The sequence below is a fragment of the Pseudomonas sp. P4_C3 genome, assembly GCF_056402075.1.
In genome coordinates, this window is sequence record NZ_JBFUIC010000013.1 from 1 (window position 1) to 49241 (window position 49241).

Annotated in this window: 44 protein-coding genes, 4 tRNA genes, 1 pseudogene and 1 riboswitch; of the genes and pseudogenes, 15 read left to right on the forward strand and 34 right to left on the reverse strand. The window is 59.6% G+C overall.

The features are described from left to right. A partial coding sequence (locus AC1DVH_RS04705; protein ID WP_477752824.1) for a DNA-3-methyladenine glycosylase I occupies positions 1–514 on the reverse strand: 514 nt, incomplete at its 3' end. Between the two features lie 69 nt (positions 515–583). Then, complete coding sequence (gene ttcA, locus AC1DVH_RS04710) at positions 584–1366, reverse strand: tRNA 2-thiocytidine(32) synthetase TtcA (protein ID WP_477752825.1); 783 nt, start codon at positions 1364–1366, stop codon at positions 584–586. A 356-nt stretch (positions 1367–1722) separates the two neighbouring features. Here ttcA and AC1DVH_RS04715 point away from each other — a divergent pair, with 356 nt between their 5' ends. Next, positions 1723–2325 (forward strand): Yip1 family protein, encoded by a 603-nt coding sequence (locus AC1DVH_RS04715; protein WP_008051494.1) that lies wholly within the window; start codon positions 1723–1725, stop codon positions 2323–2325. Positions 2326–2483: 158 nt separating this feature from the next. After that, the gene (locus tag AC1DVH_RS04720) at positions 2484–2978 is read left to right on the forward strand and encodes a SprT family zinc-dependent metalloprotease (protein WP_477752826.1); all 495 of its coding nucleotides are present in this window, start codon (positions 2484–2486) and stop codon (positions 2976–2978) included. A 120-nt stretch (positions 2979–3098) separates the two neighbouring features. Here the strand turns inward: AC1DVH_RS04720 and AC1DVH_RS04725 are convergent, their stop codons facing one another. Together AC1DVH_RS04725 and AC1DVH_RS04730 are read right to left on the reverse strand one after the other, a co-directional pair. Beyond that, entirely contained in the window at positions 3099–4274 is a 1176-nt protein-coding gene (locus AC1DVH_RS04725) for a CaiB/BaiF CoA transferase family protein (protein WP_477752827.1), read from the reverse strand. 144 nt (positions 4275–4418) lie between these two features. After that, positions 4419–5753, reverse strand: coding sequence for a dicarboxylate/amino acid:cation symporter (locus tag AC1DVH_RS04730; RefSeq protein ID WP_477752828.1), 1335 nt, complete (start codon positions 5751–5753; stop codon positions 4419–4421). A 337-nt stretch (positions 5754–6090) separates the two neighbouring features. Between AC1DVH_RS04730 and AC1DVH_RS04735 the strand changes: the two genes are divergently transcribed. Continuing rightward, positions 6091–7089: an AraC family transcriptional regulator gene (locus AC1DVH_RS04735; protein ID WP_477752829.1), complete on the forward strand. Its 999-nt coding sequence runs from the start codon at positions 6091–6093 to the stop codon at positions 7087–7089. A gap of 89 nt (positions 7090–7178) precedes the next feature. On the opposite strand, the gene AC1DVH_RS04740 is transcribed toward AC1DVH_RS04735, so the two are convergent. The 3 genes from AC1DVH_RS04740 to AC1DVH_RS04750 form a co-directional block, all read right to left on the reverse strand. Next, positions 7179–8525 carry an ATP-binding protein gene (locus AC1DVH_RS04740; RefSeq protein ID WP_477752830.1) on the reverse strand — a complete coding sequence of 449 codons (1347 nt, stop codon included), beginning with the start codon at positions 8523–8525 and terminating at the stop codon, positions 7179–7181. After that, entirely contained in the window at positions 8522–9199 is a 678-nt protein-coding gene (locus AC1DVH_RS04745; protein ID WP_108215270.1) for a response regulator transcription factor, read from the reverse strand. Before AC1DVH_RS04745 ends, AC1DVH_RS04740 begins: the two co-directional genes overlap by 4 nt. A 217-nt stretch (positions 9200–9416) precedes the next feature. Continuing rightward, positions 9417–10019 (reverse strand): hypothetical protein, encoded by a 603-nt coding sequence (locus AC1DVH_RS04750; RefSeq protein ID WP_477752831.1) that lies wholly within the window; start codon positions 10017–10019, stop codon positions 9417–9419. Positions 10020–10165: 146 nt separating this feature from the next. Here AC1DVH_RS04750 and AC1DVH_RS04755 point away from each other — a divergent pair, with 146 nt between their 5' ends. Both AC1DVH_RS04755 and AC1DVH_RS04760 read left to right on the forward strand, forming a co-directional pair. Beyond that, complete coding sequence (locus tag AC1DVH_RS04755) at positions 10166–10957, forward strand: dienelactone hydrolase family protein (protein WP_477752832.1); 792 nt, start codon at positions 10166–10168, stop codon at positions 10955–10957. 150 nt (positions 10958–11107) lie between these two features. Beyond that, the gene (locus AC1DVH_RS04760; RefSeq protein ID WP_477752833.1) at positions 11108–11833 is read left to right on the forward strand and encodes a 4'-phosphopantetheinyl transferase family protein; all 726 of its coding nucleotides are present in this window, start codon (positions 11108–11110) and stop codon (positions 11831–11833) included. A 126-nt stretch (positions 11834–11959) separates the two neighbouring features. Here the strand turns inward: AC1DVH_RS04760 and AC1DVH_RS04765 are convergent, their stop codons facing one another. Both AC1DVH_RS04765 and AC1DVH_RS04770 read right to left on the reverse strand, forming a co-directional pair. Continuing rightward, positions 11960–13570: an ATP-binding protein gene (locus tag AC1DVH_RS04765; RefSeq protein WP_477752834.1), complete on the reverse strand. Its 1611-nt coding sequence runs from the start codon at positions 13568–13570 to the stop codon at positions 11960–11962. Then, a complete protein-coding gene (locus AC1DVH_RS04770) occupies positions 13567–14289 on the reverse strand; it encodes a response regulator (RefSeq protein ID WP_477752835.1) in 723 nt (240 codons plus the stop codon). Before AC1DVH_RS04770 ends, AC1DVH_RS04765 begins: the two co-directional genes overlap by 4 nt. A 741-nt stretch (positions 14290–15030) precedes the next feature. Between AC1DVH_RS04770 and AC1DVH_RS04775 the strand changes: the two genes are divergently transcribed. Continuing rightward, positions 15031–17925, forward strand: coding sequence for a ribonucleoside-diphosphate reductase subunit alpha (locus tag AC1DVH_RS04775; RefSeq protein WP_477752836.1), 2895 nt, complete (start codon positions 15031–15033; stop codon positions 17923–17925). A 271-nt stretch (positions 17926–18196) separates the two neighbouring features. On the opposite strand, the gene flgE is transcribed toward AC1DVH_RS04775, so the two are convergent. The 6 genes from flgE to AC1DVH_RS04805 form a co-directional block, all read right to left on the reverse strand. After that, positions 18197–19528 (reverse strand): flagellar hook protein FlgE, encoded by a 1332-nt coding sequence (gene flgE, locus AC1DVH_RS04780; RefSeq protein WP_477752837.1) that lies wholly within the window; start codon positions 19526–19528, stop codon positions 18197–18199. A gap of 31 nt (positions 19529–19559) precedes the next feature. Further along, positions 19560–20282, reverse strand: a complete 723-nt coding sequence (gene flgD, locus AC1DVH_RS04785; protein ID WP_477752838.1) for a flagellar hook assembly protein FlgD — start codon at positions 20280–20282, stop codon at positions 19560–19562. A 15-nt stretch (positions 20283–20297) separates the two neighbouring features. Beyond that, complete coding sequence (flgC, locus tag AC1DVH_RS04790) at positions 20298–20741, reverse strand: flagellar basal body rod protein FlgC (RefSeq protein WP_007937507.1); 444 nt, start codon at positions 20739–20741, stop codon at positions 20298–20300. A gap of 3 nt (positions 20742–20744) precedes the next feature. Beyond that, on the reverse strand, positions 20745–21152 hold the full coding sequence (flgB, locus tag AC1DVH_RS04795; protein ID WP_103397733.1) for a flagellar basal body rod protein FlgB: 408 nt from the start codon (positions 21150–21152) through the stop codon (positions 20745–20747). Between the two features lie 367 nt (positions 21153–21519). Beyond that, positions 21520–22347, reverse strand: a complete 828-nt coding sequence (cheR, locus tag AC1DVH_RS04800) for a protein-glutamate O-methyltransferase CheR (protein ID WP_414875210.1) — start codon at positions 22345–22347, stop codon at positions 21520–21522. Between the two features lie 45 nt (positions 22348–22392). Next, positions 22393–23325 carry a chemotaxis protein CheV gene (locus AC1DVH_RS04805; RefSeq protein WP_477752839.1) on the reverse strand — a complete coding sequence of 311 codons (933 nt, stop codon included), beginning with the start codon at positions 23323–23325 and terminating at the stop codon, positions 22393–22395. Positions 23326–23408: 83 nt separating this feature from the next. Here AC1DVH_RS04805 and flgA point away from each other — a divergent pair, with 83 nt between their 5' ends. The 4 genes from flgA (at position 23409) to AC1DVH_RS04825 (ending at position 26016) form a co-directional block, all read left to right on the forward strand. Next, the gene (gene flgA / locus AC1DVH_RS04810) at positions 23409–24167 is read left to right on the forward strand and encodes a flagellar basal body P-ring formation chaperone FlgA (RefSeq protein ID WP_477752840.1); all 759 of its coding nucleotides are present in this window, start codon (positions 23409–23411) and stop codon (positions 24165–24167) included. A gap of 167 nt (positions 24168–24334) precedes the next feature. Next, complete coding sequence (gene flgM / locus AC1DVH_RS04815) at positions 24335–24661, forward strand: flagellar biosynthesis anti-sigma factor FlgM (protein ID WP_477752841.1); 327 nt, start codon at positions 24335–24337, stop codon at positions 24659–24661. 48 nt (positions 24662–24709) lie between these two features. Further along, positions 24710–25177, forward strand: coding sequence for a flagella synthesis protein FlgN (locus AC1DVH_RS04820; protein WP_477752842.1), 468 nt, complete (start codon positions 24710–24712; stop codon positions 25175–25177). 92 nt (positions 25178–25269) lie between these two features. Further along, entirely contained in the window at positions 25270–26016 is a 747-nt protein-coding gene (locus tag AC1DVH_RS04825) for a flagellar brake protein (RefSeq protein WP_477752843.1), read from the forward strand. A 64-nt stretch (positions 26017–26080) separates the two neighbouring features. Here the strand turns inward: AC1DVH_RS04825 and AC1DVH_RS04830 are convergent, their stop codons facing one another. The 5 genes from AC1DVH_RS04830 to AC1DVH_RS04850 all read right to left on the reverse strand — a co-directional run bounded on the left by AC1DVH_RS04830 (position 26081) and on the right by AC1DVH_RS04850 (position 31693). After that, positions 26081–27466: an MFS transporter gene (locus AC1DVH_RS04830; RefSeq protein WP_477752844.1), complete on the reverse strand. Its 1386-nt coding sequence runs from the start codon at positions 27464–27466 to the stop codon at positions 26081–26083. 70 nt (positions 27467–27536) lie between these two features. After that, positions 27537–28781 (reverse strand): glutamine synthetase family protein, encoded by a 1245-nt coding sequence (locus tag AC1DVH_RS04835; RefSeq protein WP_477752855.1) that lies wholly within the window; start codon positions 28779–28781, stop codon positions 27537–27539. A gap of 201 nt (positions 28782–28982) precedes the next feature. Further along, positions 28983–29675 carry a sensor histidine kinase gene (locus AC1DVH_RS04840; protein WP_477752845.1) on the reverse strand — a complete coding sequence of 231 codons (693 nt, stop codon included), beginning with the start codon at positions 29673–29675 and terminating at the stop codon, positions 28983–28985. Next, the gene (locus tag AC1DVH_RS04845) at positions 29672–31276 is read right to left on the reverse strand and encodes a response regulator (RefSeq protein WP_477752846.1); all 1605 of its coding nucleotides are present in this window, start codon (positions 31274–31276) and stop codon (positions 29672–29674) included. Before AC1DVH_RS04845 ends, AC1DVH_RS04840 begins: the two co-directional genes overlap by 4 nt. Before the next feature lie 340 nt (positions 31277–31616). Continuing rightward, positions 31617–31693, reverse strand: a tRNA-Arg gene (locus AC1DVH_RS04850). 291 nt (positions 31694–31984) lie between these two features. On the opposite strand from AC1DVH_RS04850, the pseudogene AC1DVH_RS04855 reads away from it, so the two are divergent. The 3 genes and pseudogenes from AC1DVH_RS04855 to AC1DVH_RS04865 all read left to right on the forward strand — a co-directional run bounded on the left by AC1DVH_RS04855 (position 31985) and on the right by AC1DVH_RS04865 (position 33160). Further along, positions 31985–32217 (forward strand): annotated as a pseudogene (locus tag AC1DVH_RS04855) (hypothetical protein). 23 nt (positions 32218–32240) lie between these two features. Then, positions 32241–32420: a PA3371 family protein gene (locus AC1DVH_RS04860; protein ID WP_477752847.1), complete on the forward strand. Its 180-nt coding sequence runs from the start codon at positions 32241–32243 to the stop codon at positions 32418–32420. 413 nt (positions 32421–32833) lie between these two features. Further along, complete coding sequence (locus tag AC1DVH_RS04865; protein WP_003178899.1) at positions 32834–33160, forward strand: Arc family DNA-binding protein; 327 nt, start codon at positions 32834–32836, stop codon at positions 33158–33160. A 100-nt stretch (positions 33161–33260) separates the two neighbouring features. Here AC1DVH_RS04865 and mgtE read toward each other — a convergent pair whose 3' ends face one another. Next, positions 33261–34703 carry a magnesium transporter gene (mgtE, locus tag AC1DVH_RS04870; protein WP_477752848.1) on the reverse strand — a complete coding sequence of 481 codons (1443 nt, stop codon included), beginning with the start codon at positions 34701–34703 and terminating at the stop codon, positions 33261–33263. 320 nt (positions 34704–35023) lie between these two features. Between mgtE and AC1DVH_RS04875 the strand changes: the two genes are divergently transcribed. Next, positions 35024–35542 carry a cell envelope protein SmpA gene (locus tag AC1DVH_RS04875; RefSeq protein ID WP_477752856.1) on the forward strand — a complete coding sequence of 173 codons (519 nt, stop codon included), beginning with the start codon at positions 35024–35026 and terminating at the stop codon, positions 35540–35542. A 19-nt stretch (positions 35543–35561) separates the two neighbouring features. Here the strand turns inward: AC1DVH_RS04875 and AC1DVH_RS04880 are convergent. From AC1DVH_RS04880 to ltaE, 7 genes are all read right to left on the reverse strand, one after another. After that, a tRNA-Arg gene (locus tag AC1DVH_RS04880) sits at positions 35562–35638 on the reverse strand. Between the two features lie 72 nt (positions 35639–35710). Beyond that, positions 35711–35787: transfer RNA gene (locus AC1DVH_RS04885), tRNA-Arg, on the reverse strand. 107 nt (positions 35788–35894) lie between these two features. Then, a tRNA-Ser gene (locus tag AC1DVH_RS04890) sits at positions 35895–35985 on the reverse strand. 62 nt (positions 35986–36047) lie between these two features. Beyond that, complete coding sequence (csrA, locus tag AC1DVH_RS04895; RefSeq protein WP_002554426.1) at positions 36048–36236, reverse strand: carbon storage regulator CsrA; 189 nt, start codon at positions 36234–36236, stop codon at positions 36048–36050. 188 nt (positions 36237–36424) lie between these two features. Next, positions 36425–37666 (reverse strand): aspartate kinase, encoded by a 1242-nt coding sequence (locus AC1DVH_RS04900; RefSeq protein WP_007971040.1) that lies wholly within the window; start codon positions 37664–37666, stop codon positions 36425–36427. Positions 37667–37757: 91 nt separating this feature from the next. Next, positions 37758–40379 carry an alanine--tRNA ligase gene (gene alaS, locus AC1DVH_RS04905; RefSeq protein WP_477752849.1) on the reverse strand — a complete coding sequence of 874 codons (2622 nt, stop codon included), beginning with the start codon at positions 40377–40379 and terminating at the stop codon, positions 37758–37760. Positions 40380–40525: 146 nt separating this feature from the next. After that, positions 40526–41530, reverse strand: coding sequence for a low-specificity L-threonine aldolase (ltaE, locus tag AC1DVH_RS04910; protein ID WP_477752850.1), 1005 nt, complete (start codon positions 41528–41530; stop codon positions 40526–40528). Positions 41531–41726: 196 nt separating this feature from the next. Further along, positions 41727–41897, forward strand: a riboswitch (FMN riboswitch). 103 nt (positions 41898–42000) lie between these two features. Here ltaE and AC1DVH_RS04915 point away from each other — a divergent pair. Beyond that, positions 42001–42513 carry a 6,7-dimethyl-8-ribityllumazine synthase gene (locus AC1DVH_RS04915; RefSeq protein WP_477752851.1) on the forward strand — a complete coding sequence of 171 codons (513 nt, stop codon included), beginning with the start codon at positions 42001–42003 and terminating at the stop codon, positions 42511–42513. Between the two features lie 169 nt (positions 42514–42682). Here AC1DVH_RS04915 and astE read toward each other — a convergent pair whose 3' ends face one another. The 6 genes from astE to aruF all read right to left on the reverse strand — a co-directional run bounded on the left by astE (position 42683) and on the right by aruF (position 49146). Further along, positions 42683–43693, reverse strand: a complete 1011-nt coding sequence (gene astE / locus AC1DVH_RS04920; protein ID WP_477752852.1) for a succinylglutamate desuccinylase — start codon at positions 43691–43693, stop codon at positions 42683–42685. 12 nt (positions 43694–43705) lie between these two features. Beyond that, positions 43706–43993, reverse strand: coding sequence for a topoisomerase II (locus AC1DVH_RS04925; protein WP_108215213.1), 288 nt, complete (start codon positions 43991–43993; stop codon positions 43706–43708). Between the two features lie 61 nt (positions 43994–44054). After that, positions 44055–45401, reverse strand: a complete 1347-nt coding sequence (gene astB / locus AC1DVH_RS04930; protein ID WP_477752853.1) for an N-succinylarginine dihydrolase — start codon at positions 45399–45401, stop codon at positions 44055–44057. 163 nt (positions 45402–45564) lie between these two features. Continuing rightward, complete coding sequence (gene astD / locus AC1DVH_RS04935; protein ID WP_477752857.1) at positions 45565–47034, reverse strand: succinylglutamate-semialdehyde dehydrogenase; 1470 nt, start codon at positions 47032–47034, stop codon at positions 45565–45567. Further along, entirely contained in the window at positions 47031–48056 is a 1026-nt protein-coding gene (gene astA / locus AC1DVH_RS04940; RefSeq protein WP_477752854.1) for an arginine N-succinyltransferase, read from the reverse strand. The genes astD and astA overlap by 4 nt, the downstream gene beginning before the upstream one ends. Positions 48057–48126: 70 nt before the next feature. Continuing rightward, positions 48127–49146 carry an arginine/ornithine succinyltransferase subunit alpha gene (gene aruF, locus AC1DVH_RS04945; protein ID WP_110658821.1) on the reverse strand — a complete coding sequence of 340 codons (1020 nt, stop codon included), beginning with the start codon at positions 49144–49146 and terminating at the stop codon, positions 48127–48129. Positions 49147–49241 lie beyond the last annotated feature (95 nt).

Below are 49241 nucleotides of genomic sequence, written 5' to 3' on the forward strand. Positions count from 1 at the left end.
CGTCATAGCTCGGTACAAAGGTGTCCTTGCCGATCATCCGCAAGAAGCGCGGGGCAGACAGACCGCCCAACTGATGTCCGCGTTTTTTCAGAAAGGTCCAGAGCCCGACGATATCGGTCACCGGCCAATCGGCGATCAGCGCGCCGAAGCTGCCCTTTTCATGGGCCACGTCCAGTATGAACTGCGCATTGCGCGGCACACTCTTGAGCTTGCCCAGGTGACGGATGATCCGCGTGTCCTGCATCAGCCGCTCCAGGTGTTCGGCGCTCATCAGCACGACTTTCTCCGGGTCGAACTTGAAGAACACTTCTTCGAAGGCCGGCCACTTGGCATCCACCAGGCTGTGCTTTAGCCCGGCGCGGAATACCCGTAGCGCCATCATCGAGAGGTAGCGATCGTCGCTGATCTTGCGCAGTTGCGCGGGAGTCTTGGGAACGGGCAGGTGGGCTTCCAGTTCAGCCGCTGAACCGAAACGGTTCAAGCAGTACTCGTTCAGCCACTTGTAGTCGCGCATGCCCTCTCCTGGAGGTTGAAACAATAAACAAATGTAGGAGTGAGCCTGCTCGCGATCGCGGTTAGTCATTCAACATTGATGTCGACTGAAGTCGAACAGGTTGCGGTCCGCCAGTTGTGACGGGATCACGTTCTGCAGGCTGCGGAAAATGCTCTCGGTACGGCCCGGGGTCTTGCGCTCCCAGTCCAGCAGCATTTCCTTGACCACCTGACGCTGCAGGTTTTCCTGGGAGCCACAGAGGTTGCACGGGATGATCGGGAATTGCTTGAAGTCCGAGTAGGCCTGGATGTCTTTTTCGTTGCAGTAGGCCAGCGGGCGGATCACCACGTTACGGCCATCGTCGGCGCGCAACTTCGGTGGCATGGCCTTGAGCGAACCGTTGAAGAACATGTTCAGGAAGAACGTTTCGACGATGTCGTCGCGGTGGTGACCGAGGGCCATCTTGGTCGCGCCGATTTCGTCGGCGAAGGTGTAGAGCGTTCCGCGACGCAGACGCGAGCACAGCGAGCAGGTGGTCTTGCCTTCCGGGATGAGCTCCTTGACCACCGAGTAAGTGTCTTTCTCGACGATGTGGTACTCGATACCCAGTTCTTTGAGGTAGGCCGGCAGCACGTGCTCCGGGAAGCCCGGCTGCTTCTGGTCCATGTTCACGGCCACGATCTCGAACTTGATCGGCGCGACCTTCTGCAAGTGCATCAGCACGTCGAGCATGGTGTAGCTGTCCTTGCCACCGGACAGGCAGACCATGACCTTGTCGCCGTCTTCAATCATGTTGAAATCGGCAACCGCCTCACCGGCCTGTCGGCGAAGGCGCTTTTGCAGTTTGTTCTGGTTGACCGTGAGAGTGCCCATGACGCGAAATCCGTGAGGTGTGACGAAAGGCCGGCATTTTACGCAAAAAATCGACCTGTAGGAGCTGCCGAAGGCTGCGATCTTTTGATTTTGATCTTCGGTGGCGCTGAAATGGCCAAAGATCAAAAGATCGCCCGAGGGCGGACCGAGCCTTCGGCAGCTCCTACAGACGCAACCGCGATTAGGCCTGGGGTTTACAGCGCGATTTGCTCTAAAGCCCCTACTTCCTCTAGGGAAACTCATCCCTATACTGCGACATAAGGTCACATACAAATTCAGACCTATGACTTGCTTGGCCGCATTGGCCCGTAGGCGCTCCACTGGGGGGCGACGGTAAAACAAGAGGAGTGACTGGCATGATCCATCACGTAGTGGGGCTCTTCACCCACCCTGACCAAGAATGGAAAGAAATCCGTGGCGATCAGGAGGAAAGCATCAGCCACATGTACCTGACCCATACGCTGATCCTGGCGGCGATCCCCGCCGTGTCTGCCTTTATTGGCACCACACAGGTCGGCTGGGTCATCGGCAATCGACCTCCCGTAATGCTGACCGTAGAAAGCGCGATATGGATGACGATCATGTCGTACCTGGCGATGCTCGGCGGTGTCGCGGTAATGGGCGCATTCATTCACTGGATGGCCCGCACCTATGACGCCAACCCAAGCCTGGCCCGCTGCATTGCGTTTGCAACCTACACCGCTACACCGCTGTTCATCGGCGGCCTCGCCGCCTTGTACCCGCACTTGTGGCTGGGGATGATCGTCGGCACCGCCGCCATCTGCTACACGGTGTACTTGCTGTACGTGGGCTTGCCGACATTCATGAACATTCCATCTGACGAGGGCTTCCTGTTTTCAAGTTCGGTGCTCGCCGTAGGCCTGGTGGTGCTGGTCGCCATCATGGCGTTCACCGTGATTGTCTGGGGACTCGGCGTGGGGCCGGTCTATACCAGTTAGCCGCTCATCACTGATAATCAGAAACGACCGACACAGGCCGCCGCAAGGCGGCCTTTTCATTCTTCAGCAACGAGCAGACACACAACCATTCGGCACCTTGGCGATTCGCAAGGCCCGAGGGTTGCGGCATACTCGACGTCTCTGGAGATCCATCAAGCATGCCCGAGCAACTCAATACCCGCGTCGAAGACTGTTTCCAACAAGCCGAATCCTTTTTCAAACGACCCTTCAAGCGACCCGTGGTGAGCCTCAAGCTGCGCGGGCAAAAAGCCGGTGTCGCGCATCTGCACGAAAACCTGCTGCGCTTCAATCCGCAGTTGTACCAGGAAAACACCGAAGACTTCCTCAAGCAGACCGTGGCCCATGAGGTCGCGCACCTGATCGCCCATCAGTTGTTCGGCGACCGCATTCAGCCCCATGGCGAAGAGTGGCAATTGATCATGCGCGGCGTGTACGAACTGCCGCCCAACCGCTGCCACACCTATGACGTCAAACGCCGCCGCGTGACCCGCTACATCTACAAATGCCCGTGCGCCGACAGCGACTTCCCGTTTTCCGCCCAGCGCCACAGCCTGGTTCGGCAAGGTCGGCGGTATTTGTGCCGGCGGTGTCGCAATACCCTGGTGTTCAGTGGGGAGATGCGGGTCGAGTAGTTGGATTTTCAGTGTTTGTGACGCCGCYATCGCGAGCAGGCTCGCTCCCACAGGGGATCTTTGGCGTGACACAAACCCAATGTGGGAGCGAGCCTGCTCGCGATGGCGGCCTGACAGGCACTAGAGAATCACCTTGGATCGCCGCAACTGTTCGATCCGCTCAATGCTAAACCCCAACTCCCCCAACACCTGATCCGTATGCTGCCCCAACGCCGCGCCAATATGCCGGGGCTCAGGCAAACCTTGCGAAAACTTCAGCGGACAAGCCATCTGTGACTGGGTCGAGCCATCGCCACGGGGCACATCGGTCACCAACTCCCGCGCCTGCAACTGCGGATGACTCAGCGCCTCCCCCAGGCTCAACACCGGCTCGACACAAGCATCCAGCTCCGCGAAAAGCGCGCACAACTCGGCAAAGTCATACTTTTCGAATTCGACCTTCAGCGCGGCTTTAAGCTGTTGCTGGTGCGCCGCAGACAGGCCGAGGCCGGCCAGTTCCTCAAGCCCCAACACCGCGCACAACTGTTTCATGAATGCCGGTTCCAGGCTGCCCACCGACAGCCAGCGCCCATCCCGGGATCGGTAGTAATCGTAAAAGCTGCCGCCATTGAGCACCTGGTCTTCCGGCCCCGGCTCGACGCCACAGGCCAGATACCCGGCACCTGCCAGCGCATTCAGGCTGAACGAGCAGTCGGTCATGCTGACATCCAGGTGCTGGCCCTGACCGGTTTGCTGTCGGGCAATGACCGCCGCCAGCAAGCCAATCACCCCGTGCAGCGAACCACCGGCAACATCCGCCACCTGCATGCCCAACGGCAGCGGCCCACTGTCGGCACGACCTGTGTAACTCGCCAGCCCGGACAGGGCCAGGTAGTTGATGTCATGGCCGGCGCGGTCCTTGTAGGGGCCGGTCTGGCCGTAGCCGGTGATCGACACATAAATCAATTTGGGATTGATCGCCTTCAGGGCTTCGTAGCCCAGGCCCAGACGCTCCATGACACCCGGGCGAAACTGCTCGAGCACAATGTCGTAGCCCTGTAGCAACGACCTGATCACCTCAAGGGCCTCAGGCTGTTTGAGGTCCAGGGCGAGGCTGCGTTTGTTGCGGTTGAGGTAGGCATGACTGGCTGACACGCCTTGATCATGGGGTGGCAACACTCGCAGCAGATCCATGCGCGTCGGTGATTCGATGCGCAGCACCTCGGCGCCCATGTCCGCCAGCAGCAACGAGGCGAACGGCCCCGGCAGCAGTGTCGAGAAATCCAGAACCTTGAGTGATGCCAGTGGACCGAGCATGAGCGTTCTCCCTTAACGATGCCCACAGCCTAGGCAGCCGATTGCTTTGCAGCAATCACCTTATACGCCACGCGCAGTGACCGTTACGCTCAATCGCCGGGCATGAAAAAACCCGCCGAAGCGGGTTTTTCATTACAACAAGGCTTACTTGGCGTTCGTCGGGGTTGCCCCTTCGACGTGGCCCAGAACATCGTCTTTAGGCTCGTCGGCAATGCCGCGACCGCCCGAAGCCAGCTCGGCTTGCAGCACGTCGGTGTCCAGTTCCTTGACCCACTTGGCCACGACGATAGTGGCAACGGCGTTACCGACCAGGTTGGTCAGGGCACGGGCTTCGGACATGAAGCGGTCGATGCCGAGGATCAGCGCCAGGCCGGCAACCGGCAGGTGGCCCACGGCGGACAGGGTCGCAGCCAGTACGATGAAACCCGAACCGGTCACACCGGCGGCGCCTTTGGAGGACAGCAACAACACCACCAGCAGGGTGATCTGGTGCGTGATGTCCATGTGGGTGTCAGTTGCCTGGGCAATGAACACGGCCGCCATGGTCAGGTAGATCGCGGTACCGTCGAGGTTGAACGAGTAGCCGGTCGGGATCACCAGGCCTACCACGGATTTCTTCGCGCCCAGACGCTCCATCTTGACCAGCATGCGTGGCAGCACCGATTCCGAAGAAGAAGTACCGAGCACGATCAGCAGTTCTTCACGGATGTAGCGGATCATCTTCAGCACGCTGAAGCCATGCATGCGAGCGATGGAGCCCAGCACGATCAGAATGAACAGCAGGCAAGTGATGTAGAAGCACGCCATCAGTTGACCCAGTTGCACCAGCGAGCCGACACCGTAGGCACCGATGGTGAACGCCATGGCACCGAAGGCACCGATCGGCGCGAGCTTCATGATCATGTTGATGATGTTGAACATCACATGGGCGAAGCGATCGATGAAGTCCAGCAGCGGCTTGCCGTAGGCACCCAGGCGATGCAGGGCGAAACCGAAGATCACCGAGAACATCAGCACTTGCAGGATGTCGCCCGTGGCGAATGCGCCAACGATGGTGGCCGGGATCACGTTGAGGAGGAAGCCGATGACACTTTGATCAGCACCAGCCGCTACGTAGGTAGCGACTTTGGAGGCATCCAGGGTGCTTACGTCGATGTGCATGCCAGCACCTGGCTGCACGACGTTGACCACGACCAGACCCACCAGCAAAGCGATGGTCGAAACGATTTCAAAGTAAAGGAGTGCGTAACCGCCAGTCTTGCCGACCGCTTTCATGTCCTGCATGCCGGCGATACCGCTGACGACGGTGCAGAAGATGATCGGGGCGATGATCATTTTGATCAGTTTGATGAACCCGTCACCCAGCGGCTTTACCGCCACACCGAGCTGCGGATAGAAGTGACCGAGCAAAATACCGATGACAATTGCAACGATCACCTGGAAATACAGGGATTTGTACAGTGGCTGACGAGTCGTCATTGCAAAGTTCCTCAAGGGTGCCCGGTGACAACATCCATCTGTTGCCCGCAACACCGCAATTGCGAACCCTCCTGCACTGGAGGGATTTGTTTTTTCGAGCTGCGCAACGGCAGGCATCTGCACGTTGTATCGCAAGGCCCGTGCCACCTTCCGTAAAATCCCTGCAAGCCTGTTGATCTCTGGGGTTGCAGCGAATCCCTGTCACCGAACGGTTACAAACATGTGGCGGATTTCCGCCCTTCAATTAAAAGTCGTCCTGCTATTTGGCGGATATCCGCCCTGTTCATGCCCACGGTGCGCAGCTAACATCCGTCGATCAACGGTCAGATCTGCTGCCATGCGCGAACGCACCATCGCCAGTCATTTCGCCCGCGCTGCCCTTGGTGGTGCGCGTCGGCACGGCTACGACTATTGCGGCGTGCTACAACAACTGGGGATCAGCCCCGAGTTACTGGACGAGCCCCGGGCACGCATCGCGCCTGAGCAATTCACCCAACTGATCCAGGCGTTATGGCTGGCGCTGGACGACGAGTACCTGGGGTTCGGGCAAGCCCCAAGCAGGCCGGGCAGCTTCGCGATGATGTGCCATGCCGTGATTCACTGTCGCAACCTGGATAAGGCACTCAATCGCGGCTTATTGTTTTATAGCCTATTCCCCGGGGCTCCGCGTTTGACCCTGAGCCGAGAAGATGAATGGGTGCGCCTGAGCCTGGACGATTCGCAACTCTGGGACCCGGACCATTTCCTCAGCGAAAGCCTGCTGGTGATCTGGCACCGTTTCGGCAGCTGGCTGATCGGCCAGCGTATTCGCCTGGAACAGGCCTCGTTCAGCTACCCCCGGCCCGAACACGGCGCCGAGTACGACCTGTTGTTTTCCTGTCCGCTTGAGTTTTCAAGGCCCCAGAGCAGCCTGTTGTTTCACAGCCGCTACCTGGCCATGCCGCTGTTGCAGGACGAACGCACCCTCAAGCATTTCCTCGAGCGCTCCCCCGCCGACCTGCTCTCGCGTCCGGATGACGGCGACAGTTTGAGCAGCCGCCTGCGGCGCTTGCTCAGTCGCGACAGTTCACGCTGGCCCGACCTGGAAGCCGTGGCCGCCCACCTGCACATCAGTCCGCAGACCTTGCGCCGGCATTTGCGGGAAGAGGGTTCGAGCTTTCAGGAATTGAAGGACCAGTTGCGCCGGGACATCGCGATTTATCACCTGAGCCGCGCTGACCTGTCGTTGCAACAGATCGCCGAGCAGCTGGGGTTTTCCGAACCGTCGGCGTTTCACCGGGCGTTCAAGAAGTGGACGGGGCTGACACCGGGGGCTTATCGGGCGCAGGAACACTGAGGTTCAAGGCTGAATTTTTTGGTGTCTTCACTGGCCTCTTCGCGGGCAAGCCCGCGAAGAGGCTCGAAAGAACACTATCAAACCTCAGGTCAAACCACCGGAAAAAGAATCCGGAACGCCGCACCGCCCATCGGTGAATCACCCAAGGTCAGCTTGGCGCTGTAGCTCTCGATGATGTCCTTGACCACCGCCAGGCCGATGCCCTGCCCCGGGTGCTGGCGATCCAGACGCTCTCCGCGCTCGAGAATCCGTGCGCGCTGATTTTGTGGTACGCCGGGGCCGTCGTCCTCGACACACAACTCGGTGCCGCTGAGAGTTTCACGCACACTGATGCGTATTTCGCCCAGGCACAGGCGATAGGCGTTTTCCAGCAAATTGCCCATCATCTCCAATAGAGCGCCTTGCTCGATCGGTACGTAACACGGGTCGGGCAAATCGAACGCGACGTGCACGCGCTTGTCGCGATAGACCTTGTCCAGTGTGTCGCACAGGCTTTTCAGTACCGGGTGCAAGCGCACCTGATGACGTACCAGACCGCTTTTGCGCAGGCTGGCGCGCTGCAATTGGTAGCTGATCTGCTGGCTCATGCGTTCGATCTGGGTTTGCAACACCCAGGCCTGATCGCGATCCTCAGGACGCTGGGCCAGGTCTTCACTGACGCCTTGCAACACCGCCAGCGGCGTTTTCAGGCTATGTGCCAGGTCATCGAGGGAATCACGGTAGCGACTGCGCTGCTCACGTTCACTGTGCAGCAAACGGTTGAGAGAACCGGTCAGGCGCAACAATTCACGGGGATGTTCCTCACTGAGGCTTTCGCGGGTGCCACCTTCGATCTGGTCCAGTTCCTGGCTCAAGCGCCGCAATGCCTGCAAGCCCCAGGTCAGTCCGATCCACAGCAACGCCAGCAGCACCAGCAGTGCCGCGCCAAAACCCAGATAAAGATTTTCCCGCAAGCCTTCGAGGGTCAGTTCGTACTCGCGAACCGGCTGCAGCGCCACGATGCTGAAGGCTGCACTTTTACCGCCGAGCAACTTGACCTCGACGTCGTAGACGAAGAACTCCTGGCCATTGGCTTCGCGGATCCGCGCAAACTCGTTGCCACGCCCGTCGTAGCGCGGCTTGTAATTGATGCGTTCTTCCTGGGTCGCCTTCGAACGCCAGACCAGATGCCCTTCACGGTCATAGATGTAGCCAAGCAGTCGGCTGTCGGTGAGGTTGAAGCGTTCGTCAGGCAATTGCGCCGGCATCTGCAGACTGTTGTTCTCCACCCGTGCGGCAGAGATCAGCGTGGTCACGTCCGAAGCCAGACGCTGCTCGATGGAGTCCTGCAACGCCAGGCTGAAGGCACCTTGCATCGCCGGCAGCAGCGCCAGCATGAACAACACCGCCAACAGCGTGGCAGCGAGCATCAAGCGAATGCGCAGCGAACGGATCAAGTGCAACGCTCATTGAACAGGTAGCCCAGGCCGCGCACGGTGTCGATCGGTTTGAACCCGCCCGGCCCCTCCAGTTTGCGGCGCAGACGGCCGACCAGCACCTCGATCACATTCGGATCGCGCTCGTCGTCATCCGGGTAGAGCTGTTCCATCAAGCGGTCCTTGGGCACCACTTGCTGGTGATGGCGCATCAGGTATTCGAGGATGCGGTACTCATACGCGGTCAGTGCCAGCGGCTGTTCGTCGAGGGACGCCTGCTTACGGTTCAGGTCCAGCAGCAACGGGCCAGCAACGATGGTCGACTGGGTAAATCCGCTGGAGCGGCGCAACAAGGCATTCAGGCGGGCCTCCAGTTCTTCGAACTGAAACGGCTTGACCACGTAATCGTCGGCGCCGGCGGCCAGGCCTTCGACCTTGTCCTGCCAGTTGCCGCGCGCGGTGAGGATCAGTATCGGGAAGGTTTTGCCGCTTGAGCGCAACTGGCGGATCAGGTCGAGCCCGCTCATGCCCGGCAGTCCGAGGTCGATCACCGCCAGGTCAAAGTTGAACTGCGCGGTCTGGTACAGCGCCTCCTCGGCGTTAGCCACCGACTCGACCACGTGGCCGCTTTCCGTCAGGCGGGTTTTCAGGTGATGACGCAGCAGCGCTTCATCTTCGACGACCAGCAGTTTCATAACGCTCTCCCGGGCAAATCAACATCTCCAAAAGCACAACGTCTCACCTCAATAGCTAACATGGCAACGGTCACTGTAGGAGCGAGCTYGCTCCGGGCGGCGATCCGACGAAGACGGCGGCACAGTCAACATTGATGTTGCCTGACACACCGCTTTCGTCGGATCGCCGCCCGGAGCRAGCTCGCTCCTACAGGTTTCGCGTTGGCGCATGCCCTTGTTAGAAAGCGTAGTTGGCGGACAGGTAAGTCTGGGCGCTGCTGGTCAGGTCCAGCGAACCCTGCTTGTTGCCACCGCGCTCGCTCATCTCAGTGCTGGCGTTGCTACGCAGGTAACGGTAACCCAGTTCAACCGAGGTGTTCTGCGAAACCTGTTGCAACACACCCGCCTGACCACCGATGGCGTAGCCAATATTGCTGTCGCGGCTGAAGCCCGGCGATTCCTGAGTCATTTTGGTCAGGCCGGCCGTGGCACCACCGAACAGCCTGGTGCTGCCGCCCACCGGGTAAAACAGATCGTAGCTGCCCAGGAGGTTTTCCTGACGCAGTTTAATGCCGTTGTGCGAGCCCGATACATTGTCGTATGTGGCGTAGTAGCGGCCCTTGGTATTTTGCTGGCCCAGACGAACACCCCAGGTAGTGTCCTTGCCGATCACGCCATCGGCGTTCGGGTGATTGAGGTTGTCGTTCAGGGCGTGGGACTTTTTGACCTTGTCGCTGGTCTGTCCAAGAGTAAGGCTGGCGAAGTTGTCGTCGGACGCGAAGGCTGCGGAGCTTGCGCCCAGAACCGTGATTGCCAGAAGCAGTTTTTTGAATGCAGTCATTGGGGAGTTACCTCATGTGCCGTTTGTTTTTTGGGTACGGGGCAAGGTTACGCAGCGGGTCCTGAACTCCCCCTGAACGCACTCTGAACCTGGGCTGAACCGCCCTTTCCCGAATGTTTCGACACGTTTCAACAGGAGTTTCGACCATGCGCATGTTCTTCGCCGTCCTCCTACTGGCCTTGTGCGGGCTCAGCCAGGCCGCCATCCAGACCCGGGAAATCCCCTACCAAAGTGCCGACGGCACGAAAATGATCGGCTATTACGCCTATGACGATGCGATCAAGGGCCCGCGCGCCGGGGTCGTGGTGGTGCATGAGTTCTGGGGCCTGAACGAGTACGCCAAGCGCCGCGCCCGGGATCTCGCCAGCCTGGGCTACAGCGCCCTGGCCATTGACATGTACGGTGATGGCAAAAATACCGAGCACCCCAAAGACGCCATGGCGTTCATGCAAGCCGTGGCAAAAGACAGTGCCGTGTCGAGCGCGAGGTTTCAGGCCGGGCTCGACCTGCTGAAAAAACAACCGCAAACCGATCCGCATAAAATCGCCGCCATCGGCTACTGCTTCGGTGGTGGCGTGGTGCTCAACGCCGCAAGACAGGGCGTGCCATTGGCAGGCGTGGTGAGTTTCCATGGCGCCTTGGCGACCAACACGCCGGCAACGCCAGGCAGCGTCAAGGCGAAGATCCTTGTGGAACACGGGTCGCTGGACAGCATCGTCACCCCGGAAAACATCACGGCTTTCAAGAACGAGATGGACAAGGCCGGCGCCGACTACAAATTCGTCAGCCTCGACGGCGCCAGGCACGGCTTCACCAACCCGGATGCCGACCGGCTAAGCCATGGCGATCATGGCGGGCCGGACATCGGCTACAACAAGGCCGCGGATGAAAAATCCTGGGCGGACATGCAGGCGTTTTTCAAGAAGATCTTCAGCTGAGCCGGTAGACCGCTTCGCGAGCAGGCTCGCTCCCACAGGAATTGTGCAGCGACACAAATCCACTGTGTGCGAGCCTGCTCGCRAAGGCAGCAAACCCGATCTGAAGCTTTGCACTACCCAGTCCCAAGGCAACCCGGCAAAATGCCCCCCATGAATTCAGCCCCCGCCCTGCCCGTCTGCTGCACGCCCCTCGATGACCATTGGCCGCTGCCGTTTGTGCTGCCCGATACGGTCCTGTTGAGCACTCACTTCGATAGCGCCCGACTGGCCAGCGATGACTTTCAGCGCAGCGCTGTCGAAGCGCCGGCGAGCATCCAGCGCTCGGTCGCCAAACGACAGGCAGAGTTTCTCGCCGGGCGGGTGTGTGCCCGGGCTGCGTTACAGCGGCTCGAAGGTTTGAGCTTCATTCCGGCCATCGGTGAAGACCGGGCACCGGTCTGGCCTGCTCATATCACTGGCTCGATCACCCACAGCACTGGCCGGGCCGCGGCGATCGTGGCGAACAAAAGCCATTGGCGCGGCCTGGGCATGGATCTGGAAAACCTGCTCAATGCCGAACGGGCCGAACGCCTGGCCGGGGAAATCCTCAACCCGCCGGAGCTACAGCGCATGGCGGCCGGTGATCACGATCAACGGGCGTTGCTGGTCACCCTGACGTTCTCGGTCAAGGAAAGCCTGTTCAAGGCGCTCTATCCGATCGTTCAGCAACGTTTTTACTTCGAACACGCCGAAGTGCTGGAATGGCGTGAGTCGGGTGAGGTGCGGTTGCGATTGCTTACTGATTTGTCCAGCGAATGGCGCAACGGCACCGAGCTGGATGCGCAGTTCGGGGTCAAGGATGGGCAGTTGTTGAGCGTGGTCAGCATCAAGGCCTGAGGTTTATTGGCGCCCATTCGGGCCCCATCGCGAGCAAGCTCGCTCCCACAGGGATTTGTGGCGTGACATAGATCCAGTGTGGGAGCGAGCYTGCTCGCGATGGGGTCCTATCAGACAACACAAGGCTCAACGCTTCTCCTGATTGCGCGGCCAACTCAGACTGAAGCACGCCCCGCCCAGGCTCTTGCTCTTGCCAATCAATGCCCGCCCGCCATGCCAATGGATGATTCGCCGCACGATCGACAACCCCAATCCATGCCCGCCTGACGCCCGGGTGCGGCTGTCGTCGAGTCGCAGGAACGGCGTGAAGATCTTCTCCCACGCCGACTCCGGCACACCCGGCCCGTCATCCTCGATATCCACCCGGCATCGCTGCTGCCCCACCTGATAACTGATAGTCACCCGTGATTGCGCATGACGCATAGCGTTGCTCACCAGGTTCTGGATCGCCCGGTGCAGATAACGCGGTTCGGCCTCGACCCAGGCGTCGTCGTTATCGGCCGCCGACAGGCACAACCCCCGCTGCACCGTGACATCGGCACGCAATGGCGCCAGCTCTTCGATCACCTGATTGACCAAGGCATCCAGATCGATCCGCTGAAAGTTCAGCGCCGGCGAACCCTGTTCGAGCCGCGCGTAGGTCAGCATCTCGTCCACCAACCGGTCGAGATCCTCGATGTCGTGGTCCATGCCCTGGCAGTATTTTTCCAGGGCTTGCGGCGTGGTGGCCGAACCGATCATCTCCAGGCCAAAGCGCAGGCGGGCCACCGGCGTGCGCAATTCGTGGGACACCGCGCGCACCAGTTCGCGCTGGATCGCCAGCAACTGCTGCAAGTGCTCGGCCATACCGTTGAACGCCGACGCCAACCGCCCCACAGAATCCGCGCCGCGCGCAGGCACGCGGGTTTCCAGACTGCCCTTGGCGATGCGCGTGGCGGCGGCCTCGAGGCCACGCAAGCGGCGCTCCAGCTGACGCACCAGCAGATAAACGATCAAGCCGATCAGCGTCAGGCCCAGCGCGGCGATCAGCACCAGCCATTCCGGCGGATAAGGATTCATCTGATACAACGGGCCGATTTCCAGGACCCACGGCGTGCCGACCATGCCAGCAAATACCCGGATCGAATCGCCGCCCTTGCCCAACGCCATCACAGTGTCGCCCTCGGACACCCGGCGGCGCTGGTCTTCGTCCATGTCCGCCTCGTCAACCGTGACCAGGCGCAGGTCGAAGCCGAAGCCCTTGCTTTCCTTTAATTGCGCCAGGCGCAAGGGCTGGTCGGCTACCGGGGTGCGCACCAGTTCATCGGTCAACAGGTAGATGGTCGCCCGGGCCAGTTGCTCGCTGATCTGCTGCACTTCCCCGGTGAGCATCAACTGTTCCTTGTCGCTCACCAGCTTGTATACCTTCGCCGCGTGCGGCCCGGTCTGTTCCACCAATGCCTGGCCACGCAACACACGGGTGCGCTGGGCCAGGTCGAGGTCGGTCCCGGCAAAGGTTTTCAGCGCCAGCGGAATCCCCAGCAGCCGCTCCCACACCAGCAAGGCCCGGTGGCGCTCGGTCTGGTTCATCGGTTGCAGGTTGTCGGCCATCAGCGTGAATGTGCCGTGGGCCAGACGCTCGCGGTATTGCTCGCTGCGCACCTGATTGAGCAGGTGCAACGCCAGCACACCGAGCACCGCCACCAGAATCAGCGCGGCGCACATGCCGCCATAGATACGCAGGAAGATCGAGTTCACAGGGTCTGGTCTACGCAAGCCTCGGGAACGAACAGATAGCCTTTGCTGCGCACGGTCTTGATCAGCCGCGGATGCTCCGGGTCATCGCCGATCTTCGGGCGGATGCGCGAGATGCGCACATCGATGGAGCGGTCCTGACCGTCATAGCCGATGCCCCGCAGCGCAGTGAAGATCTCCTCCCGGGAGAGGATGCGCCCGGCATTGGCCACCAACAGCCAGAGCAAGTCGAATTCGGCGCTCGTCAGCTCGATGCCGTTGCCCTGCAACCAGGCTTCGCGCAAGGCGTTGTCGACGATCAGCGGGCCGAACTGTAGACGCCGCTGTTTTTCCGGGGCGGCTTCGGGTGCTTCACTGCGACGCAGCAAGGCCTGGATGCGCGCCAGCAACAGACGCGGGCGTACCGGCTTGCAGACGTAGTCGTCAGCGCCGAGGTCCAGGCCAAGAATCTGGTCAGTGTCATCGGTGCGGGCGGTGAGCATCAGGATCGGGCCGTCATAGCGGGCGCGGACCTTGCGGCAAATGCTCAGGCCATCTTCGCCGGGGAGCATCAGGTCGAGGATCACCAGGTCCGGTTGTTCCTTGATGATGCGGTTCGCAGCGAGTGCACCATCGCCTTCGATCGATACACGCAGGCCATTGGCTTCCAGGTAATCGCGGGTCAGTTCAGCCAGTCGCTGGTCGTCCTCCACAATCAATACCTGCCAGGCTTCTTGCTCCACGGGTGACCTCTGCTTGCCAAAAACACCAATAAGGAAGGATCCGCCCGTCTTTTTTGTAATGATTCGGGGGGACAAATATGTATACACGCTGGGCCGATTGTATAAACGCCGCCCGTCGAGAACACAAGCAGGTAAATGCGTTCGGACGAAGCGGTTTTTTGTGATAGGGTTCGCGCCCTTAAAAATCCGATCGAGCGTTTTCGATCGTAGAAAATCCCTGAAAAAAGGTCCGGTCCAGCAGTGTCGCGGCCTACACGCCGGTTCCCTCTTTCACACACAATTTACGCACAGGTTTATCCACAGGTAGTACGTTGCAATCCCCCCCTAAAACGCATTATCTTGTAGCCCGGCGCTAAAAAAACCCTAGATATAGGGTTTTGCGCGAAAAACCAAACACAAACCAGACACCAATTTCAAGCGCTTTTACTGCCTCTGTCCGGTTGAACCAAACGTATTTTCGAAAGACCAAACCGCGCATGCGGATGGCTACTGTATTTCGGCCCAGAGTGGTGAAAACGGTACGGGTGTTGCAGTCCCAACTGTCACCTGCAAAGGACCAAGGTTTCAGGCCCAAGGCGTGAGACCAAAGACTTCGGCATGGAAGCGGCGCTCGATAAAGCCCCCTTCCTACTGTCCCGAAGTCGTTATGCCCGGCGCTCGCCGGTTGTAGTGCTTCAGGACGGAACGGTGGGCACCGTGATGGTGCCCAAACAAACATAGAGAATGTGGAGACACTCCCCCATGCAAACCGACACAACTCGCGAGAACCCGCAGGGCACCTTGCCGCAGGCCGCTGATTCGAATTCGGATCTGTCCGCCACCGCGCCTGGCCAACTGCGCGTGATCAAGCGTAACGGCACTGTCGTTCCCTACACCGATGACAAAATCACCGTCGCCATCACCAAAGCGTTCCTCGCAGTTGAAGGCGGCACCGCTGCTGCCTCGTCGCGAATCCACGACACTGTTGCCCGCCTGACCGAACAGGTCACCGCGACCTTCAAGCGTCGCATGCCATCGGGCGGCACCATCCACATCGAAGAAATCCAGGACCAGGTCGAACTGGCCCTGATGCGTGCCGGCGAGCAGAAAGTCGCTCGCGACTACGTGATCTACCGTGACGGTCGTTCGAAAGAACGCGCTGCCCACGCACCGGCCGAGGAAGCGGTCAACGCTCACCCGTCGATCCGCATCACCCGTGCCGACGGCAGCCTGGCGCCACTGGACATGGGCCGCCTGAACACCATCGTCACCGAAGCGTGCGAAGGCCTGGAAGAAGTCGACGGCGACCTGATCCAGCGCGAAACCCTGAAGAACCTGTACGACGGCGTGGCCCTGAACGATGTCAACACCGCCCTGGTGATGACCGCCCGTACCCTGGTTGAACGCGAGCCGAACTACTCGTTCGTGACCGCGCGCCTGCTGATGGACACCCTGCGCGGCGAAGGCCTGGGTTTCCTCGGCGTCGCCGAAAGCGCCACCCACCACGAAATGGTCGACCTGTACGCCAAGGCGCTGCCGGCCTACATCGCCAAAGGTATCGAGTTCGAACTGCTGAACCCTGTGCTGGCCACCTTCGACCTGGAAAAACTGGGCAAGGCGATCAACCACGAGCGCGACCAGCAATTCACCTACCTGGGCCTGCAGACCCTGTACGACCGTTACTTCATCCACAAGGATGGCGTGCGTTTCGAACTGCCGCAGATCTTCTTCATGCGTGTGGCCATGGGCCTGGCAATCGAAGAGAAGCACAAAGAAGACCGCGCGATCGAGTTCTACAACCTGCTGTCGTCCTTCGACTACATGGCTTCGACTCCGACCCTGTTCAACGCCGGTACCCTGCGTCCACAGCTGTCGAGCTGCTACCTGACCACCGTGCCGGATGACCTGTCGGGCATCTACCACGCGATCCACGACAACGCCATGCTGTCGAAATTCGCTGGCGGCCTGGGCAACGACTGGACACCGGTGCGTGCGCTGGGTTCGTACATCAAGGGCACCAACGGCAAGTCCCAGGGCGTCGTGCCGTTCCTGAAAGTAGTGAACGACACCGCCGTAGCGGTTAACCAGGGCGGCAAGCGCAAAGGCGCTGTATGTGCCTACCTGGAAACCTGGCACATGGACATCGAAGAGTTCATCGAGCTGCGCAAGAACACCGGTGATGACCGTCGTCGTACCCACGACATGAACACCGCCAACTGGATCCCGGACCTGTTCATGAAGCGCGTCTTCGATGACGGCAAGTGGACCCTGTTCTCGCCGTCCGAAGTACCGGACCTGCACGACCTGACCGGCAAGGCCTTCGAAGAGCGCTACGAGTACTACGAAGCCCTGACCGAGTACCCGGGCAAGGTCAAGCTGTTCAAGACCATCCAGGCCAAAGACCTGTGGCGCAAGATGCTGTCCATGCTGTTCGAAACCGGCCACCCGTGGCTGACCTTCAAGGACCCGTGCAACCTGCGCAGCCCGCAGCAGCACGTCGGCGTGGTCCACAGCTCGAACCTGTGCACCGAGATCACCTTGAACACCAACAAGGACGAGATCGCCGTTTGCAACCTGGGCTCGATCAACCTGCCGAACCACGTCGTGGGCGGCAAGCTGGACACCGCCAAGCTGCAACGCACCGTGAACACCGCCGTGCGCATGCTCGATAACGTGATCGACATCAACTACTACTCGGTGCCGCAAGCGCAGAACTCCAACTTCAAGCACCGTCCGGTCGGCCTGGGCATCATGGGCTTCCAGGACGCGCTGTACCTGCAGCACATCCCTTACGGTTCCGATGCTGCCGTCGAGTTCGCCGACAAGTCGATGGAAGCGGTCAGCTACTACGCGATCCAGGCGTCCTGCGACCTGGCCGATGAGCGTGGCTCGTACGAGACCTTCAACGGTTCGCTGTGGTCCAAAGGCATCCTGCCGCTGGATTCGCAACAGATCCTGATCGAAGCCCGTGGCCAGAAGTACATCGATGTCGACCTGAACGAATCCCTGGACTGGGCACCGGTTCGCGCCCGTGTACAGAAAGGCATTCGTAACTCCAACATCATGGCCATCGCACCGACCGCGACCATCGCCAACATCACTGGCGTTTCGCAGTCGATCGAACCGACCTACCAGAACCTGTATGTGAAATCGAACCTGTCGGGCGAATTCACCGTGATCAACCCGTACCTGGTTCGCGACCTGAAGGCTCGCGGCCTGTGGGATTCGGTCATGATCAACGACCTGAAGTACTACGACGGTTCGGTGCAGCAGATCGAGCGCATCCCGCAAGAACTCAAAGAGCTCTACGCGACTGCCTTCGAAGTGGACACCAAGTGGATCGTCGACGCGGCAAGCCGTCGTCAGAAGTGGATCGACCAGGCTCAGTCGCTGAACCTGTACATCGCTGGCGCTTCGGGCAAGAAGCTGGACGTGACCTACCGCATGGCCTGGTACCGTGGTCTGAAAACCACCTACTACCTCCGTGCCCTGGCCGCGACCAGCACCGAGAAGTCGACCATCAACACCGGTAAGCTGAACGCTGTTTCCAGCGGCGGCAACCACGGTGACGACTCGGTCCTGGCAGCGCCTGCCGGTCCTGCTCCAGTGCCGAAGGCTTGCGCCATCGACGAGCCGGATTGCGAAGCTTGCCAATAAGCTGAGCTGGTAAGCGTCGCAAGGCGCTTACTCGAAACCCCCGATCAGCCTCTGGCGGGTCGGGGGTTTTCTTTTGCCTGTAAGAAATTAGTGGCTGGACTGGCCTCATCGCGAGCAAGCTCGCTCCCACAGGGGACCGAGTCTTTCCAGATAAACACCATCAACTGTGGGAGCGAGCTTGCTCGCGATGAGGCCATCACCTCCGACACAAAACCTCAGGCCACAAAAAAGCCCCTCTTTCGAGGGGCTCCCTGCACAGCACTTTCCAGCATCAAGCCATCTGAATGATGGTCTGCATGATGGTGCTCTGGGTGGAGATGGTCTTGGCGTTCGCCTGGTAGTTGCTCTGCGCCTTGATCAGGTCGACCAGTTCGTTGGTCAGGTTGACGTTGGACTCTTCCAGGGAGTTGGAAACGATCGAACCCAGGGTGCCAGTCTCCGGCGCATCGTAGCCCGGGATGCCCGACGCGTAGGTTTCCTTCCAGCTGGTGCCGCCGACCGGCTGCAGGCCTTGTTCGTTGGTGAAGCTGGCCAGGGAGATCTGGCCGATCGGCTTGGTCTGGTTGTTGCTGAAGTTGGCCAGCAACACACCGCTGCCGTCGATGGTCAGGTTGGTGATCTGGCCAGTGGCGTAACCGTTCTGCGCCGGAATCGAACGCGCGGTGTCGGCGTTGAACTGGGTGGTGTTGGCCATGGCGATGGTCAATCCAGCCGGATCGGCTGCGGCGCCGTTGGCTGTCCAGACGCCATTGGTGACACTGCCCGGGGTCCAATTGGTGATTTTCAGGTCACTGCTGATCACCGAAGTCGGTGGCGTGGTTGGCGGCGTCACCGGCGTGCTGACCGAGGTCAGTTTGCCGGTGGAATCGAACGACATGGTCGAAGCAACCGGCGCGGTAACGGTAGGATCACTGCCATCCGGGTTGCGACCATCGATCAGCGTGTAGGTGTCCCATGTGTTCGCTGCAGTCTTGACCATGTATTGATCCATGGTGTGCTGGTTACCCTGAGTATCGAAGATCGGGGTACTGAACGACTTGGTAAAGGTCTCGGTCTTGGACGGGTCGAACTTGTTCGCCGCAACCGTCTGGTCGATCACCGCCGAGGTGGAGTTCAGGTTGATCGTCGACGACACGGTGCTGGTGGATTTCGGTGCCAGGTTGGAGGTGTCGATGCGCAGGTCGGTCAGCACGCCATTGACGATCTTGCCGTTGGCATCCACACCGTAACCTTGCAGGCGGGCCGTACCGTCGCTGTTGGTGACGTAGCCTTCCTTGTCGGTCTTGAATGTACCGGCACGGGTGTAGGTCAGCGAACCGTTGTTGCTCAGGACAAAGAAACCGTTGCCCTGGATACCCATGTCGAGCACGTTACCCGTGTTGCTTACGTCACCCTGGCCGAACTGCTGGGAAACGTTGGCCAGGCGCACGCCGTTGCCGACGGTCTTGCTGCCGGTGCCCAGGCGGGTCGCCGAGTACACGTCTTCGAATTCTGCACGGGACGATTTGAAACCGGTGGTCGCGACGTTGGCGATGTTGTTGCCGGTCACGTCCAGTTGTTTGTTGGCTGCATAGAGACCGCTAAGGCCGATATTGAAAGACATCATCCACTCCTTTGTGCCGTGTTAGTCGGCTCTACATACCAATGGTTTGTACTTTGGACAGGGCAACGCTGCCCAGCCCGGCCAGATTGAGCATCAACTCACCGCCGGTCTGGCTGATGGTCACGCTGTTGACGGTCGCCGGCAGGTTGGTGATCAACGCGACGGACTGGCCATCGATCGTGCTCGTGGCGCCGAAGGTGTAGGTGCCCGCAGGTACCGTCTCACCCGCATCGTTCTTGCCGTCCCAGATGAAGCTGGCGTTGCCGGCCTTCTGCGAACCGAGGTCGATGGTGCGCACGGTCTTACCATCGGCGTCGGTGATCTTCAGGGTGGCGGACACCACCGAAGACGGAACCACCACCGTGCCACTGAGGCTCTTGGTGGTATCGACCACAGCCTTGTCGCCCGGCGCGATGACCGAACGGCCCACCAGCGACGACGCCTGCAAGGCCTGGGACGAGTTGTAGTTGCTGGCCAGGCCGCTCACGGTGTTGTTGAGCGTGGTGATGCCTTCCAGGCTGCTGAACTGCGCCAACTGGGCCACGAACGCGCCATTGTCCTGGGGCTCCAGCGGGTTCTGGTTTTTCAGCTGGGTCACCAGCAACTGCAGGAACGCATCCTTGCCCAGGGCCTTGTTGCCCGTGGCGCTGCCGGTTGCCGACGCGAGGCCGTCAGTCGTGGCGTTGGTCTTGATCGAGGAATTGGCCAGGATATCGTTGAGGCTCAAACCGCTGGTGGAATCGGTAACACTCATCTGAGTCGTCCCTTATCACTGACCGAGGGTCAGGACCTTCTGCATCATGGTCTTGGCGGTGTTCATCATTTCGGCGTTGGTCTGGAACGAACGGCTCGCAGAAATCATGTCGGCCATTTCTTCAACCACGTTGACGTTCGGGTAGTAGACGTAGCCCTTGGCATCGGCCGCCGGATGGTTCGGCTCGTAGCGCGCCTCGAGGTTGCTCTGGTCTTCGACCACACCCAGCACCTGCACGCCCTGACCGGCGGCATCCTGGTTCTGGAACAGCGAGTCGCTGCCGCCGCTCTGGCCGCCCTGGAACATGGTGGCGAACACTGGATGACGCGCGCGGTAGGTCTGGTCGATGCTCGACGAAACCGTCTCGGCGTTGGCGATGTTCGAAGCGACGGTGTTCAAACGCGTGGTCTGCGCACTCATGCCGCTACCGGCAATGTTGAAAACACTGGATAGAGACATGGCTTACTCTCCGCGCAGGGCTGATACCAGCCCTTTGAATTTGCTGTTGAGCAGGGTGAAGCTGGCCTGGAAGCCGATCGCGTTTTGCGCGTAGTTCGACTGTTCCAGCTGGGCGTCCACGGTGTTCTGGTCGATCGACGGTTGCATCGGCGTGCGATACAGCAACGACTCGTCGCCATTGCCCAGGCCTTCAGCCTCGATGTGACGGCTGTTGGTCATGTTCAGGGCGAAGGTGCCGCTTTTGGTTTTCTCGTTCTGCTCGGCGAGCACTTTCGAGAAGTCCAGGTCCCGAGCCTTGTAGTTCGGGGTATCGGCGTTGGCGATGTTGTTGGCCAGGACTTCGGCACGCTGGGCGCGGAAGCCCAGGGCTTGTTCGTGGATACCGAGCGCTTTATCGAAGCTGATGCTCATGTCGGGAAACCTTCGGGTGACCTGATTTTTCGTAGGATCAACTTAGCAAGCCCCATGCCAATTCAAAAAAGCCCGGAAACCGGGGCTTTGCCGGCCATGGCAACGCGGCAATGCCAGAAAAGCGGCAACGGTTTTCCGCCGCATGCCGCTTTTCTGCCGCCTGGCACACGTTCCAGGGCACCACCGAACCCTGTGGGAGCGAGCTTGCTCGCGATTGCGGTGTGTCAGGTAAAGCTGAACTCGAATGTCAGGACGCTATCGCGAGCAAGCTCGCTCCCACAGGGGCCAGCAGCGTTTGCAAGAAATCAGCAGGCATAAAAAAACGGGAGCCCCAGAGGACTCCCGTTTTTTGACAACACCAACGAAATCACTTCGCCTGGTAAATGATCCCCGGGCTGCACTGGACCATCTGGTAATGATCCGGCAACCCGTTCAGCGCTTCGGAAGCACCGAGGAACAGGTAACCGCCCCGCTTCAACGTGCTGTGGATGCGCAACAGGATGTCCTTCTTCACCTCGGCGGAGAAGTAGATCAACACGTTGCGGCAGAACACGATGTCGAACTTGCCCAGACTCGCGTAGCTGTCCAGCAGGTTGAAGGAACGGAATTCCACGCGGCTCTTGATCGGCGCCTTGATCACCCAGCGTCCCGGTCCTTTCGGGTCGAAATAACGCTGCAGACGCTCGGGCGACAGACCGCGGCCGATGGCCAGGCTGTCGTACTCACCGGTCTTGCAGTTGTTCAGCATGGTGCCGGACAGGTCGGTGGCAACGATCTGCACACCCATCCTCAACTGGCCCATGTTGACCCGCTCGAACTCGTCGATGGACATCGACAGCGAATAGGGTTCCTGGCCCGACGAGCATGCCGCCGACCAGATGCGCAGGCGCTGGCCGGGACTGGCCTTGATCGCTTCGGGCAGGACCTTGTTCTTCAAGACTTCAAACGGGTAGGTGTCTCGAAACCACAGGGTTTCATTGGTGGTCATGGCATCCACCACCTGCTCGCGCAAACCGCTGCGCGGTTGCGTCTGCATGCGCTGAACCAGCTCACCCAAAGACTTGATGCCTTGCTGTTCCATCAGTTTGTTGAGACGGCTGGAGACCAGGTACTGCTTGTTTTCACCGAGCAAAATGCCACAGGCTTTTTCCAGGAATACCCGGAACTGTTCGAAATCCAAATTACCCGTAGACAATGATGCCGCCTCTTAAATCGTGTTGACTGCCTGGGGTGCGAACCCCTAGCTGATATCTGCTGCTTTGATCCGGTCGACTACCCGGGATGCCAGGTCATCAGGACGGAATTTGGCCAGGAAGTCATCGGCACCGACCTTCTTGACCATCGCCTGATTGAATACCCCCGACAACGAAGTATGCAGGATGATATGAAGCTTTTGCATGCGCGGGTCGTTGCGGATTTCCGCCGTCAGGGTGTACCCGTCCATCTCCGGCATCTCGATGTCGGAGATCATCATCAGGAACTCTTCTTCCGGTTTCTTGCCCTCGTCGACCAGTTTGCGCAGGTAATCCAGCGCTTGCCGACCATCGTTCAACGCCACCACTTCGACGCCGACCGTTTGCAGGCAACGCGTGACCTGCTTGCGCGCCACCGACGAGTCATCGACCGTCAGAACTCGCAACGAAAGCGCCTTGTGCCGGGTTTCGACATCCACCACACCCACGGAAATCGCTTCCGGCGTCGGTGCCACTTCCGCCAGCACCTTCTCGACGTCGATGATTTCGACCAACTGATTGTCGACCCGCGTCACCGCCGTCAGGTAGTGATCGCGCCCGGTGCCCTTGGGCGGCGGATGGATCTCCTCCCAGTTCATGTTGACGATGCGCTCCACCGAGCGGACCAGGAAACCCTGGGTCTTGGTGTTGTACTCCGTGATGATCACGAAGGGATTGTTCTTGTCCTTCAACGCACCGGAGCCAGTCGCCATTGCCAGATCAAGAATCGGAATGGTCGCCCCCCGGATGTTCGCCACGCCGCACACGACAGGACTGGACTTGGGCATCAGCGTCAGTTTGGGGCATTGCAGCACCTCCCGAACCTTGAACACGTTGATCCCGTACAGCTGCTGGCCGTCGAGACGGAACAACAACAGCTCAAGGCGATTCTGCCCCACCAGTTGCGTGCGCTGGTTTACCGAATCCATTACACCAGCCATGCCCAGACTCCTACACCAACGCCAAGTGTTGTTGCGACGCGCCTTCATCACTAAACGGCACGGCGCTTGCTTTTTTAATCGTTATGAACACAGAACCGACATTTTTCCGACGCCTGGCCACACCCTGCCGAAAATTGCTCGGCGTGCTGGCGGCTGTTTGCCTGTTCAACGCTGGCAGCCCTGCCCTTGCTGACGCGGTTACCTTGCCTGACATGCTTATCGGCGTCACTCAGGGCTTTCTTGAATTCACCGTAGAAGACTATCTGGCTACCAGCCAAACGGAAGGTCGCTACGAGATCCAGGTCAACCCGCTCGATCCGCGTATGCACATGCCCATGTGCGACAAGGAATTGACAGCAACCCTTGAGAGTCCCAAGCCGTTGGGACGGGTTACGGTCAAGGTCCGCTGCGAGGGCGCTTCCCCCTGGACAGTCTTCGTACCCGCTCAAGTCCGCCTGTTTCGCGATGTCGTGACCAGCGCCCGGCCACTGCGCCGCGCAGCCATTGTCGAACCTGGGGATGTGGTCCTGCGCGAGCGCGATATCAGCCTCATCAGCCAGGGCTACCTGACCTCTCTCGATCAGGCGATCGGGCAGCGACTGACCCGACCAATGGTCGCCGACCAGGTGATTACCCTGGTGCATATCGAACAGGCCGAGGTCATCCGCAAGGGTGATCAGGTGGTGATTACCGCCCGCAGCGGCACGCTCAGCGTGCGCATGCCGGGCGAAGCCCTGTCAAACGGCAGCCTGAGCGAACAGATTCGGGTGAAGAACCTCAATTCCCAAAGGGTCATCAAGGCGCAGGTCATGGCGCCGGGGCAGGTGGAAGTGTCCATGTAAGGCGCTCAGTTCATCGGAATGTGGCACTTGCCGCGGCTGTTCCCTAGACTGTGTTCCAGGCACGGTAAGCGCTGGCGCGCGCAAGGTTCATTGATAAATGGGCCTAAAGTTTTCCAGGGAATGGCCGAAACCATGGCAAGCGTCCAAATTCCCAGAGGTTTTTTATCATGGTCATCGATTTCAGCCGTTTGAACAGCTCCTCGTCCCTTACGGGCAGTACACGTACCAGCGCCAGCAAGGAAAGCGCCGAAGCCGGCAAATCCTTGCCGCTGGAGTCCGCGGCCGAACAGGCCGGTACCGTCAAAAGCGGGGAATCGGTACATCTCAGCGATGAGGCTCAACAGTTGCAGAAGGTCACTGACAAGCTGCGCGATCAACCCGCCGTCGACAACGCCCGCGTGGCCGAGTTGAAAGCAGCGATTGCCGATGGCAGCTATAAAGTCGACAGCAACCGTGTAGCCAGCAAACTGCTCAACTTCGAAGCCCAGCGCTAGGCCACCGCCAGCGCCAGGCTTTTGGACGCTTAAAACCCAAGGCCAGCCATGCACGACACTCATTTACTGCAACTGATCACCGACGACTTTGCTCCAGCGCAACACCTGCTGGAATTACTGCAGACCGAATCCCTCGCATTGCATGGCCGCGACATGCCATTGCTCGAGGACATCCTGGCGCAGAAACAGGCATTGGTCGTTTTGCTCGAACAGCATGGCCGCAAGCGCAGTGAAGTCCTCGCCAGCCTCAACCTGCCGACCAACCGTGGCGGTCTGGAGCAACTGGCCAGCCAGTCGAGCATTGGCGAGCAGTTGCTGGCGCAAAGTGACGTGCTGACCAATCTCCTGGCCCAGTGTCAGGCCATCAACGCCAACAACGGCCAGTCGATCCTCACTCAGCAGGCCGCTACGGCCACCCAGCTGAAAATCCTCACCGGCGGTGAAACCCCGGCGCTTTACGATGCCAGCGGAACATTCTCCAAGCTTGCCAAGCCGCGCCCGCTCAGTCAGGCATGAACCGGTCAATGCCCCCGCTCTATCAAGACGCGCAACATACTGGCAAACTGCTAGCCTGCCGTAGTCAAATTTTGTCTGGAGATTGATTAACCGTGTCCAATGCCTTATCCGTGGATGATGCTCCGCAGCCACCCAAGGTGCTCTCCACGCCCTTGGAAATCTCCAGCAACCTGCGCCAGCTGCTCGAAAGCCATGACCCGCTGATCATTACGTTCCACGAGCGCAGCCAGCGCTTCCAGAGCTACCTGGTGGACCTGGACCGTGACAGCAATATGATTGCCCTGGACGAAATGATTCCCCGTGACGGCGAGCGCTACCTGCTGGCGGGCGAGCCGTTCAGGGTCGAAGGCTTTCACGAAGGCGTACGCATAGCCTGGGAAAGCAACGGCCAATTGAACATCGACGAATCCGGTGGCAGCCGCTGCTATCGTGGCACCCTGCCCGATGAAGTGGTGTACCACCAGCGCCGTAATGCGTTCCGTGCGGCACTGAAGCTGGCACAACTGGTCAACGTCAACCTCGACGGCGAAAAGCTCAAGGCCTCCATCAGCGGCAAGCTGCTGGATATTTCCGCTACCGGCTGCAAACTGCGTTTCGACGGTGACATCACTGGCAGCCTGCAACTGGGTCAGGTTTACGACCGCTTCAGCGCCGAACTGCCCTTTGGCAAGATGACCGCGCCGGTCGAGTTGCGTTATCTGCACTTCGAAGAAAAAATCTCCACCACCTTCGCCGGCGTTCGCTTCCATAACATGAGCGGGCTGGTGCAGCGTCAGGTCGAACGCTTCGTCTACCAGTTGCAACGCGAAGCGCGTCGCTTCGACAAAGACGATCTCTGATAGAGCGCTTCAACAAAAAACGGGCAGTCCCTTGCGGTGACTGCCCGTTTTTTTATGCCCTGATTTAAGGCCTGGCCTCGCTGAAGTTCGGGTCTCGCCCTGTATCAGGGTCTTGCGGTGGCTGATCGGTTTCATCCTCGGTTACATCAGCCTCAGGTTCTGATTCAGGCTCTGACCCGGTACTCACCGGATTTTGCATCTGATCCTGCACCACCTGCTCATCAACACGCGGGTCGAGGCAGGCCACCAGCGGTGAACTCGTCATGTTGTCCGGCATGGCCACGTGATGCAGCGGCGCATCTTCCACCTGATGCAGGTTGGTCACAGCTTTCGGGCGAATCCGCCATACCAGCACCAACGCAAAGAAACTGAAGAAGGCATAGAGCATCTGGCTGCCGAACAGCTTCATCAGCACGCCTGCCACCAGCGGCCCGATACTCGCGCCAACGCCGTAGGTCACCAGCAACATTGCCGTCAGGGATACCCGGCGATCGCCTTCGACATGGTCATTGGAGAACGCCACCGCCAACGGATACAGGCAGAACTGCACCAGCGAACAGACAAAACCGGCGATAAACAGAACCTCCAACGGCACCTGCGGCATGATCGCCAGCGGCAGTGCAGCCAGGGCCAGGCTGAATGCGAAACTGCGGATCAACACGGCCCGATCGTAGCGGTCGGACAACCAGCCCAACGGCCACTGCACCAGCAACCCGGCAAAAATACAGCTACCCATGAACAGGCCGACCTGCTCCGTGGACAATCCTTGCTGCGAGGCATACAGCGGCGCCAGACCGTAGAACGAACCGACGATCAGCCCTGCCCCGAGCACCGTACTCAATGATTGCGGCACACGCTTGATAAAGAACCGTGGCTCCATGGGCGCCGGATGCAAGGGTGCAGGGTGGATCCGCCGGGTCAGCGCCACGGGCACCAGGCACAGGGCGAAACACAGGGCGACCAGCATCAGCAGTTCCAGCCCCAGCGCCGGGTGCATGACCAGAATCAGTTGCCCCATCACCAGGCCCAGGTAAGAGGCGATCATGTAACCGCTGAACACCAACCCGCGCTGCTTGGCTTCGGCCTGTTCGTTCAGCCAGCTCTCGATCACCATGTACTGGCACATCATGCCGAGGCCGACGATCACCCGCAGGAACAGCCAGGCCGGCAGCCAGTCGATCAGGCCATGACCCAACACCGCCGCGCCGACGATTCCGGCACAGGCCGAGTAGGCCCGGATATGCCCGACCCGGGCAATCAACCGGTGACCGATCTTGCCCCCCAGCACCAGGCCGAAGTAGTTGGCGGCCATCAACGCACCGACCCACAGGCTGTCGACATGGTCGGCCGCCAGGCGCAGGCCCAGGTAAGTACTCAACAGGCCTGAACCGATCAACATCATCAGCGAGGCGAAATACAGTGCTCGAAAGGATTTCCAGATTTGGCGCATCGGCGTTCCGAGCGGCTCCTTGCAGTGATAATCGACTATCGCTAAACGATAGCCGGATGTCGACGGATCGTCAGGCCTGGGCTGCTAAAACACGCCGTTCCCAGGGAGTAATTTCATTATGGAAACTGCTCAGCTCCAGGGTCTTCGAAGCGATGTAGCCTTCGATGAATTCCACGCCGAACAGTTCCTTGGCCAACTGGCTACGTTTCAGACGCTCCAGTGCCGCATGCAAGGTACAGGGCAACGAAAGATTGTCTGGCACTTCGAACTCACCCTGGATCGGCGCGCTCGGCTCTAACGCGTTCTCGATGCCATGCAACCCCGCCGCCAGGCTTGCGGCAATCGCCAGATACGGATTGGCATCAGCGCCCGGCAAGCGGTTCTCGACCCGGCGGGCCACCGGCAAACTGGCCGGTATGCGCAAGCCGGCTGCCCGGTTGTCATAGGACCAGCAGGCATTATTCGGTGAGGCGTAAGGGTGGCACAAGCGCTGATAGGAGTTCACGTTCGGCGCAAACAACGCAGTGAAGTCGGCCATGCACACTTGCTGTCCGGCAATGAAGTGACGGAAGGTTGCCGTCTCCCGCCCCGCCTTGTCACTGAACACGTTTCGCCCCGAATCGATCTCGACGACACTCTGGTGAATATGCATCGAACTGCCCGGCGTATGCGCCAGCGGCTTGGCCATGCACACCACGCTCAGGCCGTGCTTGAGGGCAACTTCCTTGAGCAAGTGCTTGAACAGCAACGTCTGGTCGGCCAGCAGCAATGGATCGCCATGCAGCAGATTGATCTCGAACTGGCTGACGCCCATTTCGTGCATGAACGTATCGCGGGGCAGCCCCAACGCAGCCATACATTCGTAGACTTCATTGAAGAAGGGGCGCAGCCCATTGTTGGAGCTGACGCTGAACGCCGACTGACCATCCTCGCGACGACCATCCAGCCCCAGCGGTGGCTGGAACGACTGAGTCGGGTCGGTGTTAGGCGCAAAAACGAAGAACTCAAGCTCGGTCGCCACCACGGGCGCCAGGCCGCGGGCCGCGTAACGGGCAATCACGGCCTTGAGCTGACCACGGGTCGACAGGCAGGAGCTGGTGGTGGTGCCCAGTTCATTCGCGTCGCAAATGGCGAAGCCCCGCGGTGGATGGCTCCAGGGCAAGCGGTGGATTTGTGCTGGGTCCGGGATCAGCGCCAGGTCGCCATCATCGCTGCCGTAAAACCGCGCTGGCGGATATCCGCCCATGATGCATTGCAACAGCACGCCCCGCGCCATCTGCAATCGTCGACCGTCGAGAAAACCCTCGGCGGTCATCACCTTGCCCCGTGGAACGCCATTCAAATCCGGCGTGACACATTCAACTTGATCAATACCCGTCAATCGCTGCGCGAGTGAACTCAGGCCAACGGTCGTCATGACGCTATCCTTGTTATTGTGCGGGCCGCGAACGGCGACCGTACAAAATAGGCTCCACGTGTTCGGAATTTCAAGCAGCGTTAATAAATATGCTGCCGGTCAGGGCAGGTAAAGGCGGAACACCCCACCGCCCAACGGCCCGCCATTGCTGATTTCGGTACGCCCACCCACGCCGTTGCGTTGATGCAGCGCGGCAATTCGTCCGGCAAAGTACAGGCCAAGCCCGGTGCTTCCGGTGCTTTGATTGATGCCCTGCACGTAATCGGCCTGGTGCTCGATCATCTGCGCCGGATACCCCTGGCCATCGTCATTGATGGTCAACACCAGTTGCCCGGCTTCGTCGCTGACGCTGATCAAAACGGCATGCCGTGCAAAGCGGATGGCATTGTTGATGCAGTTGGCCAATACCGACGCGATCAACTCACGGTCGAAGAAACCCAACGGGCTCAGCGGGTCCACTTCATAGGTGGCCATGATGCCGCGGCTGGCGAACACTTCCTGATGGCAAGCCAGTTGCGCTTCGATGAAGTCGTCCAGTTCATGGTAGGCCGGCTGCAACGGCATCTGGTTGACGCCGAGCTTGTACAGCCCCAGCAACTGCACCAGCATGCCGTTGAGGTGGGCGAACTCGAAGTCGATCACGCCCTGCTCAGGCGTCTGTTGCGCCGCCTGCGGCAATCGCGCCAGCCAGTGGCTGTGGGCCTGCATCAGCATGGCCAGCGAGTTCTTCATGTCGTGAACGGTAGAGGCGATCACCGTGGAGAAATCCAGTGCCTGCTCATTGTCGATCATTGACCAAACGCCTTGCTTTTCAGCTTCTGGTAACGCGGATAGCGCGCGTCGGAGTCGGGCATCAGGCCGACCATTTTCAGGCAGGTCCGGCATTCTTCCAGCTCCGCTGAAGGAACGCCGGTATCGGTGCCGTGCAACAACGACTGCACCAGGTTCAGGGCGATACTGATGTTCTTCGGCTGCATCGCCAGGGCTTTGCGGAACACCGCTCGCGCCTCCACCAGATTGCCGGTCTTGTACACGCGCACGCCCTGACGGTTGAGTTCAGCGGCGGCGTTGCCGGAGTTGAGGATGCTCGGGTCGTCGGTCTGCTTGGCGATGTCCTTCATGACCACAGGATCGTCGCCGTAGATTTCCACGCAGTTTTTCAGCATCGCGGTACCGGCCTCGGTCTGCCCGAGTATCTTCAGCTGCTTGGCCACCAGCAACGCCGCTTCGGCGCTCATGAATTGCTCCATGCCATCCAGACGCAACAAGGCTTGCTCGGTGAGCTTGTCAGCCGTCTCGGCATCGTTGAGCAACAGGCTGGTGGCCTTCATCAGGCGCGCGCGGATTTGCAGGCCCGGATCGGAAGGGTTTTCCTTGGCCACGGCGCTCAACGTGGTGTTGATTTCCAGACGGGTCCGCGTGTCCAGGCCCCTTTCGCTGCCCTTGCTGATCAAGGCGTGGGCCAGGCCAAGATTGCTTTCGGCATCCTTGAACCGTGACTGCGCACCCTGGCTCACAGCCTGGCGATAGGCCTTGGCCGCCGTGTCGAAATCCTCGTTGGTCATCGCCAGCTTGCCCAGCAACGCCTGGCGGCGAACCGCCAGCGGCGACAGGCGAATCGCTTCCTCCAGAACACGCTGTGCACCCTTGGTATCGCCCTCGGCGACCAGCACGTCCGCCATGCCGTCATACAGCGACGGCATCATCGGGAAGACTTTCAGGGCTTTTTCGTAAATGCCTTTGGCCTGCGCGACCTGACCGCGCTTGAACAGCAACTTGCCCAACCCGGCAAACGCCCATGGCAATGGGCGGTCGGCGATGATGCCGTCGTACAGGCGCTCCAGCGCTTCGTTCTGATTGAGGTCGCGCAGGGCATCGGCGCGATAGCGCAGGCACAGTGGCGAATAGCGGATGTCTTGCTTGCACAGGGCGATGCAGGCGTTGAGCACTTCCATCGGCTTGCCGCGATCAAGGGCCTGCAGGATCGGCTTGAGCAGGGTCTTGCGCTGCTCCAGGCGCTCCAGGCGCTGGGCCAGGCTGGAACGGTTGAACGGCTTGGTCAGGTAGGCATCGGGCTCGTGCTCCAGCGCACTGAGCACCATGGCCTGGCTGGTTTCGGCGGTGACCATGACGAACACCGCTTCATGGCTGATCAGCTTTTCTTCCATCAGGTCTTCGAGCACCTGTTGGCCGTTTTTCTTGCCGTCACCCAGGTGAAAGTCCTGCAGGATGAAGTCGTATTGCTTCTGCGAGCACATTTTCAGCGCCTGCTCGCCGGTATCGGCAGTGTCCACTTCCTTGACGCCCAGTTCGCGCAGCATCGACCTGACCGAACTGCGGAAGTCCGAGAAATCATCGACGATCAGAAAACGCTTTTGGTGATACGACAGCATCGAAGATTTCCAGGCAATTTAAGAAGAAGAACCCAAAGGCAAATACACGGACGGACTCAACTTCGCAGCCCTTGTTTTGGCGCGCAGATGATAACGGGTGGCACTAGGCTATCAAACACCTTCGCATAGACAATGAGCCCCCATGCCGACCGGAAGAGACGAACAAGTCCCTGACAGCCCGGGTTATCGGCCAGCAACAGCGTTCCCTTGAGAACCTTCCCCAACGCTCACCCTGAATAGGTGAAGGCGTTACTGAGAACGAGACATCGCGCACAAAAAAGCCCCGCCGGAATCAATCTTCCGGCGGGGCTTTTCTGGACAGCAAAGTGCTGATAAATGATGGTGTCCCAGGGCAGGTTCGAACTGCCAACCTTCCCCTTAGGAGGGGGATGCTCTATCCAATTGAGCTACTGGGACACAATTCGGCCGCGACGAAAACGCAGCGCGATGGACGGCGTGCATGTTAACGGCCGGGCCGGCTTTTGTCATGTCGTCCGTTGGGCTTTTTAAGTGTAGGCAGACGCCTCGGCCAGGCGCGGACTTGTTTACCGTACAAATTGCATTACTGCAAAAAGCCATCATTGCAAAATGCAAGACCCGGCTTTCGCAAAAATATCTTAATCCATTGTTTTTAAAGAATTTAATTGTCGATAGACTCTGGCATGCGAGCTACTTCAACTGTTCTCACAGATCAACGGAGGCCGCCTCATGAACAGCGCCCTTTTACTCTCGAGTTCAATCGCTCTGACGGTTTGCCGGGTTTTCATTTTACCCACGAGAGCGGTGCTACGCAGGTTGCCCAGCGAATGCCACATTACCTTCAACCGCAGAAAGCGCCACAGTTGGCCGTAATGAGCGGCCAGCACGGCTTTGTCAGTCAGGAGGTCAGCCAGGAAACCATCCTGGTACCGGCTCCGTCTGCCGAACGCCTGGTATTTTGAATGACCCTCACCAGGAGCACAGCATGTCCAAACCAGCCGCGAGTTTCTTCATCCTCGCCTTGTTGAGCGGCATTTTTCATCTGTCATTGACCCAGGACATGGTCGTCACCCTCTCCCTGATTGTCTGTGGTGTATTCAGCGCTCTGTTCGTGCTCGCACTGATTGCCGGACGCAAGATCAAGTTTGATCCGGTCCTGCGTTAATCCAGGTATGGCAGATCCGGCGCAAAGGCCTGCCATCCATCCTGAATTCCCCCCCCTCCATACGACTCTCCCTAGTAAATCGGCCATTTGCCACTATTCTGTAAAAGGCAAGGAACAGGGATCGAGTCCGCTTTTGCTGCCCGTCAGAAACCTTTCGTCGGGTGGAGAATGTGTTAAGCGATACGAACCGGTCGAACTTTTCAAACCAGTCAGCATTTCTGATAATTGGTGCTGGCATAAAGCCTTTATACAGTTCAATATTTGTCACAGAATTGACGCCAAGGATCTGGCTTGTTTGGGGCATGATGCGCGCCTCTATCAATTCAGGTTGAACATTTGGTCAGAGCGCTTGTCCTACCAGACATCCTGCGGCCAATCCCGAAACCGCTCCCCTGAACTAACCGGTTAAATATATGCGCCCATTGAAACAGGCAATTTATTCCAGCCGTACGGCTGACAAGTTCGTCGTACGTCTGCCAGACGGAATGCGTGAACGCATTGCCGAGGTGGCTCGCAATCATCATCGCAGCATGAACTCCGAAATCATTGCGCGCCTCGAGCAAAGTCTTATTCAGGAAGGTGCACTGGGAGAAGAGCTGAGCATGCGCCTGGACAGCCCAGAGCTTTCCTTGCACGAACGCGAGCTGCTGCAGCGCTTCCGCCAACTTTCCCACCGACAGCAGAACGCCCTGGTTTCGCTGATCGCTCATGACGCTGAAATGGCCGCCGACGCGTCCTGATTCAGCCAGAAAGCTCAAGCCAGCCTGATCGCTGGCTTTTTTTTGCCTGAAATCCGGGCACAAAAAACCCGCCTGACGGCGGGTTTTAGTGAAACGGACTTTAGAGCAGGAAGATTGTCGCAAGCCCCAGGAAGATGAAAAAGCCGCCGCTGTCGGTCACGGCAGTAATCATCACACTGGCACCCATTGCAGGATCACGCCCCATCTTCGCCAGGGTCATCGGAATCAAGACCCCCATCAACGCCGCCAGCAACAGGTTGAGCGTCATCGCGGCGGTCATCACCACGCCCAATGACCAACTGCCATAGAGCAGGTAGGCAACCACACCAATCACCCCGCCCCAGATCACGCCGTTGATCAACGCGACGGCCAATTCCTTGCGCATCAGGCGCGAGGTATTGCCGGTGCTCACCTGGTCCAGCGCCATGGCCCGAACAATCATGGTGATGGTCTGGTTACCCGAGTTACCACCGATCCCCGCCACGATCGGCATCAAAGCCGCAAGCGCCACGAGCTTCTCGATCGAACCTTCAAACAAACCGATGACCCGAGAAGCCACGAACGCGGTAATCAGGTTGATCGCCAGCCAGGCCCAACGGTTACGCAGGGACTTCCAGACCGACGCAAAAATGTCTTCTTCTTCACGCAGACCCGCCATGTTGAGAACTTCGCTTTCGCTCTCTTCACGGATCAGGTCGACCATTTCATCGATGGTCAGACGGCCGATCAGCTTGCCGTTCTTGTCGACCACAGGCGCGGAGATCAAGTCGTAACGCTCGAAGGCCTGGGCCGCATCGTAGGCGTCTTCGTCCGGGTGGAAGCTCACCGGATCGCTGGCCATCACCTCGGAAACCTGTTTGTCCGGATCGTTGACCAGCAAACGCTTGATCGGCAACACGCCCTTGAGGACGCCGCCGTAGTCGACCACGAACAGCTTGTCGGTATGGCCCGGCAACTCCTTGAGACGGCGCAGATAACGCAAGACCACTTCGAGGCTGACATCCTCGCGGATGGTCACCATCTCGAAGTCCATCAGCGCACCGACCTGCTCCTCGTCGTAGGACAGAGCCGAACGCACACGCTCGCGTTGTTGCTGGTCGAGGGTCTCCATGAGCTCATGGACGACGTCTCGCGGCAGCTCGGAGGCCAGGTCAGCGAGTTCGTCGGCATCCATGTCCTTGGCGGCCGCCAGGAGCTCGTGATCGTCCATGTCGGCGATCAGCGATTCACGGACCGAATCGGATACTTCAAGAAGGATGTCGCCGTCGCGATCGGCCTTGACCAGTTGCCAGAGCGTCAGACGATCGTCCAGCGGCAAGGCTTCAAGGATATAGGCGACGTCGGCGGAGTGCAGGTCATCGAGCTTGCGTTGCAACTCGACAAGGTTCTGCCGGTGGACCAGGTTCTCGACCCGGTCATGATGCGGGCCTTCCTGGCGGTGAGTCAGGTCTTCTACCACTCGCTGGCGCTGCAGCAACTCAACCACCTGAGCCAGGCGATCCTGCAAGCTTTCCTGCGTTTTCTTTACTTCAACATCGGACATAGGCGAACTCCACTCCCAGCAGCGGGGCACGCCGGAAGGATCAATCAGTCAATTCATGATTGGTAAAACGGGGTACTGAGTAACTACTGGGTAAGTCCATGGAGGTATTCCACAAGCCCCGGCGGGGCTGACGGGCGCAATGATACACCGCCTGACGGCTTTAAACGTTAAAAAATCTTGGCTGAAACAAGCGCTTGCACAACAAACCTGAGCATCGTCCTGATCCACAAAAATGCGACGACGCATTCCGAAAAGAAAACACACCCCCCTCGAAAATTGTAGCCGCTACCCTTGAAAAGGAACGTCATGGAGGATGCCTGATGCCATCAGTTGCACAATTCTTATTACTGCTCGGCCTGCTCAGCCCCCTACCCCTGGCGCTCGCCACCACCGTTCAGCGCTGCGAGGCGGCCAATGGGCGCATTACCTTCACCACACTGGGTTGTGCCACGGGAGAAAGCGTTTCACTTCAGGACGTACGTGCCTTTACACCCGGCAGCACGATGGCGCTTATGCCACCAGCCGAACCCCGTGAAACATCAGGAATGAAAATCCAAAGGAAAGACCCGACCGTGGTCGGTCAGGCGCAGGACAAGTGCGGAAACCTGATCAGTGCCAGGGAGCGCCGTGAAGCAATCATCAATCAGCGAGTGGTCGCCGGCATGAGCCAGCAAGACGTCGAAAGCGCCCTCGGCAAGCCGGACAAGATCAGTATTCGCAATTCAGCTACGAGCTACCGTTACGACACCCTGCGAGGTCGCAGTGCACAGGTGGAGTTCGACGAGAGGGGATGCACGAAAGGAAAAGCCAAATCCCGGACGGCAAAAAGCCCGCATTAAATGCGGGCTTTCTGTTGTATGGTGCACTCGACAGGATTCGAACCTGTGACCGCTCGGTTCGTAGCCGAGTACTCTATCCAGCTGAGCTACGAGTGCAATTTGTGTTTTTAGACCAGACCACAACTGGTTGAAACCAAGTTACTTGCATTACTGCAACTAACTCTTAAATGGTGCACTCGACAGGATTCGAACCTGTGACCGCTCGGTTCGTAGCCGAGTACTCTATCCAGCTGAGCTACGAGTGCATTTGTTGCCGCGCATTATAGGCCGTCTAATCTCTATGTCAAACACTTTTTTTAGTAATTTCAACAACTTACCGAAAAAGCCAGATTACAACGTACTACGCAAATAATGGCGGAGAACGGGGGATTCGAACCCCCGACACCCTTTTGAGGTGTACTCCCTTAGCAGGGGAGCGCCTTCGGCCACTCGGCCAGCTCTCCGCAACACGGGGCGTATATTAACCAGCTTCTTCCCCGTTTGCAAACATAAAAAACGATAAAAATTAATGGCTTGGTTCTTCGTCCTTCTCTTTCTTGATACGCAGGTAAATTTCCTCCCGGTGAACAGCCACCTCTTTGGGGGCATTAACACCGATGCGCACTTGATTTCCTTTGACGCCGAGCACGGTCACGGTGATTTCGCCATCACCGATAATCAGGCTTTCTGCGCACCGACGAGTCAGAATCAGCATACCTTTCTCCTCACGCATTACATTTCAGGGACAACAGTCTGCAAAAAAAAGGCACTCGACCCACAACCGGAGCGGTCGCAGCCCTACATGCCTGAGTATTGACTAGCGCGAGCAAAAGAACAGGCTCGGGGGTCACGCCATTCAAAAAAACAAAAGGCGCGGTCAGACCGCGCCTTTTGGCAAACGCATCACTCGCCCTGGCGGGCCGGTGCGTCCAGTTCGAAAGCCGTGTGCAGAGCGCGCACAGCCAGTTCCAGGTACTTCTCTTCAATCACTACGGAAACTTTGATTTCCGAGGTCGAGATCATCTGGATGTTGATGCTTTCCTTGGCCAGGGATTCGAACATGCGGCTGGCCACGCCTGCGTGAGAACGCATGCCAACGCCGACGATCGACACCTTGGCGATCTTGGTGTCGCCCACGACTTCACGGGCACCCAGCTCGCCAGCGGTTTTTTCCAGCACGGCCTGCGCCGCCTGGTAGTCGTTACGGTGCACGGTGAAGGTGAAGTCGGTGGTGTTATCGTGCGCGACGTTCTGCACGATCATGTCGACTTCAATGTTCGCGGCACTGATCGGGCCGAGAATCTTGAAGGCAACGCCCGGGATGTCTGGCACGCCACGGATGGTCAGCTTGGCTTCATCGCGGTTGAAAGCGATACCGGAAATGATCGGCTGTTCCATGGTTTCCTCTTCATCAATAGTAATGAGGGTGCCCGGACCCTCCTTGAAGCTGTGCAGTACGCGCAGCGGAACGTTGTACTTGCCGGCGAACTCGACCGCGCGGATCTGCAACACCTTGGAACCGAGGCTGGCCATTTCCAGCATCTCTTCGAAGGTGATCTTGTCCAGGCGCTGAGCCACGGACACCACACGCGGGTCGGTGGTGTAGACACCGTCGACGTCGGTGTAGATCTGGCATTCGTCAGCCTTCAGGGCTGCCGCCAGCGCCACRCCGGTGGTGTCGGAACCGCCACGACCSAGGGTGGTGATGTTGCCGTGCTCGTCRACGCCCTGGAAACCGGCRACMACYACCACACGACCSGCYTTCAGRTCRCCRCGAATCTTCTGRTCATCRATCTGCAGGATWCGCGCTTTATTGTGWGCGCTRTCSGTSAGRATSCGCACCTGGTTRCCGGTGTACGACACCGCCGGCACGCCGCGCTTGATCAGCGCCATGGCCAACAGGGCAATCGTCACCTGCTCACCGGTGGAAACGATCACGTCCAGCTCGCGCGGAACCGGTTGGCCGTCGCCACTGATTTGCTTGGCCAGATCGATCAGACGGTTGGTTTCGCCGCTCATTGCAGACAGCACAACCACCAGGTCATCGCCGGCATCGCGGAATTTCTTAACCTTGTCGGCGACCTGCTCGATTCTCTCGACGGTGCCGACCGAGGTGCCTCCAAATTTCTGTACGATCAAAGCCATTTCAAAGCCGCCTCTGCCCATGAAGGGCGCCCAAATAATCACTCGAACAGTATTGCCGCCCACCACTAGACTGCGGGCCGCAAGTACTGCCTTATAGACCCTGCTCTACAAACGGAACGGTCAGGGCCAGTGCCGCATCCAGTGCGCCAGCGTCGGTACCGCCGCCTTGCGCCATGTCTGGACGACCACCGCCCTTCCCGCCCACTGCCGCAGCGGCTTGCTTCATCAAATCACCGGCTTTGAGTTGGCCAGTCAGGTCTTTGGTTACGCCTGCAACCAGAACGACCTTTTCCTCATGGACACTGCCGAGCAGGATCACTGCGCGGCCGAGTTTGTTTTTCAGTTGATCGACCAGCGCCAGCAGCGCCTTGCCATCCTGACCGTCCAGACGCACGGCCAGCACTTTCACGTCCTTGACGTCCAGCGCCTGGGCCGACAGATCGTCGCCCGCGGCACTGGCAGCCTTGGCCTGCAACTGCTCGAGTTGCTTCTCCAGCAGACGGTTGCGCTCCAGCACAGCCGACAGCTTGTCGATCAGGTTGTCGCGGCTGCCCTTGACCAGGCTGGCCGCTTCCTTGAGTTGTTCTTCCGCCGCGTTCAAGTAAGCCAGCGCTTGCGCACCGGTAACGGCTTCGATACGACGCACACCCGATGCCACACCGCCTTCGCTGATGATTTTCAGCAGGCCGATGTCGCCGGTACGGCTGGCGTGGATACCGCCGCACAGCTCGACGGAGAAATCGCCCATGCTCAGTACACGCACGTTGTCGCCGTATTTCTCGCCGAACAGCGCCATGGCGCCTTTTTGCTTGGCGGTTTCGATATCGGTCTCTTCGGTTTCAACGGCAGAGTTCTTGCGAATCTCGGCGTTGACGATGTCTTCCAGCGCCTTGATCTGCTCAGGCTTGATGGCTTCGAAGTGACTGAAGTCGAAGCGCAGGCGCTGACTGTCGACCAACGAGCCTTTCTGTTGAACGTGATCGCCCAGCACCTGGCGCAATGCAGCGTGCAGCAAGTGAGTCGCTGAGTGGTTCAACGACGTGGCGTGACGCACCTCGGCGTCAACGTGGGTCTCGACCGGCGCAYCGACGATCAGGCTACCCGAATCCAGGATACCGTGGTGCAGGAATGCACCGCCGGTCTTGGTGGTGTCACGCACGTCGAAACGCGCGCTGCCCGCCTGCAGGTAACCGCAATCACCGATCTGGCCACCGGACTCGGCGTAGAACGGCGTCTTGTCGAGAACGATCACGCCCTCATCGCCTTCGCTCAATACGTCGACCGACTGGCCATCTTTATACAGCGCAACGATTTTGGCGGAACCGCTGTGAGCGATGTAACCGGTGAACTCGGTGGCCACGTCAACCTTGACCAGGCTGTTGTAGTCCATGCCGAAGGAGCTGGCGGAACGGGCACGAACGCGCTGGGCTTCCATTTCACGCTCGAAACCTTCTTCGTCGATGGTCAGGCTGCGCTCGCGAGCGATGTCGCCGGTCAGGTCCATCGGGAAACCGTAGGTGTCGTAGAGTTTGAACACCACGTCGCCCGGCACCACGTCGCCTTTGAGGTCAGCCAGATCCTGCTCGAGGATCTTCAGGCCCTGCTCCAGGGTCTTGGCGAATTGCTCTTCTTCGGCCTTCAGCACGCGTTCGATGTGCGCCTGCTGGGATTTCAGTTCCGGGAAAGCTTCGCCCATCTCGGCAACCAGGGCTGCGACGATCTGGTAGAAGAAGCTGCCCTTGGCGCCCAATTTGTTACCGTGACGGCAGGCGCGACGGATGATCCGGCGCAGCACGTAACCGCGGCCTTCGTTGGACGGCAGCACGCCGTCGGCGATCAGGAAACCGCAGGAACGGATGTGGTCAGCCACCACTTTCAGCGAAGCCTGGGCGTCATTGGTGCAACCAATGGCCTTGGCCGAAGCGGTCAGCAAGCTCTGAAACAGGTCGATTTCATAGTTCGAGTGAACGTGCTGCAGCACGGCACTGATCCGCTCCAGGCCCATGCCGGTGTCGACCGACGGCGCTGGCAGCGGGTGCAACACGCCATCGGCGGTGCGGTTGAACTGCATGAACACGTTGTTCCAGATTTCGATGTAGCGGTCGCCGTCTTCTTCCGGCGAGCCCGGTGGGCCGCCCCAGATGTCGGCGCCGTGATCGTAGAAAATCTCGGTGCAAGGACCGCACGGGCCGGTATCGCCCATGGTCCAGAAGTTGTCGGAGGCGTACGGCGCGCCCTTGTYGTCGCCGATGCGCACCATGCGCTCGGCCGGAACGCCGATTTCCTTGGTCCAGATGTCGTACGCCTCGTCATCGCTGGCGTAGACGGTGACCCAGAGCTTTTCCTTCGGCAGGTTCAGCCACTTGTCGGACGTCAGGAAGTTCCAGGCGTAGGTGATGGCATCACGCTTGAAGTAATCGCCGAAGCTGAAGTTACCCAGCATTTCGAAGAAGGTGTGGTGACGGGCGGTATAACCGACGTTTTCCAGGTCGTTGTGCTTGCCGCCGGCGCGCACGCATTTCTGGCTGCTGACCGCGCGGGTGTACGCGCGTTTTTCCTGGCCCAGGAAGCAGTCCTTGAACTGGTTCATCCCCGCGTTAGTGAACAGCAGGGTTGGGTCGTTGCCCGGAATCAAAGAGCTGGAGGCTACACGGGTGTGGCCTTGCTCTTCGAAGAAGCGAAGGAAGGCTTCACGGATTTCTGCGCTTTTCATTAGGTTCTTCCACGGAGGCTGCGGCCAAAGGCCTGTTCGAAACGTCAACAGACGAAGCGACGGCAAAGGGCCGCATTATATCGGCCCAGCGCGCGGGGTACAGCGTGTTTATACGATAGAAACGCTCAATTGGAGCGCTAACGCTATCACTTGCGCGAAAAGCCGACGAATGTCGCGACGACTTGCTCGATTTGCGCACGGCTGACGTCCATGTGCGTGACCATACGCAGACGCGCGGCGGCACTGAGCTTGATCCCGCGCTCGGCGGCAAAGGCCTTGATGGCCTCGGCCTGGTCGCCCATCTGCACGTAAACCATGTTGGTCTGCACCGGTTCGACTTCGAAACCCGCCGCCCGCAGGCCTTCGGCCAGGTATTGCGCGTTGGCGTGGTCATCGGCCAGGCGCTGAACGTTGTGATCCAGCGCGTACAGGCCTGCCGCCGCCAGAATCCCGGCCTGACGCATGCCGCCACCGACCATCTTGCGCAGGCGCCGGGCCTTGCCGATCAGCTCGGCCGAGCCGCACAGCACCGAACCGACCGGGGCGCCCAACCCTTTGGACAGGCACACCGAGACGGAATCGAAATACTGGGTGATTTCCCGGGCATCGACACCCAGCTTGACCGCAGCGTTGTACAGGCGAGCCCCATCCAGATGCAGCTGCAAACCGTTTTCGCGGGTAAAACTGCGCGCCCGCGCCAGGTACTCCAGCGGCAGGACCTTGCCTTGCATGGTGTTTTCCAGCGCCAGCAAGCGGGTACGCGCAAAGTGGAAGTCGTCCGGTTTGATCGCTGCGGCGACGTGGGTCAGGTCCAGCGAACCGTCGGCCTGCACTTCCAGCGGTTGCGGCTGGATCGAACCGAGCACCGCCGCACCGCCGCCTTCGTACTTATAGGTGTGAGCCTGCTGGCCGACGATGTACTCGTCACCGCGTTCGCAGTGGGCCATCAAACCCAGCAGATTGCTCATGGTCCCGGTTGGCACGAACAGCGCCGCGGCAAAACCCAGCCGCTTTGCCAATTCAGCTTCCAGACGATTGACCGTCGGATCTTCGCCATACACGTCGTCACCGGTGGCCGCAGTGGTCATCGCGTCGAGCATGCCGGCGCAAGGTTGGGTGACGGTGTCGCTGCGAAGATCGATAACGCTCATGAATCCGGCCTCGGTAAGCAGGGGAAATCCCTTTCAGGAAAGAATTACTGCGGGCATGGCGACGATTAATCAACCCTTGCGTAGGAAAAGGCCGATTAATCCAACGGAAAAGTCGATGACAATCATCCAAAAGGGGCCATGCGCATACCGCAAATATGTGATAAAAACGCTGCGCCGCCAAACATTTGGGCGGCAAAAACGTTCTCAGGGCGGGGTGCAACTCCCCACCGGCGGTAATTGCGCACAATGCGCATAGCCCGCGAGCGCTTGGTGACAGCACGGCTTCGGCGGTGCCTGGCAGCAAGGTCAGCAGACCCGGTGTGATCCCGGGGCCGACGGTCATAGTCCGGATGAAGAGAGAACGGGATTGACAACAAAGGGCCGTCCGCCGGCATTCGTGCGAGCGTGYGTACCCTCAAATCCCCTTCGATTCATAACGCCCTGTTTTTCACACAAACAGGAGTCAGAACATGCAACCCACCGCAATTGACAGCAAAGCCAAAAACCATCACGGCGAGCGCGTTGCGTTCATCCAGGCCTGCTGGCACAAGGATATTGTCGATCAGAGCCGTAAAGGCTTCGTCGCCGAAATGATTGCCCAGGGTTATCAGGAATCCGACATCGACTTCTTCGAAGTCGGCGGCGCCTTTGAAATGCCCCTGCACGCCAAGTTGCTGGCCAAGACCGGTCGTTATGCCGGCATCGTCGCGGCAGCCCTGGTGGTGGACGGCGGGATCTACCGTCACGAGTTCGTCGCCCAGTCGGTGGTCAGCGGCCTGATGCAGGTGCAACTGGAAACCGAAGTGCCGGTGTTCTCGGTGTCCCTGACCCCGCACCACTTCCATGCCGGCGAAGAACTGCATCACAAGTTCTTCTTCGATCACTTCGTGCACAAAGGCCAGGAAGCGGCAAAGACGTGTGCCGATACGCTGCACAAGATCCGCGCATTGCGCCGCACCGAGCCACGCGCGCTAGCCGTCTAAACACAAATCCTGCGATCCGGGTGATGTTTCTGGCGTCACCCAAATCAACTGTGGGAGCGAGCTTGCTCGCGATAGCGGWSTTTCAGTCAACAAATTCATCGACTGAAASWCCGCTATCGCGAGCAAGCTCGCTCCCACAGGGGTTTTTATGTCTGGCTTCAGCTTGTGGTCAGGCCAGGTTCTCGTCGGTGGTCGGCACGACCAGGATGCCGGCACGCAAACCGTTCTTCACCTTGGGGTTCGGGAAGATGATCCGGGCGCCCTCCTCCTCGATGATCCAGCGGGTGTTGGCGATGTCTTCCGCCAGCAGATAACCCACTTCCAGCTCCGAAAAGTTCTCGATGTCCGCCGGCAGGTTCAGGCGGAAGCTGTCGCTGTGCTTGATGATTTCCCGTGCCACGCTGTACAGCTGCAAACCGTCCAGTGCTTCGTCAGTCAATTCCGGCTCGGTGCCTTCGATGATCTGCTTGAGGCGCGCCTCCAGCAGCGAGACATTGACCCCGGCGTTCTGCCCGAATGGCCGCGCCTTGCCGAGCTCCAGGGTGAAAGCCTCGGCACCGAGCTTGTCGTAGGTGTAGGCGCTGAACACGATGGACGGCTTGTTCTGCAGCAACACCGCTTCCATGCCGGCGGCGCGCAGGCGTGCCAGTTCCTGACGCGAATGCTGACGGTCTTCTTTCCATGGGTACAAGGCGAACTGCTCGATTTTCGAGCCACGAATGGCCGTGTGCAGGTCGTAATGCAGGCGCTGACGATCAGGCAGACTGAAGAAACTCGCCGCCAACCGCTCCAGCTCACAAGCACGCAAGGCTTCGGAGCCACTGCTTTGTTCATGACGGCCATTGAACAGCCGATTGACGTCCTGCTCGACGAAACGCTCGCCCTTGCGAATCGCCTCTGGGTTGCCGAACAGGAACAGAATACGTGCGYGCGGCTTCAAGTCGCCGCGGGCAATGTCGTGCAACAGGCGATCGAGCAACTCGATCGGCGCTGTTTCATTGCCGTGGATCCCCGCCGACAGCAGCAGGTCCAGGCYATTGTCACGCGCTTCAGGTGGCCGGACTTCCAGCGCACCTTCGCTCAACCAGCGCATGCGCACGCCTTCGACAGTCAGTTGAGTCTTCTCCGCCGGTTCACGGCCGGCGAGGGTCAGTTCAAGCAGTTTGCCGAGGGCGAGCATAGAGCGGTTTCCTTAGTGATCGTGGTTGCAATCCGGGCCGTGAACATGTTCCTCGTCGGTGAGGTCGGCAGGTTCCATCTCCAGTTGCAGACTTACCAGATTAGTCGCCAAAGGGCGCAGCAGCAGGTTGGCGTACTCGGCATCGCCTTCTTCGACGTCCACACCGATCAGCAACTGGCCGCGGCCGTCCTGCTGGATCCACAGCTCTTTGCCTTGCCACATGACCGCGACGCGGGTGCAGGAAGTCTCCAGTTGCGTGCCGTCGGTGTCTTCAAGGATCAGCTGCAGGGTATCGCTCATATCTTTACGCTCTCGTTTGAGATGAAGCAGCGCGCTGCCGTAGAAGGCGGCGCGCCGTCGATCAATTGATCTGGAATGGATAAACCGCGCCCAGTTTAAGGATTTGCGTCAGTTCATCCAGTGCCGTCCGGCACTCAAGCAACAATTGYGGGTCCGCCAGATCGTTTTCGGTCATGCGGTCGCGGTAGTGCTTCTCGACCCATTCGGTCAGTGTGCCGTACAGCGGCGCCGTCATGATAACCCCTTGATTGACGGCCGCCAGCTCGGTTTCGTTGAGTGCCACGCGCAACCTCAGGCAAGCCGGGCCACCGCCGTTCTGCATGCTCTGCTTGAGATCGAAGACTTTCACTTCGCGGATCAGGCCGCCGGAGCTGGTCAAACCCTGCAAATACTGCCAGACACGCTCGTTGCCACGGCATTCTTCCGGCACGATCAATAGCATGGAGCCATCAGGACGCGACAGCAGTTGGCTATTGAACAGGTAGGAACGAACCGCGTCTTCCACGCTGACCGCGGAACGCGGAACACAGACAGACTGAAATTTCCCACCGACTTTGGCGAGTTTGCTCTGCAGTTCCGCAAGCATCTGCTCGGTCTCGAGGAACGCGTCCTCGTGATAGAACAGCACTTCGCCGTTGCCGACCGCAATCACGTCGTTGTGGAACACGCCCTGATCGATCACCGACGGGTTCTGCTGGGCGTAGACCACGCCGTCATCGCTCAAGCCGTGCAAACGGGCAACGGCTTGGGACGCTTCGAGGGTCTGGCGCGCCGGGTACTTCTGCGGTGCCGGGTAGCGGGTGTCGAACGCGCTGCGGCCGAACACGAAGAACTCGACACCGGCTTCGCCGTATTCACGGCAGAAACGCGTGTGGTTGGCCGCGCCTTCGTCACCGAACTGCGCCACGGCCGGCAAGGCAGCGTGGTGGGCAAAGTGTTTCTGGTCAGCGAACATCGCCCCCAGCACGCGGCTGGTGGTCGGGTGTTCGATGCTGCGGTGATATTTGCAGTTGAGGTTGGCGGCGGTGAAATGCACGCGGCCATCAGCAGTGTCGGCGCTCGGACTGACCGTGGCGGCGTTGGCCACCCACATGCTCGAGGCCGAGCAACTGGCCACCAGCAGCGGCATCGCGTCTTTGGCAGCGCGCTCGATCACTTCAGCATCGGTGCCGCCAAAACCCAGGCGACGCAGTGCGGCCACATCCGGGCGCTCTTGCGGTGCCAGTACGCCCTGCTGGAAACCCATTTCCATCAGCGCTTTCATTTTTGCCAGGCCTTGCAGCGCCGCTTCCTTGGGGTTGGAAGACTGCTGGCTGTTGCTCTGGGACGCGACGTTGCCATAGGACAGGCCGCCGTAGTTATGGGTCGGCCCCACTAGACCGTCAAAATTGACTTCATAGGATTTCATCAGCGAGGCTCCACGAGAATCTGTTGTTATAGGCTTCAGTAACTATTCTTTGAGACCGCGTTGCGGCCATCGCGAGCAGGCTCACTCCTACAGGTTTGGTGGTGTTCACACATTTTATGTAAGACACAAATCCTGTAGGAGTGAGCCTGCTCGCGATTGGGCATCACGCCATTTTCACGCCTGGCGTCAGGGACGCGGGCATGATCAGACTCGGCGTTTCCAGCGAGGCCACCGGGTACGCGCAGTAATCCGCCGCGTAATAGGCACTGGCGCGATGGTTGCCCGAGGCGCCGACGCCGCCGAACGGTGCACTGCTCGCGGCACCGGTCAGTTGTTTGTTCCAGTTGACGATACCGGCACGGCTTTCCAGCCAGAATTGCTGGTAACGCGCTTCGGAGTCCGACAGCAGACCAGCGGCCAGACCGTAGGCGGTGTCGTTGGCTTCAACGATCGCCGCTTCAAAATCAGCGTAGCGGATCACTTGCAGCAACGGGCCGAACAGCTCTTCGTCAGGTCGATCGGCGACAGCGGTCACATCCAGAATGCCCGGGGTCAGCAAGGCCGATTGAGCCTGAGGCTGCGTCATTTCCAACAGCGCCACAGCGCCATTGGCCAGCAGGTGTTGCTGGGCATTCATCAACGCTTTTGCCGCGCCAAGGGAAACCACCGAGCCCATGAACGGCGCCGGTTGCTGATCGAAGGCACCGACTGCGAGGGTCGCGCTGACCGCCACCAGGCGCGCCAGCAGCGAGTCGCCCCAGGCACCTTGTGGCACCAGCAAGCGCCGGGCGCAGGTGCAGCGCTGGCCGGCGGAGATGAACGCCGACTGAATAATGGTGTACACCGCGGCATCAAGGTCCGCGACCTGATCGACCACCAGCGGGTTGTTACCGCCCATTTCCAGCGCCAGGATCTTGTCCGGACGACCGGYGAATTGCTGGTGCAGGTGATTGCCGGTGCGGCTGGAGCCGGTGAAGAACAGGCCGTCGATGCCCGGGTTCGCCGCCAGGGCGATACCGGTTTCGCGAGCGCCTTGCAGCAAATTCAATACACCGGCCGGCAGACCGGCCTCGATCCAGCACTTGACCGTCAACTCGGCGACTTTCGGTGTCAGTTCGCTTGGCTTGAACAGCACGCTGTTACCGGCCAGCAGTGCCGGCACGATGTGGCCGTTCGGCAGGTGACCCGGGAAGTTGTAAGGACCGAACACTGCCACCACACCGTGTGGTTTGTGGCGCAGCACAGCGGTGGCGTCGCCCAGCGGGCCGCTCTTCTCGCCGGTACGTTCGCGGTAGCTCTGCACCGAGATGGCAATCTTGTTGACCATGCTGGTGACTTCAGTCGCCGCTTCCCACAGGGGTTTGCCGGTTTCTTCACCGATGGTATGAGCCAGTTCGTCCGCGTGAGTCTTCAGGGCAGCAGCAAAGGCTTCCAACACCGAAATACGTTCTTCCAGGGTACGCCGCGCCCAGCCCGGGAACGCCTGACGCGCCGCTTGCACAGCCGACTCAACCTGAGCGGCGGTGGCACCGGTGCCGGACCACARCACCTGCTGGGTCACCGGGTTCAGCGACTCGAAGGCTTCGCCCCCACCTGCCAGCCATTCACCTGCGATGTAAAGCGACTTCATTATTTCGACTCCCGAGCTGCGGACAACGCCACGGCGCGCACTTGATCGCCAGCGTTGAGTTGAAGACGTTTGGCGGTCTGCGGATCGACCACCAGGGTGCCGGCGGCYAGACGTGCTGGCGCAGCAGTGATCCGGCAGTCCTCGCGCTTGCGGTTGTGAATGATGAATGGCGTGGCGTCGTCACCCGGCGTGCCGACGGCCAGCACCAGCGCCTGGCTGTCACGCACGGCGCGGATCTTGGCGGTTTCGCACTCGATGGCCGGGCCGGCGTCGAAAATGTCGACGTAGCCCTGGTAGCTGAAACCTTCGCTCTTGAGCATGGCCAGCGCCGGCTCGGTGTCCGGGTGCACCTGACCGATCACGTTGCGCGCATCCGGCGACAGGAAGCAGGTGTACAGCGGAAATTTCGGCATCAGTTCGGCAATGAACGCCTTGTTGCCCACGCCGGTCAGGTAGTCAGCCTGGCTGAACTCCATCTTGAAGAAGTGCCGGCCCAGGCTTTCCCAGAACGGCGAACGCCCGGCCTCGTCGGAAACACCGCGCATTTCGGCAATGATCTTGTTGCCGAACAGTTGCGGGAACTCGGCGATGAACAGCATCCGCGCCTTGGACAGCATGCGACCGTTGAGGCCACTGCGGTAATCGGCGTGCAGGAACAGCGAGCACAGCTCGGAGTTGCCGGTCAGGTCGTTGGCCAGGAACAGCGTCGGGATTTCACGATAGATGTTCAGCTCTTGCGAAGCGCTGACCGTCAGACCGACCCGGAAGTTGTACCAAGGCTCACGCAAGCCAACGGCGCCGGCAATGGCGGAAATGCCCACCACGCGAGCGTCGTCGTCTTCGAGCACGAACAGGTAGTCCGCGTCGCCCCGCCCGGCTTCGCCGCGAAAGGTCTTCTCGGCCCAGCCGACCCGATGGGCCAGCCGCTCTTCGTTGGCCGGCAAGGTGGTCAGGCCGGTGCCGGTGCTGCGGGCCAGGTCGATCAGAGCGGGTAAATCGCTGCTGCGTACGGGACGAACGATCATGCTATCTCCTCAAACGGGCCGCTTGCGCCACCCGTGAAACTTCGCTGCTTTCTAGGCATCAATTGCGACGTTAAACCGCCACCAGGCGCACGCTGGCACCCTCGCCGACGCCCAGGGCTTCGGCTGCTTCCAGGTCCAGGGTCACCGGTTTACCCGGTGCGTAGTCAAGCTCGAGCATGACCGCGCGGTAGTCCTGCAACTGGGCATTGGCAACCAGATACTGGCGACCGACGCCTTTGACCGGCTCGCCGATCTTCACCGGCACCACACGGCTCTGGGCGATCGAACGGATCCCCGAGACACGGGCATGCAGCGTCGGGCCGCCGTCGAAGATATCGATGTAGTGATCGGTTTCGAAGCCTTCGCGCATCAGGATGTCGAAGGTGATCTGCGCCCGCGGGTGTACCTGGCCCATGGCTTCTTGAGCGGAGTCCGGCAGCAGGGGCACGTAGATCGGGTAATGCGGCATCAGTTCGGCGAGGAACGTCCGGCTCTTCAGGCCGCACAGACGCTCGGCTTCAGCGTAGTTGAGGTCGAAAAAGTTGCGCCCGATGGCATCCCAGAATGGCGAGTCGCCGTTTTCATCGCTGTAACCGACGATCTCGGTCACCACGGAATCGGCAAAACGCTCCGGATGGCTGGCCACGAACAGCAAACGGCCACGGGAGTTGAGCTCCGACCACGGCGAACCCACCAGATCGCGCTGCACGTAGAAGCTGGTCAGCAAACTGTTGCCGGTCAGGTCGTGGCACTGCGAGAGCACGTGGATCTTGTTGTGAATCTTCAGCTCGCGCGAAGCGTGCACGAAGGTTTCGTTGCGGAAGCTGTAGAACGGCTCGGAATAACCGGCGGAAGCAACGATTGCCGAACAGCCGACCAGCTTGCCGGTAGTGGAGTCCTCAAGGACGAAGAAATAGCTTTCCTCACCATTGAAGCTCACTTCGGCGGCGAACGAGGCTTCGCTTGCCGCGATCTTGTCGCTCAGGCGTTCAACGTCATCCGGCAAGGAAGTGACACCAATCGGGCTGTCCGCAGCCAGACGCTGTACCTCGCCCAGATCAGCCATTTGCGCGGGGCGCATCACCAGCATGGTGTCACTCCTTTTTCTAAAACTCTTTGAGGAAAATAAGCCAGCCCCTTGTAGGAGCGAGCCTGCTCGCGATGGTGTRTCAGCAACAATGATGT

What these genes read in the sequence shown, in the direction of transcription:
- AC1DVH_RS04860 (WP_477752847.1), top strand. Translation starts at nt 32,241, where the DNA reads ATGTCCAAACCAGCCGCGAGTTTCTTCATCCTCGCCTTGTTGAGCGGC.
- AC1DVH_RS04840 (WP_477752845.1), bottom strand. Translation starts at nt 29,675, where the DNA reads ATGATCGACAATGAGCAGGCACTGGATTTCTCCACGGTGATCGCCTCT.
- AC1DVH_RS04915 (WP_477752851.1), top strand. Translation starts at nt 42,001, where the DNA reads ATGCAACCCACCGCAATTGACAGCAAAGCCAAAAACCATCACGGCGAG.
- flgM (WP_477752841.1), top strand. Translation starts at nt 24,335, where the DNA reads ATGGTCATCGATTTCAGCCGTTTGAACAGCTCCTCGTCCCTTACGGGC.
- flgD (WP_477752838.1), bottom strand. Translation starts at nt 20,282, where the DNA reads ATGAGTGTTACCGATTCCACCAGCGGTTTGAGCCTCAACGATATCCTG.
- csrA (WP_002554426.1), bottom strand. Translation starts at nt 36,236, where the DNA reads ATGCTGATTCTGACTCGTCGGTGCGCAGAAAGCCTGATTATCGGTGAT.
- AC1DVH_RS04845 (WP_477752846.1), bottom strand. Translation starts at nt 31,276, where the DNA reads ATGCTGTCGTATCACCAAAAGCGTTTTCTGATCGTCGATGATTTCTCG.
- AC1DVH_RS04760 (WP_477752833.1), top strand. Translation starts at nt 11,108, where the DNA reads ATGAATTCAGCCCCCGCCCTGCCCGTCTGCTGCACGCCCCTCGATGAC.
- ltaE (WP_477752850.1), bottom strand. Translation starts at nt 41,530, where the DNA reads ATGAGCGTTATCGATCTTCGCAGCGACACCGTCACCCAACCTTGCGCC.
- AC1DVH_RS04720 (WP_477752826.1), top strand. Translation starts at nt 2,484, where the DNA reads ATGCCCGAGCAACTCAATACCCGCGTCGAAGACTGTTTCCAACAAGCC.
- flgB (WP_103397733.1), bottom strand. Translation starts at nt 21,152, where the DNA reads ATGAGCATCAGCTTCGATAAAGCGCTCGGTATCCACGAACAAGCCCTG.
- AC1DVH_RS04730 (WP_477752828.1), bottom strand. Translation starts at nt 5,753, where the DNA reads ATGACGACTCGTCAGCCACTGTACAAATCCCTGTATTTCCAGGTGATC.
- AC1DVH_RS04745 (WP_108215270.1), bottom strand. Translation starts at nt 9,199, where the DNA reads ATGAAACTGCTGGTCGTCGAAGATGAAGCGCTGCTGCGTCATCACCTG.
- AC1DVH_RS04715 (WP_008051494.1), top strand. Translation starts at nt 1,723, where the DNA reads ATGATCCATCACGTAGTGGGGCTCTTCACCCACCCTGACCAAGAATGG.
- aruF (WP_110658821.1), bottom strand. Translation starts at nt 49,146, where the DNA reads ATGCTGGTGATGCGCCCCGCGCAAATGGCTGATCTGGGCGAGGTACAG.
- AC1DVH_RS04735 (WP_477752829.1), top strand. Translation starts at nt 6,091, where the DNA reads ATGCGCGAACGCACCATCGCCAGTCATTTCGCCCGCGCTGCCCTTGGT.
- AC1DVH_RS04775 (WP_477752836.1), top strand. Translation starts at nt 15,031, where the DNA reads ATGCAAACCGACACAACTCGCGAGAACCCGCAGGGCACCTTGCCGCAG.
- ttcA (WP_477752825.1), bottom strand. Translation starts at nt 1,366, where the DNA reads ATGGGCACTCTCACGGTCAACCAGAACAAACTGCAAAAGCGCCTTCGC.
- AC1DVH_RS04835 (WP_477752855.1), bottom strand. Translation starts at nt 28,781, where the DNA reads ATGACCGCCGAGGGTTTTCTCGACGGTCGACGATTGCAGATGGCGCGG.
- flgE (WP_477752837.1), bottom strand. Translation starts at nt 19,528, where the DNA reads ATGTCTTTCAATATCGGCCTTAGCGGTCTCTATGCAGCCAACAAACAA.
- AC1DVH_RS04830 (WP_477752844.1), bottom strand. Translation starts at nt 27,466, where the DNA reads ATGCGCCAAATCTGGAAATCCTTTCGAGCACTGTATTTCGCCTCGCTG.
- AC1DVH_RS04875 (WP_477752856.1), top strand. Translation starts at nt 35,024, where the DNA reads ATGCCATCAGTTGCACAATTCTTATTACTGCTCGGCCTGCTCAGCCCC.
- AC1DVH_RS04750 (WP_477752831.1), bottom strand. Translation starts at nt 10,019, where the DNA reads ATGACTGCATTCAAAAAACTGCTTCTGGCAATCACGGTTCTGGGCGCA.
- AC1DVH_RS04925 (WP_108215213.1), bottom strand. Translation starts at nt 43,993, where the DNA reads ATGAGCGATACCCTGCAGCTGATCCTTGAAGACACCGACGGCACGCAA.
- flgC (WP_007937507.1), bottom strand. Translation starts at nt 20,741, where the DNA reads ATGTCTCTATCCAGTGTTTTCAACATTGCCGGTAGCGGCATGAGTGCG.
- AC1DVH_RS04755 (WP_477752832.1), top strand. Translation starts at nt 10,166, where the DNA reads ATGCGCATGTTCTTCGCCGTCCTCCTACTGGCCTTGTGCGGGCTCAGC.
- AC1DVH_RS04865 (WP_003178899.1), top strand. Translation starts at nt 32,834, where the DNA reads ATGCGCCCATTGAAACAGGCAATTTATTCCAGCCGTACGGCTGACAAG.
- mgtE (WP_477752848.1), bottom strand. Translation starts at nt 34,703, where the DNA reads ATGTCCGATGTTGAAGTAAAGAAAACGCAGGAAAGCTTGCAGGATCGC.
- AC1DVH_RS04725 (WP_477752827.1), bottom strand. Translation starts at nt 4,274, where the DNA reads ATGCTCGGTCCACTGGCATCACTCAAGGTTCTGGATTTCTCGACACTG.
- AC1DVH_RS04805 (WP_477752839.1), bottom strand. Translation starts at nt 23,325, where the DNA reads ATGGCTGGTGTAATGGATTCGGTAAACCAGCGCACGCAACTGGTGGGG.
- flgA (WP_477752840.1), top strand. Translation starts at nt 23,409, where the DNA reads ATGAACACAGAACCGACATTTTTCCGACGCCTGGCCACACCCTGCCGA.
- AC1DVH_RS04820 (WP_477752842.1), top strand. Translation starts at nt 24,710, where the DNA reads ATGCACGACACTCATTTACTGCAACTGATCACCGACGACTTTGCTCCA.